This window comes from Sphingomonas cynarae (assembly GCF_039537815.1).
In the GTDB taxonomy this organism is placed as follows: Bacteria; Pseudomonadota; Alphaproteobacteria; order Sphingomonadales; family Sphingomonadaceae; genus Sphingomonas; species Sphingomonas cynarae.
Window position 1 is genome coordinate 342514 of sequence record NZ_BAABBF010000004.1, and the last position, 57044, is coordinate 399557.

General features: G+C 65.7%; 54 protein-coding genes, 1 other RNA gene and 1 pseudogene (2 of these 56 only partly in view). 39 read left to right on the top strand and 17 right to left on the bottom strand.

All coding sequences use genetic code 11. The annotated features are described in order from the left end of the window. The 3 genes from rpsK to rplQ form a co-directional block, all read left to right on the top strand. Positions 1-369, top strand: the 3' portion of a protein-coding gene (gene rpsK / locus ABD719_RS10815; RefSeq protein ID WP_192124504.1) for a 30S ribosomal protein S11. It extends 21 nt beyond the left edge of the window; 369 of the gene's 390 nt are visible here — the last part of the coding sequence; its start codon lies beyond the left edge, outside the window; its stop codon occupies positions 367-369. 82 nt (positions 370-451) lie between these two features. Continuing rightward, positions 452-1516, top strand: coding sequence for a DNA-directed RNA polymerase subunit alpha (locus tag ABD719_RS10820; protein ID WP_344693380.1), 1065 nt, complete (start codon positions 452-454; stop codon positions 1514-1516). Positions 1517-1793: 277 nt separating this feature from the next. Next, on the top strand, positions 1794-2219 hold the full coding sequence (gene rplQ, locus ABD719_RS10825; RefSeq protein ID WP_344693381.1) for a 50S ribosomal protein L17: 426 nt from the start codon (positions 1794-1796) through the stop codon (positions 2217-2219). A gap of 58 nt (positions 2220-2277) precedes the next feature. Here the strand turns inward: rplQ and ABD719_RS10830 are convergent, their stop codons facing one another. Continuing rightward, the gene (locus tag ABD719_RS10830) at positions 2278-2910 is read right to left on the bottom strand and encodes a DUF2238 domain-containing protein (RefSeq protein WP_344693382.1); all 633 of its coding nucleotides are present in this window, start codon (positions 2908-2910) and stop codon (positions 2278-2280) included. A gap of 91 nt (positions 2911-3001) precedes the next feature. Between ABD719_RS10830 and guaA the strand changes: the two genes are divergently transcribed. Then, positions 3002-4555, top strand: a complete 1554-nt coding sequence (gene guaA / locus ABD719_RS10835; protein WP_344693383.1) for a glutamine-hydrolyzing GMP synthase — start codon at positions 3002-3004, stop codon at positions 4553-4555. Positions 4556-4565: 10 nt separating this feature from the next. Here guaA and ABD719_RS10840 read toward each other — a convergent pair whose 3' ends face one another. Next, positions 4566-4919, bottom strand: coding sequence for a response regulator (locus ABD719_RS10840; RefSeq protein ID WP_344693384.1), 354 nt, complete (start codon positions 4917-4919; stop codon positions 4566-4568). A 120-nt stretch (positions 4920-5039) separates the two neighbouring features. Here ABD719_RS10840 and leuC point away from each other — a divergent pair, with 120 nt between their 5' ends. From leuC to ABD719_RS10880, 8 genes are all read left to right on the top strand, one after another. Next, entirely contained in the window at positions 5040-6479 is a 1440-nt protein-coding gene (gene leuC / locus ABD719_RS10845) for a 3-isopropylmalate dehydratase large subunit (protein ID WP_344693385.1), read from the top strand. A gap of 100 nt (positions 6480-6579) precedes the next feature. Next, on the top strand, positions 6580-7209 hold the full coding sequence (leuD, locus tag ABD719_RS10850; protein WP_344693386.1) for a 3-isopropylmalate dehydratase small subunit: 630 nt from the start codon (positions 6580-6582) through the stop codon (positions 7207-7209). After that, positions 7172-8167: an NADPH:quinone oxidoreductase family protein gene (locus ABD719_RS10855; RefSeq protein ID WP_344693387.1), complete on the top strand. Its 996-nt coding sequence runs from the start codon at positions 7172-7174 to the stop codon at positions 8165-8167. Before leuD ends, ABD719_RS10855 begins: the two co-directional genes overlap by 38 nt. Positions 8168-8246: 79 nt before the next feature. Continuing rightward, positions 8247-8570, top strand: a complete 324-nt coding sequence (locus ABD719_RS10860) for a DUF1476 domain-containing protein (protein ID WP_344693388.1) — start codon at positions 8247-8249, stop codon at positions 8568-8570. Position 8571: 1 nt separating this feature from the next. Continuing rightward, a complete protein-coding gene (locus ABD719_RS10865; RefSeq protein ID WP_192124485.1) occupies positions 8572-8802 on the top strand; it encodes a BolA family protein in 231 nt (76 codons plus the stop codon). Positions 8803-8813: 11 nt separating this feature from the next. After that, the gene (grxD, locus tag ABD719_RS10870; protein WP_192124483.1) at positions 8814-9140 is read left to right on the top strand and encodes a Grx4 family monothiol glutaredoxin; all 327 of its coding nucleotides are present in this window, start codon (positions 8814-8816) and stop codon (positions 9138-9140) included. 261 nt (positions 9141-9401) lie between these two features. After that, the gene (locus ABD719_RS10875) at positions 9402-9770 is read left to right on the top strand and encodes a BlaI/MecI/CopY family transcriptional regulator (RefSeq protein ID WP_192124481.1); all 369 of its coding nucleotides are present in this window, start codon (positions 9402-9404) and stop codon (positions 9768-9770) included. After that, positions 9767-11353, top strand: coding sequence for a M56 family metallopeptidase (locus tag ABD719_RS10880; protein ID WP_344693389.1), 1587 nt, complete (start codon positions 9767-9769; stop codon positions 11351-11353). The genes ABD719_RS10875 and ABD719_RS10880 overlap by 4 nt, the downstream gene beginning before the upstream one ends. Positions 11354-11432: 79 nt before the next feature. On the opposite strand, the gene acnA is transcribed toward ABD719_RS10880, so the two are convergent. Next, the gene (gene acnA, locus ABD719_RS10885; protein ID WP_344693390.1) at positions 11433-14120 is read right to left on the bottom strand and encodes an aconitate hydratase AcnA; all 2688 of its coding nucleotides are present in this window, start codon (positions 14118-14120) and stop codon (positions 11433-11435) included. Between the two features lie 261 nt (positions 14121-14381). On the opposite strand from acnA, the gene ABD719_RS10890 reads away from it, so the two are divergent. Together ABD719_RS10890 and ABD719_RS10895 are read left to right on the top strand one after the other, a co-directional pair. Next, a complete protein-coding gene (locus ABD719_RS10890) occupies positions 14382-14588 on the top strand; it encodes a hypothetical protein (protein WP_344693391.1) in 207 nt (68 codons plus the stop codon). A gap of 105 nt (positions 14589-14693) precedes the next feature. After that, positions 14694-15020 carry a phasin family protein gene (locus ABD719_RS10895; RefSeq protein WP_344693392.1) on the top strand — a complete coding sequence of 109 codons (327 nt, stop codon included), beginning with the start codon at positions 14694-14696 and terminating at the stop codon, positions 15018-15020. Between the two features lie 37 nt (positions 15021-15057). Here the strand turns inward: ABD719_RS10895 and ABD719_RS10900 are convergent, their stop codons facing one another. Genes ABD719_RS10900 through ABD719_RS10910 form a run of 3 tightly spaced genes read right to left on the bottom strand, consistent with a single transcriptional unit; the run spans position 15058 to position 21168 of the window. Then, positions 15058-16683, bottom strand: a complete 1626-nt coding sequence (locus tag ABD719_RS10900; RefSeq protein WP_344693393.1) for an efflux transporter outer membrane subunit — start codon at positions 16681-16683, stop codon at positions 15058-15060. Further along, positions 16680-19970, bottom strand: coding sequence for a multidrug efflux RND transporter permease subunit (locus ABD719_RS10905; RefSeq protein ID WP_344693394.1), 3291 nt, complete (start codon positions 19968-19970; stop codon positions 16680-16682). Before ABD719_RS10905 ends, ABD719_RS10900 begins: the two co-directional genes overlap by 4 nt. 7 nt (positions 19971-19977) lie before the next feature. Further along, entirely contained in the window at positions 19978-21168 is a 1191-nt protein-coding gene (locus ABD719_RS10910) for an efflux RND transporter periplasmic adaptor subunit (RefSeq protein WP_344693395.1), read from the bottom strand. A 179-nt stretch (positions 21169-21347) separates the two neighbouring features. Between ABD719_RS10910 and rpiA the strand changes: the two genes are divergently transcribed. The 8 genes from rpiA to ABD719_RS10950 all read left to right on the top strand — a co-directional run bounded on the left by rpiA (position 21348) and on the right by ABD719_RS10950 (position 33082). Beyond that, the gene (gene rpiA, locus ABD719_RS10915) at positions 21348-22025 is read left to right on the top strand and encodes a ribose-5-phosphate isomerase RpiA (RefSeq protein WP_344693459.1); all 678 of its coding nucleotides are present in this window, start codon (positions 21348-21350) and stop codon (positions 22023-22025) included. Positions 22026-22094: 69 nt separating this feature from the next. Then, on the top strand, positions 22095-24200 hold the full coding sequence (tkt, locus tag ABD719_RS10920; protein WP_344693396.1) for a transketolase: 2106 nt from the start codon (positions 22095-22097) through the stop codon (positions 24198-24200). A gap of 5 nt (positions 24201-24205) precedes the next feature. Beyond that, positions 24206-25330, top strand: coding sequence for a transaldolase (tal, locus tag ABD719_RS10925; protein WP_344693397.1), 1125 nt, complete (start codon positions 24206-24208; stop codon positions 25328-25330). A 36-nt stretch (positions 25331-25366) separates the two neighbouring features. Beyond that, the gene (gnd, locus tag ABD719_RS10930) at positions 25367-26350 is read left to right on the top strand and encodes a phosphogluconate dehydrogenase (NAD(+)-dependent, decarboxylating) (RefSeq protein ID WP_344693460.1); all 984 of its coding nucleotides are present in this window, start codon (positions 25367-25369) and stop codon (positions 26348-26350) included. Then, on the top strand, positions 26347-27171 hold the full coding sequence (locus tag ABD719_RS10935) for a Cof-type HAD-IIB family hydrolase (RefSeq protein ID WP_344693398.1): 825 nt from the start codon (positions 26347-26349) through the stop codon (positions 27169-27171). Before gnd ends, ABD719_RS10935 begins: the two co-directional genes overlap by 4 nt. Then, positions 27168-27920, top strand: a complete 753-nt coding sequence (locus ABD719_RS10940; RefSeq protein WP_344693399.1) for an HAD-IIB family hydrolase — start codon at positions 27168-27170, stop codon at positions 27918-27920. The genes ABD719_RS10935 and ABD719_RS10940 overlap by 4 nt, the downstream gene beginning before the upstream one ends. An 83-nt stretch (positions 27921-28003) precedes the next feature. Next, entirely contained in the window at positions 28004-30868 is a 2865-nt protein-coding gene (locus ABD719_RS10945) for a PAS domain-containing protein (RefSeq protein ID WP_344693400.1), read from the top strand. A gap of 72 nt (positions 30869-30940) precedes the next feature. After that, on the top strand, positions 30941-33082 hold the full coding sequence (locus ABD719_RS10950) for a histidine kinase dimerization/phosphoacceptor domain -containing protein (protein WP_344693401.1): 2142 nt from the start codon (positions 30941-30943) through the stop codon (positions 33080-33082). Between the two features lie 13 nt (positions 33083-33095). Here the strand turns inward: ABD719_RS10950 and ABD719_RS10955 are convergent, their stop codons facing one another. The 3 genes from ABD719_RS10955 to ABD719_RS10965 form a co-directional block, all read right to left on the bottom strand. Beyond that, positions 33096-33623 (bottom strand): biliverdin-producing heme oxygenase, encoded by a 528-nt coding sequence (locus ABD719_RS10955; protein ID WP_344693402.1) that lies wholly within the window; start codon positions 33621-33623, stop codon positions 33096-33098. Further along, complete coding sequence (locus ABD719_RS10960; RefSeq protein ID WP_344693403.1) at positions 33620-34903, bottom strand: dicarboxylate/amino acid:cation symporter; 1284 nt, start codon at positions 34901-34903, stop codon at positions 33620-33622. The genes ABD719_RS10955 and ABD719_RS10960 overlap by 4 nt, the downstream gene beginning before the upstream one ends. Positions 34904-34997: 94 nt before the next feature. Next, a complete protein-coding gene (locus ABD719_RS10965) occupies positions 34998-36746 on the bottom strand; it encodes a fatty acyl-AMP ligase (protein ID WP_344693404.1) in 1749 nt (582 codons plus the stop codon). Positions 36747-36874: 128 nt separating this feature from the next. On the opposite strand from ABD719_RS10965, the gene ABD719_RS10970 reads away from it, so the two are divergent. The 5 genes and pseudogenes from ABD719_RS10970 to ABD719_RS10990 all read left to right on the top strand — a co-directional run. Next, entirely contained in the window at positions 36875-37402 is a 528-nt protein-coding gene (locus tag ABD719_RS10970) for a RecX family transcriptional regulator (RefSeq protein ID WP_344693405.1), read from the top strand. 23 nt (positions 37403-37425) lie between these two features. Continuing rightward, positions 37426-37983 carry a cold-shock protein gene (locus tag ABD719_RS10975; protein ID WP_344693406.1) on the top strand — a complete coding sequence of 186 codons (558 nt, stop codon included), beginning with the start codon at positions 37426-37428 and terminating at the stop codon, positions 37981-37983. Further along, positions 37980-38450 carry a DUF192 domain-containing protein gene (locus ABD719_RS10980; RefSeq protein WP_344693407.1) on the top strand — a complete coding sequence of 157 codons (471 nt, stop codon included), beginning with the start codon at positions 37980-37982 and terminating at the stop codon, positions 38448-38450. The genes ABD719_RS10975 and ABD719_RS10980 overlap by 4 nt, the downstream gene beginning before the upstream one ends. A 55-nt stretch (positions 38451-38505) precedes the next feature. Next, positions 38506-38901 carry an NADH:ubiquinone oxidoreductase subunit NDUFA12 gene (locus tag ABD719_RS10985; RefSeq protein WP_344693408.1) on the top strand — a complete coding sequence of 132 codons (396 nt, stop codon included), beginning with the start codon at positions 38506-38508 and terminating at the stop codon, positions 38899-38901. Between the two features lie 194 nt (positions 38902-39095). Then, a pseudogene (locus ABD719_RS10990) lies at positions 39096-39329 on the top strand (DUF2155 domain-containing protein); the annotation flags it as partial. 35 nt (positions 39330-39364) lie between these two features. Here ABD719_RS10990 and aat read toward each other — a convergent pair. Together aat and ABD719_RS11000 are read right to left on the bottom strand one after the other, a co-directional pair. After that, positions 39365-40084, bottom strand: a complete 720-nt coding sequence (gene aat, locus ABD719_RS10995; protein WP_344693461.1) for a leucyl/phenylalanyl-tRNA--protein transferase — start codon at positions 40082-40084, stop codon at positions 39365-39367. A 118-nt stretch (positions 40085-40202) separates the two neighbouring features. Beyond that, positions 40203-40619 carry a hypothetical protein gene (locus tag ABD719_RS11000; RefSeq protein WP_344693409.1) on the bottom strand — a complete coding sequence of 139 codons (417 nt, stop codon included), beginning with the start codon at positions 40617-40619 and terminating at the stop codon, positions 40203-40205. A gap of 154 nt (positions 40620-40773) precedes the next feature. Between ABD719_RS11000 and ABD719_RS11005 the strand changes: the two genes are divergently transcribed. Together ABD719_RS11005 and ABD719_RS11010 are read left to right on the top strand one after the other, a co-directional pair. Continuing rightward, the gene (locus tag ABD719_RS11005; RefSeq protein WP_344693410.1) at positions 40774-41754 is read left to right on the top strand and encodes a cysteine synthase A; all 981 of its coding nucleotides are present in this window, start codon (positions 40774-40776) and stop codon (positions 41752-41754) included. 46 nt (positions 41755-41800) lie between these two features. Further along, complete coding sequence (locus ABD719_RS11010) at positions 41801-42073, top strand: hypothetical protein (protein WP_344693411.1); 273 nt, start codon at positions 41801-41803, stop codon at positions 42071-42073. Positions 42074-42092: 19 nt separating this feature from the next. Here ABD719_RS11010 and mtgA read toward each other — a convergent pair whose 3' ends face one another. Genes mtgA through ABD719_RS11030 form a run of 4 tightly spaced genes read right to left on the bottom strand, consistent with a single transcriptional unit; the run spans position 42093 to position 45936 of the window. After that, complete coding sequence (gene mtgA / locus ABD719_RS11015) at positions 42093-42767, bottom strand: monofunctional biosynthetic peptidoglycan transglycosylase (protein WP_344693412.1); 675 nt, start codon at positions 42765-42767, stop codon at positions 42093-42095. Positions 42768-42777: 10 nt separating this feature from the next. Then, positions 42778-44013: a flavin monoamine oxidase family protein gene (locus ABD719_RS11020; protein WP_344693413.1), complete on the bottom strand. Its 1236-nt coding sequence runs from the start codon at positions 44011-44013 to the stop codon at positions 42778-42780. Positions 44014-44029: 16 nt separating this feature from the next. Beyond that, positions 44030-44935 carry an RNA polymerase sigma factor RpoH gene (gene rpoH, locus ABD719_RS11025; RefSeq protein WP_192124437.1) on the bottom strand — a complete coding sequence of 302 codons (906 nt, stop codon included), beginning with the start codon at positions 44933-44935 and terminating at the stop codon, positions 44030-44032. 53 nt (positions 44936-44988) lie between these two features. Then, positions 44989-45936, bottom strand: coding sequence for an RluA family pseudouridine synthase (locus tag ABD719_RS11030; RefSeq protein ID WP_344693414.1), 948 nt, complete (start codon positions 45934-45936; stop codon positions 44989-44991). Between the two features lie 18 nt (positions 45937-45954). Here ABD719_RS11030 and ABD719_RS11035 point away from each other — a divergent pair, with 18 nt between their 5' ends. The 10 genes from ABD719_RS11035 to ABD719_RS11080 all read left to right on the top strand — a co-directional run bounded on the left by ABD719_RS11035 (position 45955) and on the right by ABD719_RS11080 (position 55541). After that, a complete protein-coding gene (locus ABD719_RS11035; RefSeq protein WP_344693462.1) occupies positions 45955-46365 on the top strand; it encodes a M67 family metallopeptidase in 411 nt (136 codons plus the stop codon). A gap of 64 nt (positions 46366-46429) precedes the next feature. Next, positions 46430-47080: a histidine phosphotransferase family protein gene (locus ABD719_RS11040; RefSeq protein ID WP_344693415.1), complete on the top strand. Its 651-nt coding sequence runs from the start codon at positions 46430-46432 to the stop codon at positions 47078-47080. A gap of 78 nt (positions 47081-47158) precedes the next feature. Next, positions 47159-49477 (top strand): chemotaxis protein CheA, encoded by a 2319-nt coding sequence (locus ABD719_RS11045; protein ID WP_344693416.1) that lies wholly within the window; start codon positions 47159-47161, stop codon positions 49475-49477. Further along, complete coding sequence (locus ABD719_RS11050) at positions 49474-49917, top strand: chemotaxis protein CheW (RefSeq protein ID WP_344693417.1); 444 nt, start codon at positions 49474-49476, stop codon at positions 49915-49917. Before ABD719_RS11045 ends, ABD719_RS11050 begins: the two co-directional genes overlap by 4 nt. A gap of 75 nt (positions 49918-49992) precedes the next feature. Next, positions 49993-50358: a response regulator gene (locus ABD719_RS11055; protein WP_192124426.1), complete on the top strand. Its 366-nt coding sequence runs from the start codon at positions 49993-49995 to the stop codon at positions 50356-50358. A gap of 25 nt (positions 50359-50383) precedes the next feature. Then, complete coding sequence (locus ABD719_RS11060; protein ID WP_344693418.1) at positions 50384-51484, top strand: chemotaxis protein CheB; 1101 nt, start codon at positions 50384-50386, stop codon at positions 51482-51484. Then, entirely contained in the window at positions 51481-52335 is an 855-nt protein-coding gene (locus ABD719_RS11065; RefSeq protein WP_344693419.1) for a CheR family methyltransferase, read from the top strand. Before ABD719_RS11060 ends, ABD719_RS11065 begins: the two co-directional genes overlap by 4 nt. Positions 52336-52398: 63 nt before the next feature. Further along, on the top strand, positions 52399-53088 hold the full coding sequence (locus ABD719_RS11070) for an N-acetylmuramoyl-L-alanine amidase (RefSeq protein ID WP_344693420.1): 690 nt from the start codon (positions 52399-52401) through the stop codon (positions 53086-53088). A 41-nt stretch (positions 53089-53129) separates the two neighbouring features. Next, positions 53130-53507: RNase P RNA component class A (gene rnpB / locus ABD719_RS11075), an RNA gene on the top strand. Positions 53508-53567: 60 nt separating this feature from the next. Next, positions 53568-55541, top strand: coding sequence for an energy transducer TonB (locus ABD719_RS11080; RefSeq protein ID WP_344693421.1), 1974 nt, complete (start codon positions 53568-53570; stop codon positions 55539-55541). A 38-nt stretch (positions 55542-55579) separates the two neighbouring features. Here the strand turns inward: ABD719_RS11080 and ABD719_RS11085 are convergent, their stop codons facing one another. Beyond that, on the bottom strand, positions 55580-56191 hold the full coding sequence (locus ABD719_RS11085; RefSeq protein WP_344693422.1) for a superoxide dismutase: 612 nt from the start codon (positions 56189-56191) through the stop codon (positions 55580-55582). A gap of 89 nt (positions 56192-56280) precedes the next feature. After that, positions 56281-57044: the 3' portion of a phage shock protein operon transcriptional activator gene (gene pspF / locus ABD719_RS11090; RefSeq protein WP_344693423.1), read on the bottom strand. The gene runs 271 nt beyond the window's last position; 764 of the gene's 1035 nt are visible here — the last part of the coding sequence; its start codon lies off the right edge, out of view; the stop codon is at positions 56281-56283.

A 57044-nucleotide genomic window follows, 5' to 3' on the forward strand; every position in this document is an offset into this window, starting at 1 on the left:
ATTCGTCGTCGCGAGCGCAAGAACATCACCGCCGGCGTCGCGCATGTGAACGCCAGCTTCAACAACACCATGATCACGATCACCGACGCGCAGGGCAATGCGATCTCGTGGTCGTCGGCCGGCATGATGGGCTTCAAGGGCTCGCGCAAGTCGACGCCGTACGCCGCGCAGGTCGCCGCCGAAGACGCCGGCAAGAAGGCCGCCGAACACGGCGTCCGCACGATCGAGGTCGAGGTCAAGGGTCCGGGTTCGGGTCGCGAATCGGCGCTGCGCGCGCTGCAGGCGGTCGGTTTCCAGATCACGTCGATCCGCGACGTCACGTCGATCCCGCATAACGGCGTTCGTCCGTCCAAGCGTCGCCGCGTCTGATTTCGGGCTCGCCGGCTGACGAGCCGGCGTCCTTTTACTATCCGAGGCCGGCGCCCCCCGGCCTCCAACCCAGGGGAACCCCGTGGCTGTCAACGCAAAGAACTGGCAGGAACTCAAAAAGCCGAACGGCCTGGAGAAGAAGGGCGGTGACGGCAAGCGGAAGGCGACCTTCGTGGCCGAACCGCTGGAGCGTGGCTTCGGCCTGACGCTCGGCAACGCGCTGCGCCGCGTGCTCCTCTCCTCGCTTCAGGGCGCTGCCGTCACCTCGATCAAGATCGAGAACGTGCTGCATGAGTTCTCGTCGCTCGCCGGCGTCCGTGAGGACGTGACGGACATCGTCCTCAACGTGAAGCAGATCGCGATCCGGATGCAGGGCGAAGGCCCGAAGCGTCTCCAACTGGCGGCTACCGGCCCCGGCGAGGTGAAGGCCGGCGATATCGCCGTGTCCGGCGATATCGAGGTGATGAACAAGGATCTGGTGATCTGTCATCTCGACGAAGGTGCGACGCTCAACATGGAGCTGACCGCCGATGTCGGGAAGGGTTATGTCCCCGCCTCCGCCAACCGTCCGGCCGACGCCCCGATCGGGCTGATCCCGATCGATGCGCTCTACTCGCCGGTACGTCAGGTGTCGTACAAGGTCGACCCGACCCGCGTCGGACAGGACCTCGATTACGACAAGCTGACGCTGACGATCGAAACCGACGGCACCGTCACCCCGGAAGACGCTGTGGGCTATGCCGGCCGCATCCTTCAGGACCAGCTGGCGCTGTTCGTCCACTTCGACGACTCGTCGATGACCCGTCCGGCCCCCACGGGTCAGGTCGCGGCACCGGCTGCCGGCACGGAGCCTGCTGGTGATACCCAGCAGATCAACCGTTACCTGCTCAAGAAGGTCGACGAGCTCGAACTGTCGGTCCGCTCGGCCAACTGCCTCAAGAACGACAACATCATCTATATCGGTGATCTGGTCGGCAAGACCGAGGCGGAAATGCTGCGCACCCCGAACTTCGGCCGCAAGTCCTTGAACGAGATCAAGGAAGTGCTGTCGTCGATGGGTCTGCGCCTCGGCATGGAAATCCCGGGCTGGCCGCCCGAGAACATCGAAGAGATGGCCAAGAAGCTCGAGCAGGAGATCATGGGCTGAGCCGCATCGGGATAGCGGTGCTATCCCGAAGACGGCGCCAGCCCGGCCGGCGGGTTAGCCTTGCTGACCCGTTCGACGTGAGACACGGGCTTTGCCCGTGTCCGGCCCAAACCGAAAAGTCACGGTTCGGGCGAAATATGCCCTGTAGGATGTGACTTTAGTGACTTTCCACCGGCTCCTCTGCCGGTACGGGTTATCGGCGGTGGCCCTTTTTCTCACCGCCTGCTCCGGGGTTTCCGTCAAACGGCCCCTGAACGAACGAAGAAGGACATCAATCATGCGTCATCGCGTCGGCGGCCGTAAGCTGCAACGTACCTCCGCCCACCGGATCGCCCTGTTCCGCAACATGGCGGCCGCGCTCATCAAGCACGAGCAGATCACCACCACCGTCGCCAAGGCGAAGGAGCTTCGCCCCTATGTCGAGAAGCTGGTCACGCTGGCGAAGAAGGGTGGCCTGTCCAACCGTCGTCTCGCCCATGCCCGCCTGCTCGACGATGCGCAGCTGGTGAAGCTGTTCGACGTGATCGCGTCGCGCTACGTCGATCGCAACGGTGGCTACACCCGCATCATCAAGACCGGCCCGCGCCAGTCGGATGCCTCGCCGATGGCGATCATCGAGTTCGTCGATCGCGACGTCTCGGCCAAGGGTCAGGATTCCGGCCCGGTGGTCCAGGACGACGAGGATTACAACGAAGCGGCGTAAGTCGTCATCGCTGTCAAATGAACGGGGCCGCGCCAGCGATGGTGCGGCCCTTTCGTCGTCATGACGCAGCGTGACGATTCATGTGGGATATCTGGCGATCATGCCACCGGGGCACTATCAGCCCGGCACTGATGGCCCCTGCCAGACACATCAGCATATCCCATTGCGTGTCCCATGGATCGCCCTGCGTGCCGAGAAACTCTTCGGCTCCCTGGCCGAGCGCCATCGCCGCGCCGAACTCGATCAGCTCGTAGCCGGCGCTGATCGCCAGGCAGCAGGCCAGCGTCAGGAAATGGGTCAGCCGACCTCGATCAAGTCCGCCGGCCCGTATCAGTAGCTCGCGCAGGACGACGAAGGGTACGAAACCCTGCAAGAAGTGGCCGAACCGATCATAGGGATTGCGAGCCAGTCCCAGCCATTGCTGGACGTCGAAGCCGATCGGTACCCGCGCATAGCTGTATGCACCCCCCACCATCAGGACGATGCCGTGAACCGCGATCAGCGATAGCGCGATCGGTGTCAGGGGCAGTCGATGCCGCGTCACCCACAGCACGGGCATGGCGATCAGCACCGGCGCGATTTCCATCAGCCATGTGGCCCGATCGAACGGGTGCCATCCCGAAACCATCAGGCCGATCGCCCAGGCCGTCATAAGCAACAGCAGTTGCTGGTCGCGCGATGCGTTCGTCAAGATCGATCCTTCCGGCCGCCATGGCTGCCGGTGATGGTAGCAGCATCGCCTGCCCCTTTCACCGCCGCCCGACAGTCGCTACAGGCCCGCCATGGAACACCCCGACAGCATCCTCATCGTCGATTTCGGCAGCCAGGTGACGCAGCTGATCGCGCGTCGCGTCCGCGAGGCGGGCGTCTATAGCGAGATCGCTCCCTTCCAGTCCGCCGCCGACGCCTATGCCCGCATCCGGCCGAAGGGCATCATCCTGTCGGGCGGTCCGGCCTCCGTCCTAGACGAGGGCAGTCCGCGCATTCCCGATGCGATCCTGCAGAGTGGCCTGCCGATCATGGGCATCTGCTACGGCCAGCAGGCGCTGACCCAGCAGCTCGGCGGTCGCGTGGAAAAGGGGATGGGCGGCGAATTCGGCGAGGCGTTCGTCGCGGTCGACGCCCCCTGCGCGCTGTTCGACGGCCTGTGGGCCGAAGGCGACCGGCATCAGGTGTGGATGAGCCATGGCGATCACGTCGCCGAACTCGCGCCCGGCTTCCGCCCCGTCGCCTCCAGCCGCGGCGCGCCGTTCGCGATCATCGCCGACGACGATCGCCGCATCTACGCGATGCAGTTCCATCCGGAGGTCGTCCACACGCCCGACGGCGCAAAGCTGATCGCGAACTTCGTCCGCCATGTCTGCGGCCTCGCCGGCGACTGGACGATGGCCGAATTCCGCGCCGCCAAGATCGCCGAGATCCGCGAACAGGTCGGCACGTCGAAGGTGATCTGCGGCCTGTCCGGCGGAGTCGACTCGTCGGTCGCCGCGCTGCTGATCCACGAGGCGATCGGCGACCAGCTCACCTGCGTATTCGTCGATGGCGGCATCCTGCGGGCGGGGGAGGCGGAGCAGGTCGTCGGCCTGTTCCGTGGCTACTACAACATCCCGCTCGTCCATGTGCAGGCGCAGGACCTGTTCATGGATGGTCTTGCCGGCGTCACCGATCCCGAGGCCAAGCGCAAGTTCATCGGCAAGACCTTCATCGACGTGTTCGAGGCGGAGGCGAAGAAGATCGGCGGCGCCGATTTCCTAGCGCAGGGCACGCTTTATCCCGATGTGATCGAAAGCGTCAGCTTCACCGGGGGGCCGTCGGTGACGATCAAGAGCCACCACAATGTCGGCGGCCTGCCCGAACGCATGAACATGAAGCTGGTCGAACCCTTGCGCGAACTGTTCAAGGACGAGGTCCGCGTTCTGGGTCGCGAACTGGGCCTGCCCGACGTGTTCGTCGGCCGTCACCCTTTCCCCGGACCCGGCCTCGCCATCCGCATCCCCGGCGAGGTGACGCGCGAACGCTGCGATATCCTGCGCAAGGCGGATGCGATCTATCTGGAGGAAATCCGCGCCGCCGGCCTCTATGATGCGATCTGGCAGGCATTCGCGGTATTGCTGCCGGTTCGCACGGTCGGGGTGATGGGTGATGCCCGCACCTATGATTACGTTCTGGCGCTCAGGGCGGTGACCTCGGTCGACGGGATGACGGCGCAGGCATTCTCCTTCCCCGGCGACTTCCTGCCGCGCGTCGCGACCCGGATCATCAATGAGGTGAAGGGCGTCAATCGCGTCACCTACGATTATACCTCCAAGCCCCCCGGCACGATCGAGTGGGAATGACGCGCGGGGCCTAGGGCACCGGCACCAGCCGGTGGAATGCGGCGGTCACTGCCTCGCTGCTCACCGGCTTGACCAGAACGGTGGTCGATGGATCGTCGGGATCGCAGTCATGGGGGCTGGCGGTGATGAAGATCACCGGCATCGGCCCCAGTTCCTCATGGATACGGCGCACGGCGGCCGGGCCGTGGCCATCCATCAACCGCACGTCGGAGGTGATCAGATGCGGCGGATGCTCGTGCGCGGCGATCACCGCCTCGTCCTCGGTCATGGCGAATGAGAAGGACGTGGCACCGATCTCGCTGAGCATCATCTCGATGTTCATGGCGACCAGCGGCTCGTCCTCGATGATCAGAACGTGGCACACCCGCGTCGTCTCCCTTGATCCAGGTTACTTTAACGGGTGATGACGCGGATCGGTCCCCCGTCATTCGCGGAAAGTGCGCGGCTTGGCGGCGAACGCCATTTCGGTTAACGGAGGCGCCTTATGGCCAGCCGTCCGCAAACGCTCTACGAGAAGATCTGGGATGCGCATGTCGTCGAACGTCGCGACGACGGCACCTGTCTTCTCTATATCGACCGTCACCTCGTTCACGAGGTCACCAGCCCGCAGGCGTTCGAGGGGCTGCGCGTCGCTGGCCGCCGCGTCCGCCGGCCCGAACTGACGCTGGCGGTACCCGATCATAATCTGCCCACGACCCCACGTCTGGGCGCCGATGGCCGGCTGCTGCCGATCGCCGATCGCGAAAGCGCGGCCCAGCTGGAGGCGTTGCGCCGCAACACCGCCGAATTCGGCATCGACTATATCGATGCCACTGCGGCGGAGCAGGGGATCGTCCATGTCGTCGGCCCCGAACTGGGGTTCACCCTGCCGGGTACCACGCTGGTCTGCGGCGACAGCCATACGTCCGCGCACGGCGCGCTCGGCGCGCTGGCGTTCGGGATCGGCACGTCGGAGGTCGAGCATGTCCTCGCCACCCAGACGCTGCAACTGACGCGATCGAAGACGATGGAAATCCGCGTCGACGGCACGCTCGGCTATGGCGTGTCGGCCAAGGACGTGATCCTCGCGATCATCGGCCGCATCGGCGCGGCGGGCGGCACCGGCTATGTCGTCGAATATACCGGCGCGGTGATCCGTACCCTGTCGATCGAGGGGCGGCTGACCATCGCCAACATGTCGATCGAGGGTGGCGCCCGGGCCGGCCTGATCGCCCCGGACGAGACGACCTTCGCCTATCTGAAGGGGCGGCCGATGGCGCCGGCGGGGGCGGAATGGGACCGCGCGGTCGACTGGTGGCGGACGCTGCCCACCGATGCCGGCGCGCGCTACGACCGGACGGTGATGCTGGACGCCACCGACATCGCCCCCTCGCTCACCTGGGGAACCAGCCCGGAGGACGTCGTTCCGATCACCGGCGTCGTCCCCGATCCCGACAGCTTCGCCGATCCCGCGAAGCGCGACGCCGCGCGCAAGTCGCTCGATTACATGGGGCTGGCGCCCGGCACGCGGATGCAGGACGTCGGCGTCGGCCATGTCTTCATCGGCAGCTGCACCAACAGCCGGATCGAGGATTTGCGCGCCGCCGCCTCGGTTGCCAATGGCCGCCATGTTGCCGACGGCGTGCGCGCGATGGTCGTGCCGGGGTCCGGGCTGGTGAAGCGGCAGGCCGAGGCGGAGGGGCTCGACCGCATCTTCGTCGACGCGGGCTTCGAATGGCGTGAGCCGGGCTGTTCGATGTGTCTGGCGATGAACCCGGACAAGGTGCCACCGGGCGAACGTTGCGCCTCCACGTCCAATCGCAATTTCGTCGGGCGACAGGGGCCCGGCGCCCGCACCCACCTGTTGTCGCCGGCGATGGCGGCGGCGGCGGCGGTGACCGGCCGACTGGCGGATGTCCGCGATCTGATGGGGAACGACGCATGAAGAAGATACTCGTGATGCTGGTCGCCGGCGCGGTCCTGAGCGGCGTCGCCGCCTACAGCGCCAGCGTGGCGAAACCCGTGGCGCAGGCGCGGGGGGAATAGTGGAGGCGGTCACCACCGTTGCCGGCACCGCCTATCCCTGGGGCGCCAAGAACGTCGATACCGACGTCATCATCCCCGCGCACTGGCTGAAGACGATCGCCCGCTCGGGTCTGGGCCGTGGCGCGTTCGAGACGGTACGGGCAGTGCCGGGCAATATCTTCGACGATCCCCGCTATGCCGGGGCGCCGGTGCTGATCGCGGGCGACAATTTCGGCTGCGGGTCGAGCCGGGAACATGCCGCCTGGGCGCTGGCCGACATGGGTATCCGCGCGGTGATCGCGCCCAGTTTTTCCGACATTTTTTCGGGCAATGCCTTCAAGAACGGCATCATCCCCGTGGTGCTGCCGCAGGAAGCGGTCGACCGGCTGGTCGAGGTGGCGAAGGACCAGCCCGTGACCGTCGATCTGGAAACGATGACGGTCACCACCCCTTATCAGGACCGCTTCGTCTTCGAACTCGACCCGTTCCGTCGCCAGTGCCTGATGGAAGGGCTGGACGAGATCGGCCTGACACTGGCAAGAGATACCGCGATTTCGAAATTTGAGGGAGCGATGGCCGAACATCGCCCCTGGGTCGAGGGGAGACGCGGATATGAAGGCATTGCTGTCGAGGGCGCCGGGCGGACCTGAAACTCTGGAACTGGCCGATGCGCCCGATCCGGTGCCGGCCCCGGGGCAGGTCGTGGTCGCCGTGCGCGCCTGCGCGATCAACTATCCCGATGTCCTCATCATCGAGGACAAATACCAGTTCAAGCCGCCACGCCCCTTCGCGCCGGGTGGAGAGGTGGCGGGCATCGTCGACAGCGTCGGCGACGGGGTAACCGGCTGGCAGCCCGGCGACCGGGTGATCGGCATGGTCGGCCATGGCGGGCTGGCGGAAAAGGTCGCGGTCGATGCGGCCCGCCTCTATCGCCTGCCCGACGGCCGCGATTTCGCCGAGGGCGCGTCGCTGATCCTGACCTATGCCACCACCATCCATGCGCTGCTCGACCGTGGCCGGCTGGCGGCGGGGCAGAGCCTGCTGGTGCTGGGCGCGGCCGGTGGCGTCGGGCTGGCGGCGATCGAACTGGGCAAGGCATTCGGCGCCCGCGTCGTCGCGGCCGTTTCCTCGGATGAAAAGGCCGCTGCCGCGATGGTGGCCGGGGCGGACGAGGCGATCGTCTATCCGCGCGCACCATTCGATCGCGACCAGTCCAAAGTGCTGGCCGACCGGTTCAAGGCGGCCGGCGGCAAAGCGGGGTTCGATGTGATCTACGATCCGGTCGGCGGCGATTATGCCGAACCGGCGCTGCGGTCGATCGGCTGGGAAGGGCGATATCTGGTCGTCGGCTTTCCGGCCGGTATCCCGAAACTGCCGCTCAACCTGACGTTGCTGAAAAGCTGCGATGTCTGCGGGGTATTCTGGGGCGCCTTCGCCGCGCGCGATCCGGCGGCCAACGCCGCGCATGTCGATCACCTGTTCCGCCTATGGGCCGATGGCCGTATCGGCCCGCGCGTCACCGGCCGGTTCCCGCTGGCCGACGGGGGCAGGGCGATCGCGCAGATCGCCTCGCGCGGCGCGATCGGCAAGCTGGTGGTGGAAGTCTAGGGCGCGCGTCGCCCGCTATGTTGCGCCGCCGTATCGCTGCGCCTATCTCCGCAGCAGCAATGATGCGGGGAGCAGCCAGATGACCATGTTCGAGGACCGCGAACGCGCTGCCGAGGCGAAGTTCGTGCGCGACGACGAAATGGCGTTCCGGATCACCGCGCGCCGCAACCGCTTGCTTGGCCAGTGGGCGGCGGAGCGGATGGGGCTGACCCCGGCGGAAACCGATGCCTATGCCAAGGCGGTGGTGCAGGCCGATTTCGAGGAATCGGGTGACGAGGACGTGATCCGCAAGGTGGTGGGGGACCTGACCGCCGCCGGCGTCGATACCGACGAACCGACCGTGCGCCGCGCGCTGGAGGAACGGCATGTCGAAGCCCGCCGCCAGTTGCTGGAGGTGCGCTGACATGCCGATGTCCGCCGACGATATCGCGACGTTGATCCGGCAGGCGATTCCCGATGCGCAGGTCGAGATCACCGATCTGGCCGGGGACGGCGATCACTATGCCGCCCGGGTGGTCGCGCCCAGCTTTGCCGGAATGAGCCGCGTGGCGCAGACCCGCGCCGTCTATGCCGCGCTAGGCGGGCGCATGGGGGGCGAACTCCATGCGCTCCAACTGACGACAGCCGTTTCCTGAGGATGACGATGATGACCGACGACACGAACGCCCGCATCGATGCGGTGGTAAAAGCCAACAAGGTGGTGCTGTTCATGAAGGGCAGCCCGCTGTTTCCGCAGTGCGGCTTTTCCAGCCGGGCGGTGGCGATCCTCAATCATCTCGGTGCCGAGTTCGAAAGCGTCGACGTGCTGCAGGATCAGGGCATCCGGCAGGGCATCAAGGCCTATTCGGATTGGCCGACGATCCCGCAGCTCTATGTCGATGGCGAATTCGTCGGCGGATCGGACATCATGATGGAGATGTACGAAAGCGGCGAACTGGCCGAACTGTTCGGCGGCGAACGCCCCGCTTCCTGAGCGGCTGGCCGGGTCGGGTGGACCGGCGCGAGACTCGATCGAGCGACCGGTCCACCCTGCTGAACGCGCTGACGCTTCGGCTATTCCCGATGTAGCAGATGGCGTGCCAGATCGGATAAAACGCGCGAAACCGCGCCGGACGATCGTTAACGCCCCCTCCTTCGATACCCCATCTGTAAGAGATATCGACAGGCATGGCGCCCTGATTGACTACACTCGTAATCAATGAGATTACAGTTGTAGTCAATCAGGGAGTGAGTCGTGGCCGAACGGATCAGCGATGCCGAACACGCCGTCATGGAGGTGTTGTGGCAGGATTCGCCGCTTACCGCGCAGGACGTGGCCGAACGGGTCGATCCCGATCGGGGATGGAGCGCCAACACCGTCAAGACCTTGCTCGGCCGGTTGCTGGGCAAGGCGGCGATCGCGCACGAGGCGGATGGTCGCCGCTATCTCTATCGGCCACTGGTCGCACGCGAGGATTATGTCGCGGGTGAATCGCGTCGGCTGATCGATCGGCTGTTCGGTGGTCGCCTGACGCCGCTGGTCGCGCATCTGGCCGATCGCGACCAGTTGACCGCCCGCGACATCGCCGAGATCGAGGCGATCCTGAAGGGGCTGAAGTCGTGATCGCCTGGGCGGTGGAGGCGCTGGCCGCATCGGCCGCGCTGATGCTGGTCGTGCTGCTGATCCGGCAGCCCGTGCGCCGCGTCTTCGGGCCACAGATCGCCTATGCCCTCTGGGTATTGCCGCTGCTGCGGCTCACGATGCCGCCGCTGCCCGCCGGGTGGGGTGAGTCCGATGCGATGCCGATCGCCCGCGCCAGCGAGGCGATGACGATACTGGTCGGGGCGGAGCCGCTGACGGCACCGCTCGCAGCGGCGGCCGCGGTGCCGTCACCGGCGATCCCCTGGGGCGTGATCGCGATCGGCGCGTGGCTGCTCGGCGCGGCGGTCTTCTTCGTCCTGCACCTCGTCCGTCATCGCCGCTTCTGCCACCGCTTGCTGGCGAGCGCGCGGCTGCTCGACCGGGTCGGCGGGGTGTGCGTGATCGAAACGCCGGCGGCGGCCGGGCCGCTCGCCTTCGGCACCGCGAGACGCTTCGTCGCCTTCCCGAACGACTTCGCCGACCGCTACGATGCCGACGAACGCGAACTCGCGCTGGCGCATGAACTGGGTCACCACGCCCGTGGCGATCTGATCGCCAACTGGGCGGCGCTCGCGGTCCTCGCGATCCACTGGTTCAATCCGCTGGCCTGGCATGCCTTCCGCGCCTTCCGCTGCGATCAGGAACTCGCCAACGACGCCCGCGTGCTCGCCGGCCGCAGCCGGACCGACCGGCACATCTATGCCTGCGCGATCGTGAAGGCGGCGCATGGCGGCGCGATCTCGGCCGCCTGCCACCTCCATACCATCACTGATCTGAAAGGGAGATTACGGATGCTGACCAATACCCGCCTGTCCCGCACGCGTCAGGCGACGGGCACCGTCGCGATTCTGGGCGCCGTCACCGCCGGACTGATCGTCACCGCCTCGGGCACCCGCGCCGCCGCCGCGCTGACCGCCGGTGTCGAAAACGCGACCGGCGTCCAGCTCGCCGCCCCGCCCACGCCGCCGGCCCCGCCTGCCATACCGATGACGGCACCTGCCCGCCCGCCCGAACCGCCGGTGCCCCCGGCACCCCGGTCCGGCACGCGTACCGCCCGGCATGTCGTGATCGTGAAGGATGGTAAGACGACCCGCTACGACGGTGCTGCCGCGGCCGCCTATATCGCCGCGCACCCGGTGCCGGTGCCGCCGATCCCCGCGACGCCCCCGCTGCCGGATGTGCCGATCGTCGTCGACCGCAACTGCGAACCGGGCACCGGCGCCCCGACGATGGCGAGTAGCGACGAGCGCGGACGTCGCACCATCATCGTCTGCCGCAACCGCATCCGGCAGACCACGGTGCTGGCGATGCAGCAGGCGGAATGGGGTCGCCATCAGGCCGAATGGGGCCGTCGCCAGGCGGAATTCGCGGTCCGTCAGGCCGCGCAGGCGGAACGCCGCGCCGACGAGGCGAAGCGCAACGGGTTGCGTCAGGCGGTGGCCAGCATCCGGCTCGCCCGCCAGTCGATCACGATCGAACGCAACCTGACCGAGGATCAGCGCCGCGAAGCGCTGGCCGGACTGGACGAGGCGGCGCGCGAACTGGGTGAGCAGATGAAACCCTGATTGCGACGCCATCGCGCACACGAAAAAGGGGCGTGACCGGCAACTCGGTCACGCCCCTTTTCATGTCCGGACGTCCGGTTCAGGCGGCGAGGTTGCGCAGCACATACTGGAGGATGCCGCCGTTCAGGAAATATTCCAGCTCGTTGACGGTATCGATCCGGCAGCGGGTGGTGAACGTCTCCTTGCGGCCATCGGCGCGGACCAGTTCGACCTCGACATCCTGACGCGGACGCAGGGTGGCGACGTTGCGGATCGTGAACGTCTCCGAACCGTCCAGACCCAGCGTCTCGCGCGTCACTCCTTCGGCGAACTGGAGCGGCAGCACGCCCATGCCGACCAGGTTCGAACGATGGATACGCTCGAAGCTTTCGGTGATGACCGCACGCACACCGAGCAGGTTGGTGCCCTTCGCCGCCCAGTCGCGCGACGAGCCGGTGCCATATTCCTTGCCGGCGACGACGACGAGCGGCGTGCCGTCAGCCTTGAAGCGCATGGCGGCGTCATAGATCGGCATGACCTCACCGTTGTACTTCGACATGCCGCCCTCGACGCCCGGCACCATCTCGTTGCGGATGCGGATGTTGGCGAAGGTGCCGCGCACCATCACCTGATCGTTGCCGCGCCGCGCGCCATAGCTGTTGAAGTCGCCGCGGCTGACCTGCCGCTCCGACAACCAGCGACCGGCCGGGCTGTCCGCCTTGATCGAACCGGCGGGCGAGATGTGGTCGGTGGTGATCGAATCGCCCAGGATCGCCAGCGGCCGTGCCTCGATGATGTCCATCACCGGTGCCGGGGTCATTTCCATACCCTCGAAATAGGGCGGGTTGGCGACATAGGTGGAGGCGGCGGGCCATGCGTAGGTCGCCGATCCGGTCACGTCGATGCCCGACCATTTCGCATCGCCCTGATAGACGTTGCCGTAGCGGCTGCGGAACATGTCGTCGTCGATGTTCGCCTCCATCACGGTGCGGACCTCGTCGTTGCTCGGCCACACGTCCTTCAGGAACACGTCCTGCCCGTCCGATCCCTGACCCAGCGGGGTTTCGATCATGTCGGTGGTGACGGTGCCCTTGATCGCATAGGCGACGACCAGCGGCGGCGAGGCGAGGAAGTTCGCCCGCACATCGGCCGACACGCGGCCCTCGAAGTTGCGGTTGCCCGACAGGACCGACGCAGCGACGAGATCGTTCTCGTTGATCGCCGCCGAGATCGGCGCGGCGAGCGGCCCCGAATTGCCGATGCAGGTGGTGCAACCATAGCCGACGAGGTTGAAGCCGAGCGCGTTCAGGTCCTCGGTCAGTCCAGCCTTGTCCAGATAGTCGGTCACGACCTGCGATCCCGGCGCCAGCGAGGTCTTCACCCATGGCTTGGCGGTCAGGCCCAGCGCGCGCGCCTTGCGGGCGACCAGGCCGGCGGCGACCAGCACCGACGGGTTGGACGTGTTGGTGCAACTGGTGATCGCGGCGATCACGACGTCGCCGTCGCCGATGTCGTGCGTGGCGTTCGCCACCGGCACGCGCACGGCCTGCTCCTTGTGATAGATCTTGAACAGGTCGCCGTTGAAGACCTCGTCCACCTTGTTCAGCGCCACCTTGTCCTGCGGACGCTTCGGGCCGGCAAGCGAGGGCACGACGGTGCCCATGTCCAGTTCCAGCGTATCGGTGAAGATCGGGTCCGCGGCACCCTCTTCGCGCCAGAAGCCGTTGGCCTTGGCATAGGCCTCGACCAGGGCGATGTTCTCGTCCGACCGGGCGGTCAGGCGCATGTAATCCATCGTGCGCTCGTCGATCGGGAAGAACCCGCAGGTCGCGCCATATTCGGGGGCCATGTTGGCGATCGTGGCACGATCGGCGAGCGTCATCGAAGCGAGGCCGGGGCCATAGAACTCGACGAAGCGGCCGACGACGCCCTTCTTGCGCAGCATCTGCGTGACGGTCAGCACCAGGTCGGTGGCGGTGATGCCCTCGGCCAGCGCGCCGGTCAGCTTGAAGCCGACGACTTCGGGGATCAGCATCGATACGGGCTGGCCGAGCATCGCCGCCTCCGCCTCGATCCCGCCGACGCCCCAGCCCAGCACGCCCAGGCCGTTGATCATCGTCGTGTGGCTGTCGGTGCCGACCAGCGTGTCCGGATAGGCGATCGTCGCGCCACCCTTGGCATGGTCGCCGCTCTCCGCCGACGACCAGACCGCCTGGCCGATATATTCCAGATTTACCTGGTGGCAGATGCCGGTGCCCGGCGGCACCACCTGGAAATTGTCGAGCGCCTTCGAACCCCATTTCAGGAACTCGTAGCGTTCCATGTTGCGCTGGTATTCGAGGTCGACATTCTCCTCGAACGCCTGCGGCGTGCCGAACTCGTCGACCATCACCGAATGGTCGATCACGAGGTGGACCGGCACCTGCGGATTGATCTTGGCCGGGTTGCCGCCAAGCTTGGTGATCGCGTCGCGCATCGCCGCCAGATCGACCACGCAGGGAACGCCGGTGAAGTCCTGCATCAGCACGCGCGCGGGGCGATACTGGATCTCGCGGTTCGACCGCGCGTCCTTCTGCCAGTCGACGATCGCCTGGATATCCTCACGCGTCACGGTGACGCCGTCCTCGAAACGCAGCAGGTTCTCCAGCAGCACCTTCATCGAGAAGGGCAGGCGGGATATGTCGCCCAGCTGCTCGGCCGCCTTGGCGAGGCTGAAATAATCGTAGCTCTTGCCGCCGGCGGTCAGCGTGGTGCGGGTATTGAGGGTGTCCTGGCCGATGGCGGTCATAAGCGTCCTTTGCCTGTTGTCGCCCACGCGCACCACGGACGGCGGCTGGGCCGCACGAGGCGCCGGAGCATCGGATAATCAACGGTTGTCGCGGGCGATAGCAGCGGTACGCGTGGGGGGGAAGGGCGGTTCTCCCCTCAATGCGCGTATCCGGCCGGCGCCGTCCACCTGACCCTCCGTTCGGTCGCCCACTCGCCCGGTCGTCCGGCAGGCTCGATACGTCCTGCATCGGAACAGATCGCGCGCCATCACGGCTGATCGATGGTTGACCGTAGCGGCAGGCGGATTACCGAAAGCGGCGCGGAGATCGATTTCATGACGAACGAACGGGCCGGCATCGATCGCGTTCAGGAGGCGGCGGCGCTCGCCGAACGACTGATTGCGGTGGCCGAGGAACTGGATTGCTGGGTGGCGGCCGCCCTGGTCGAACAGGCGAAGCACCTTCTGGTGAACCGCGACGCCACCTGACCGGGCGGTCGGCCGGGCCGTCGATCCCGGATCTTGGTTCCACGGATCGCCTGGTCACGCCGCGCGTTGGCGGCGGCAGTGACCATCCAATGGAGGAACACGGACATGGCCGATACGATCAACGACGCAGCGAAGGCCGGCAGCGATGCGGCAAGGGCTGGTGCCGAACGCATGGGCGAAGCGGGCCGGGCGATCGCCGACAACGGTTCGACGATCGGCATCAAGATGATCGAGCAGGCCGAAACCAACACGCGGGAGGCATTCGCCGCGATGCGCGCCGCCGCCGAGGCGAAGGACATCGCCGACGTCATGCGTATCCAGGGCGAATTCCTGCGCGAGCAGAGCAGCCGGTCGATGGCGCAGGCGCGCGAGGTCAGCGAACTCATCATGCAGTTCGGCCGCAACGCCGTGGCGCCGTTCCGCCAACGTTGAAGGGCTGAAGAGCTGACCGGGCCCCGCGCGCTACGCGCTATCGCGCGGGGCCCGGCTCCCGTCGGATCGCATCCGCGGGCGTCACCGGTTTCGGTCCGTCCGCAGTCGCCTCCAGCGACGAATCGCCGCCCAGCACACGGTAGAGCGTCACCCGGTTGGATGCCGCCTCCAGTTGCGTGGCCACCAGCGTCCGCTGCGCTGAATATAATGATCGCTGCGCATCGAGCGTATTGAGGAACGCCGTCACACCACCTCGGTACGACGCATCGGTCAATTGCAGCGTATCCGCCGTCGCCGCGACGAGGCGACGATTGGCCGCCACCTGATCGGCGATCGTGCCCTGCCGCGCCAGCGCGTCGGCGGTTTCCTGAAACGCGGTCTGAATCGCCTTTTCATACGTGGCCAGCGCGGCATCGCGCTGCGCCTCGGTGAAGCGCACATTGGCGCGTGCGGCTCCCGCCTGGAAGATCGGATAGCCGACCGACGGCGCGACCGAATAGGTGAAGGCACCATTGTCGAACAGCGACGACAGGGCAGTCGAGGCGAAGCCGACCAGTCCGGTCAGCGAGATGCGCGGAAACAACGCGGCGCGGGCCGCGCCGATTTCCGCATTGGTGGCACGCAATTCATATTCCGCCTGCACGACATCGGGTCGACGCAGCAGCACGCCCGAATCCAGCCCGGCCGGCAATGCCGCGATCGTCACGGCCGCCTGATCGATGGTGGCGGGCAACAGCGCGGCATCGACCGGCGCACCGACCAGCAACTGCACGGCGTTGATATCCTGCGCCACCAGCGTGCGTTGCTGCGCCAGATCCGCCTCCGCCGTGGCGAGGATCTGAATCGCCTGCGCCAGATCGGTGCGGGGTGAGATGCCGCCACGCAGCCGGGCACGCGTCAGCTCGACCGATCGCTGGGCCGACGATGCCGTGTCCTGCGCGATCCGCAACAGGCTCTGGTCGGCGGCATAGGCCAGCCAAGCGTCGGCGATGTCCCCGACCAGCGTCAACCGGACGGTGCGGGCCGCGGCCTCGGTGCTGAAATACCGGTCCAGCGCGGCGCGGCTGAGGCTGCGGATGCGACCGAACAGGTCCAGCTCGAACGAGGTCACCCCCAGTCCCACCGACCATGCGCTTCGCGAGGAAGAGGTGGTGACGACGGTGCCGCCCGTGCCGGTGCCGCCTGTACCGGTGCCGCCGGTTCCCGTGCCCCCCGTCCCGGGACCGCCGATGCCGCCCGTCCCGGTCCCCGTGCCCCCCGTTCCCGTGCCGCCGGTCCCGGCTCCGGTGCCGCCGCCCGCCACGGTCGACGCACCGTTGCCGCCGCCTTGATAGCTATAGCGGCCGGTGGCATCGATTTGCGGAAACAGGTCGGCGCGCTGGATACGGTATTGGGCGCGGGCCGCCTGGATATTGGCGGCGGCGACGCGCAGGTCGCGATTGTTGACCAGCGCCTGCTCGATCAATCGCTGGAGCCGACGATCGGTGAAGACCGCCGGATAGGTGATCGCCGGCAGGCTGGCTTCCGACTGGCGCAGATAGGCGTCGCCGACCGGCCACGATGCCGGCACCGGCAGATCGGGGCGGACATAGGTCGGCGCCATCGAACAGGCCGACAGGGCGGTCGCGGCCATGACGACGAGGAAGGCGGTGTTACGCATCATGCCTGCCCCCGCTGCGGCGGGCCGAGCGGGCGGTTGGGGCCGTAGGGCTGGCCGTCCCCGTCGCCATCGCCCCGGCCCCCGTCGTCATCCTGGCCCCGGAAGCCGGTCGGCCGTCCGCGCAGCTTCGCGATGCCGTCGCGCACGCCGCGGCGGACGAGGACGAAGAACAGCGGGATGTAGAAGATCGCGAGGAACGTCGCCGACAGCATCCCGCCGATCACCGCCGTACCGATTGCGATGCGGCTGTTCGCCCCCGCGCCCGTCGAGATGGCGAGCGGCAGCACGCCGAAGATGAACGCGAACGAGGTCATCAGGATCGGCCGCAGCCGGATCTTGGCGGCCTGCAACGCGGCGTCCAGCACGCGCGCACCGTTCTTTTCCGCCTGTTCGGCGAACTCGATCATCAGGATCGCGTTCTTCGCTGCCAGTCCCATCGTCGTCAGCAATCCGATCTGGAGATAGACGTCGTTGGTCAGCCCGCGCAACGTGACGAAGGCGATTGCCCCGATCAGCCCCAGCGGAATGACCAGCAGCACCGCGAACGGGATCGACCAGCTTTCGTACAGCGCGGCAAGGCACAGGAACACGACGAGGATCGACAGGCCGTAGAGCAGCGGCGCCTGCCCCGACGACACGGCCTCCTGATAGGACAGCCCGGCCAGTTCGACCGACGTACCCGGAATCTCGCCGGCCAGCCGCCGCATCGTCTCCAGCGCCTGTCCCGAACTGGTGCCGGGCGCGGCCTGCCCCTGGAATTCGTAGCTGGGGATGCCGTTGAACCGCGACAGCGACACCGGCGCCTTCTGCCAGCTGGTCGTCGCGAACGAGGTGAAGGGCGCCATCTGCCCGTTCGATCCGCGCACGAACCACTGGTTCAGGTCCGAGGGCGAGGTGCGGTAGTTCGCATCGCCCTGCACATAGACGCGCTTCACCCGCCCGCGATCGAGGAAGTCGTTGACGTACTGGCCGCCCCATGCGGTCGACAGCGTCGAATTGACCGTCGCCTGGTTCAGCCCCAGCGTCGACAGCTTTTGTGGATCGACATTCACCTTCACGGTCGGCACGTCGGGCAACTCGGTCAGGCGCACGCCCGCCAAGGTCGGCTCGGCCGCGGCGGCGGCGAGCAGCTTGTCGCGCGCGGCGGCGAACTGGTCGGGCGACATGCCGCCGGTGTTCTGGAACTCGATCGTGAAGCCGTTCGACTGCCCCAGGCCGCGTACCGCCGGCGGCAACAGCGCATAGACCCGCGCATCGCGAAGCCCCTCGAACGCGGCGGAGGCGCGCTCGGTGATCGCATCGGCGGAGTTCTCCTTGCCCTCCCGCTCCGCCCAGTCACGCAGCGCGACGAAGCCCTGACCGGTATTCTGCCCGCTGGCACCACCACCGCCCGCGCCGCTGACCGTGAACACGGTCTGGACGTTGGCCTTCTCGCTGGCGACGAAATATTTCTCGACCTCCTGCTGCACCTCGAACGTGCGGTTCTGCGTCGCGCCGGGGGGCAGCTGGAACTGGACGATCGCGATGCCCTGATCCTCGGTCGGCAGGAACCCGGTCGGCATCCGCAGGAACAGCACCGCCAGCAACGCGACGACGCCGGCATAGATCAGCAGGAATAGCCATTTGCGCGACACAATCGCTTTGATCGAGTCGACGTAGCGGTCCGAGGTGCGATCGAACCAGTTGTTGAAATTGTCGCGCGCGCGGGCGAAGAAATGCGCGACCCTGGGGAATTTGCGGCCCAGCCAGCCATCCTCCACCGGGTCGCCATTGTCGTCGTGCTGCTTCTGCTTGAGCAACGTCGTGGTCAGCGCCGGCGACAGCACCAGCGCGACCACCACCGACAGGATCATCGCGGCGACGATGGTGACGGAGAACTGGCGGTAGATCACGCCGGTCGATCCGCCGAAAAACGCCATTGGCAGAAACACCGCCGACAGCACCAGCGCGATCGCGACCAGCGCGACGGTGATCTCGTCCATCGAACGGATCGTCGCCTCGCGCGGCGTCAGGCTGGGGTCCTCCTCCATCAGCCGTTCGACATTCTCGACCACCACGATCGCGTCGTCGACCAGCAGGCCGATCGCCAGCACCAGCCCGAACAGCGTCAGCGTGTTGATCGAGAAGCCCGCCAGATAGAATACGCCGAACGTGCCCAGCAGCACCACCGGCACCGCGATCGTCGGGATCAGCGTCGCGCGCCAGCTCTGCAGGAACACGAACATCACGATCACGACCAGGATCACCGCCTCGATCAGGGTCTTCACGACCTCCTCGATCGACAGCTTGATGAAGTTGGTGGAATCGTTGACGAACCGGTATTCGTAGCCGGGCGGGAAGCTCTTGGCGGTTTCCGTGATCTGCGCCTTCACCAGTTCGGCGGTCTTCAGCGCATCGGCGCCCGGCGCCAGCAGCACCGCGATGCCGGCGCCGGGATGCTGGTTGACGCGGCTGATCGCGGCATAGCTTTCCGCGCCCAGCTCGACCCAGCCGACATCGGCGATCTTGACCGCCGCGCCGTTGCCTTGCGTCTTGACGATGATGTTGCGGAACTGCTCGGGCGTCTGCAACCGCGACTGCGCGGTGACGACGGCGTTCAGATACTGGTTCGGCGCCGCCGGCTGGCCGCCGATCTCGCCCGCCGCGACCTCGGTGTTCTGGTTCTGGATCGCGGTGATGACGTCCGCCGGCATCAGCTGGAAACTGTTGAGCTTGTTCGGATCGAGCCAGATCCGCATCGCATATTGCGATCCGAACACGTTGGTGTCGCCGACCCCCTCGGTCCGGCCCAGCGGGTCCTGCAACGTCGAGGTCAGGTAATCCGATACGTCGCGATTGGTCGACCGGTCGGTGGAATCGTAGACGGAGGCGATCAGCAGGAAATCGGGGTTCGACTTGCGAACGATCAGTCCCTGCTGCTGCACCTGCTGCGGCAGGCGGGCGAGCGACTGCTGGACCTGGTTCTGGACCTGCACCTGCGCGATATCGGGATCGACACCCTTGTCGAAGGTGCAGGTGATCGTCACCGATCCACGGCTGGACGAGGAGGACTGGAAATACAGCAGCCCGTCGATCCCGGTCAGCGTCTGTTCGACGACCTGCGTCACCGCGTTCTGCAACGTCTGGGCGTTGGCGCCCGGATAGGTGGCGCGGATCGTGACCTGCGGCGGGGCCACGTCGGGATATTGCGCGATCGGCAGGCTCAGCATCGCGCCGACGCCGCCCAGCATGATGATGATCGCGATGACCCATGCGAAGATGGGGCGATCGATGAAAATCCGGCTCAGCATGATGTGGTCAGCCGGCCTTTTGCGGGTTCTGGGTCTGGTCGCCGTCCTGCTTCGGGGCCTCGACGCGTTGCGGCGTCGCGGCGGGTACGGGCTTGATCGACTGGCCGGGGCGCAGCTTGCCCAGACCCTGCACGATCACCCGGTCGCCGGGGTTCAGCCCCTCGGTCACGACCCAATAGGCGCCCTGCGTCCGTTCGGCCGTCACCTTCTTCTGCACCGCCTTGTTGCCGGGGCCGACGAGGATGACGGTCGCGCTGCCCTGCGGATCGCGGCTGACGCCCTGCTGGGGGACGAGGAAGGCGCGGCGGTTGATCGCCTGCGCGAAACGGGCACGGACGAACATGCCCGGCAGCAGCACGTTCTGCGGGTTGGCGAAGCGGGCGCGCAGCGTCGTGGTGCCGGTGGTCGGGTCGACCAGCGCTTCGGAAAACTCGATCGTGCCGGTCTGTCCGTAATCGCTGCCGTCGGGCAGCTTCAGGCGGACCTGTGCCGTGGTCGGCACCACGCCCTGCCCGGACAGGCTGCGACGCAGGGACAAAAGCGCATCCGCGCTCTGCTGGATGTCGATGAAGATCGGGTCGAGCCGCTGGATTTGGGCGAGGGGGTCGGCCTGCGTCGCCGATACCAGCGCGCCGACCGTGAACAGCGAGCGGCCGATCCGCCCGGAAATCGGCGCGGGCACGGTGGTGAAGCGCAGATTGATCTGCGCGGTGTCGAGCGCGGCGCGGCTCTGTGCCACGGCGGCGGCAGCCTGGCGGGCCTGCGCGACCGCATTGGTGTAGTCCTGTTTGGAGATCGCCTCGATCTCGGCGAGCGGCCGGTAGCGATCGGCAAGGACACGGGTCGCCTCGCGATTGGCCTCGGCGCTCGCCACGTTTGCACGCGCTTCATTGGCGGCAGCACGGTACAGGCGGGGATCGATCTCGTAGAGCGGTTGCCCCTGACGGACGAACGTTCCTTCGGTGAAGAAACGGCGGCGGATCAGGCCGGTGACCTGCGGTCGCACGTCCGAGCTTTCGAAGGCGGTGACACGCCCCGCCAGTTCGGTGACGAGTGCCGCCTCGGTCGGCTGGACTGCGACGAAGCCGACCTGCGGTGTGCCCTGGCCCGGCTGGCCACCGCCCTTGCCCTTGCCCTTTTCGGCGGACTCGCCGCCCCCGCATGCCGTGACCGACAATGCCAGCCCGATCGCGATCATCGCGGCGCCTGGCCGCACGTCCTTCAAAATCAAGATGGTATTGTCCGTTCGCTCGACGGACCTTCGCCCGTAACCTTCGCAAAATGCGCGGGTTCGCGTAAGGTTGCAACCCCCGACCGGATGACAGGGCACAGGGCAGGGTGCTGGCACGGATCGCGTTCTGGCTCGTTCCCCCTCCGATGACCGATCCGGATGACGACAAGCGAATGGCGGCCGGGGCCGCGGTGCGGGAAGTACGCGACGGGATGCTGGTGGGGCTGGGCACTGGTTCCACCGCCGCCCATGCTATCCATGCCATCGCCGCGGCGGGCCTGCGGATCGAAACGGTCGCCACGTCGGCAGCCAGCGCAGCGCTGGCGCGCTCGCTTGGAATCGTAGTGCGGGATTTCGCCGATGTCGTGCGCGTCGACCTGACGATCGACGGCGCCGATGAAGTCGACGACACCTGCCGGGCGATCAAGGGGGCTGGCGGTGCAATGGTGCGCGAGAAGATAGTCGCGGCGGCCAGCGATCGCATGATCGTGATCGCCGACGGGTCCAAACGGGTGGCGGTGATCGGCGCGGCGGCAATCCCGGTGGAGGTGCTGCCCTTTGGCGCAGCCTTCGTTTCGCAGGAGCTGACGGCCTTGTTCGCATCGGTCGTACCGCGGGACGGGGGCCATTATCGGACCGACAATGGCGGCATGGTGTTCGATTGCCGACAGGCGGTCACGCGGGAGTGGCCGGCGCTGGCCGCGACGATCGCAAGCATCCCCGGCGTGCTCGGTCATGGCCTGTTCCTGACCGAGATCGACGCGGCCTATATCGCCGCCGGGGGAACCGTTACGCGACTGGAACGTCGCCTGACGAAGCGCTAGGGGCGTCGTCACCGCGCAACCGACCGCCGGTACAGGCGTTCGACCATCGACCAATAGAGGCTCATGTTCATGTCCGATACCGAGACTGCCACGTCCGTCGCCACTGCCCTGCACGAGGACGGCAGTCCCGAACGGCTGGCGATCGACACCATCCGCACCCTGTCGATGGATGCGGTTCAGAAGGCCAATTCGGGCCATCCCGGCACCCCGATGGCGCTGGCGCCGGTCGGATACACCTTGTGGTCGAAATTCCTGCGCTACGATCCGGCCCATGCCGACTGGCCCAATCGCGACCGCTTCGTCCTGTCGGTCGGCCATGCGTCGATGCTGCTCTACAGCCTCATCCACCTTGCCGGAATCGAGGAAATCGACGCCGATGGCAACAAGACCGGCAAGGAGGCGCTGAGCCTCGCCGATCTGGAGCAGTTCCGGCAATTGTCCTCCAAAACCCCCGGCCACCCCGAATACCGCCACACCACCGGTGTGGAGACCACGACGGGCCCACTGGGCGCCGGGTGCAGCAATTCGGTCGGCATGGCGATCGCCGAGCGGTCGCTGGCGGCACGCTATAATCGCGATGGTTTCCCCGTGTTCGATCACGACGTCTACGCACTGTGCGGCGATGGCGACATGATGGAGGGCGTCGCGTCCGAAGCGGCGAGCATCGCCGGTCACCTGAAACTGTCCAACCTCTGCTGGATCTACGACAGCAACCATATCTCGATCGAGGGCGGTACCGATCTGGCGTTCGACGAGGATGTCGGCCTGCGCTTCAAGGCCTATGGCTGGAACGTCATCCATGTCGACGACGCGAACGACACCGCCGCGATCGCCGCCGCGATCGAGACGTTCCGCAAGACGACCGACCGGCCGACCTTCATCGTCGTCCACTCGGTGATCGGCTGGGGCAGCCCGAAGGCGGGCAGCGAAAAGGCACATGGCGAGCCTTTGGGCGAAGAGAATGTCCGCCTGACCAAGCGCGCCTATGGCTGGCCAGAAGACAAGAGCTTCTACGTGCCGGATGGCGTTGCCGAGGCGTTCCGCAAGGAGATCGGCGACCGCAGCAAGCCGCTGCGTGACGAATGGGTCGCGATGGTCGACCGCTATCTCCAGGCCAATCCCGAACTGGGTGCCGAGCTCGATGCGATGCTGAAGGACGAGCTGCCGGCCGGCTGGGATGCTGACGTGCCGGTATTCCCCGCTGACGCCAAGGGTCTGGCCAGTCGCGATTCGGGCGGCAAGGTGCTGAATGCGCTGGCAAAGCGCGTGCCGTGGCTGATCGGTGGCTCCGCCGATCTCGCGCCGTCCACCAAGACCGACATCAAGGACGAGGCGTCGTTCGAACCGGATAACTATGCCGGCCGCAACTTTCATTTCGGCGTCCGGGAACATGGCATGGGCGGGGTGGTGAACGGCATGGCGCTGTCGCACCTGCGTGCCTACGGCTCCACCTTCCTCGTCTTCGCCGACTATATGCGCGCACCCATCCGCCTGTCGGCGATCATGGAAGTCGGCGCGATCTGGGTGTTCACCCACGATTCGATCGGCGTCGGTGAGGACGGCCCGACCCACCAGCCGATCGAGCATCTGGCGTCGCTGCGCGCGATCCCCGGTCTCGACGTGATCCGGCCGGGCGACGCGAACGAGGTCGCCTGGGCCTATCGCGCCGTGCTGGAGGATGCGAGCCGTCCGGCGGCGCTGATCTTCTCCCGTCAGGCGTTGCCGACGCTCGATCGCGACAAATATGCCAGTGCCGAAGGCGTGCGGAAGGGCGGCTATGTGCTGGCCGACTGCGATGGCGAGCCGGAGGTCGTGTTGATCGCCACGGGCAGCGAATTGTCGCTGGTGGTCGATGCCTATGAAAAGCTGACGGCGGAGGGCACCAGGGCGCGCGTCGTCTCGCTGCCCAGCTGGTATCGCTTCGAATTGCAGGACAAGGCGTACAGGGATTCGGTCCTGCCGCCCGCCGCCAAGGCGCGGCTGGCGGTCGAGATGGCCGGATCGATGGGCTGGGACCGCTATGTCGGCAGCCATGGCGACACGATCACCATGTCTACCTTCGGCGCGTCTGCGCCACTCGCGAAGCTGCAGGACAAGTTCGGCTTCACCGTCGACAACATCGTCGACAAGGCGCGCTCGCTGATCGCCGAAGCCGCCTCCACCGACAAGGAATGACCGCGATGAGCAAGCTTTCCGATCTCTCCGCCGCCGGCACCGCCGTCTGGCTCGATTTCGTCGACCGCAAGTTTCTCGAAGCCGGCGGGCTGAAGAAGCTGGTCGAGGAGGACGGGCTGACCGGCGTCACGTCCAACCCCTCGATCTTCGAAAAGGCGATGGGGCATGGCGACGCCTATGACGACACGCTCGCGGCGTTCGACAAGGAAAACCCCGGCGCCGCGACGATCGACCGCTACGAACATCTGGCGATCGAAGACATCAAGGCCGCGGCCGAAACGCTGGCACCGGTCTATGAGCGGCTGGACGCGAAGGATGGCTATGTCAGCCTGGAGGTGTCGCCCTATATCGCCGACGACACCGACGCGACCATCGCGGAGGCGCAGAAACTGTGGGCGGCGGTCGACCGTCCGAACCTGATGATCAAAATTCCCGGCACGCTCGCCGGCGCTCCGGCGATCTCGGCGACGATTGCGACCGGGATCAACGTCAACGTGACGCTGCTGTTCTCGCTCGACGCCTATATCCGGGTCGCCGAGGCCCATGCGGCGGGACTGGAGGAGCGCGTTCGTCAGGGGCAGCCGATCGATCGTATCGCATCGGTCGCCAGCTTCTTCGTTAGCCGGATCGACACGACGATCGACAAGCAGATCGACGCCCGGCTGAAGGACGGCGATGCCGAGGCGGAGGCACTGAAGGCGGTGCGCGGCAAGGTGGCGATCGCCAACGCCAAGCAGGCTTATGCCTGGTATCAGGATTTCATCGCATCCGATCGCTGGCAGGCGCTGGCTGCGAAGGGCGCGCAGCCGCAGCGGCTGCTCTGGGCGTCGACCGGGGTCAAGGACCCGGCCTATCCCGACACGCTCTACATCGACACGCTGATCGGTCCCGATACCGTCAACACCATGCCGCCCAAGACGATGGACGCCTTCCGCGACCACGGCACGGTCGCGACGACGCTGACCGCCGATGTCGATGCCGCCCGGCACGTGCTGGCGGAAGCGGACCGGCTTGGCCTGGACCTGCCCGGTGTGACGGATTCCCTTGTGCTTGAAGGGGTTGCATCCTTTACAAGTGCCTTCGACGACCTGCTGGGCGCAATCGCGAAGAAGCAGCCGGCGGCCGCCTGAGCCCCGGTTGCCCGATCCTCGATATAGGTGAACATGATGAAGATTGGCATGATCGGCCTCGGCCGAATGGGCGGTAACATGGCCCGCCGGCTGATGGCCGGTGGCCATGAGATCGTCGCCTACGACCGCAACGAGGAAGCGGTCGCGGCGCTGGCCAATGATGGCGCGATCCCCGCCAGCTCGCTTGACGACATGCGGGACAAGCTCGACACCCCGGCGATCTGGTGGGTGATGCTGCCCGCCGGCGATATCACCGAAAGCACGATTGCGACGATCGGTACCGATGCGAAGCCCGGCGACATCGTGATCGATGGCGGCAACAGTTTCTACAAGGACGATATCCGCCGTGCGAAGATGCTGGCGGAGAAAGACCTTCACTATGTCGATGTCGGCACCTCCGGTGGGGTGTGGGGCAAGGAACGCGGCTATTGCATGATGATCGGTGGTGACAAGGAAACGGTCGACCTGCTCGATCCGATTTTCGACACGCTGGCGCCCGGCACCGGCGAAATCGTCCGTACCCCCGGCCGCAACCCTGAGAACGCCGATCCCCGCGCCGAAAAGGGCTATATCCATGCCGGCCCCGCAGGATCAGGCCACTTCGTCAAGATGATCCACAACGGCATCGAATACGGCCTGATGCAGGCCTATGCCGAAGGATTCGACATCCTGAAGTCCAAGAACACCGACAAGCTGCCCGAGGAGGAACGGTTCGACCTGAACCTGACCGACATCGCCGAGGTATGGCGGCGTGGTAGCGTGATCTCGTCCTGGCTGCTCGACCTGACCGCTATCGCGCTGGCGAAGGACGGGATGCTGGAACAGTTCTCCGGCAGCGTCGCGGACTCGGGCGAGGGGCAGTGGACGATCGACGCCGCAATGGAGCAGAAGGTGCCGGCCAATGTCCTCACCGCGTCGCTGTTCGCGCGGTATCGCAGCCGGATCGATCATACGTTCGGCGACAAGGTGCTGTCGGCGATGCGCTATGGCTTTGGCGGCCATGTGGAAATCCCGCAATGAGCCCATCGGGCAAGCGCCCGCGCCTGCTGGTGTCCGATGTCGACGGAACGCTGGTCGATCGCGAGAAGCAGTTGACCAAGGGAACGATCGAAGCAGTTGCACGCCTGCATGAGGCCGGGATCGGCTTCACGATCATCTCCGCCCGCCCGAGATCGGGGCTGTTGCCGCTGATCGAGCAACTGGGCCTCGACGAGCCGGTCGGTGCGTTCAACGGTGGCATCGTTTTCCGGCGATCGGGCGAGATATTGGCGCATCATCGAATCGATCCCGCAGTCGCACGCGGTATCTGGGCGGCAGTCGGCGATGCGCCGGTGGACCGGTGGGTGTTCGCCGACGACCGCTGGTACGCCTCGACCAGTCAGGGCACCCATGTCGGCTCGGAGCGAAGGGCCTCCGCGCAGGAGCCGATCGTCACCGGCGACTTCGGTGCCCTGCTCGACCGGGCAGACAAGATCACCTTCGTCAGTGACGATCAGCCGCTATTGGCCGAATTGTCCGCGCAGGTGGCGGGTGTCTGGGGTGACAGCGCCACGATCGCGCAAAGCCAGACCTATTATCTCGACGTCACCGCGCCGGAAGCGAACAAGGGGGCGGGCATTGCGGCTCTGGCCGGGTCGTTCGGGGTGCCGCTCGACGAAACCGCCGCGATCGGGGATCAGGCCAATGATCTCCCCATGCTGGACCGTGCCGGACTGGCGATCGCGATGGGCAATGCGCCGGATGGCGTCAAAGCCCGGGCACATCACGTTTCCCGGCCGAACCACGACGATGGCGTCGCGTGGGCTATCGACCACCTCATCATCAAAAGGGACCACGCATGAAGCAGCTCGTCGCATTCGACCTCGACGGAACACTGGCCGAAAGCAAGCAGCCGCTGGGTGATCCGATGGCGGAGGCGCTGGCCGACTTGCTGGGCGTAGCCAATGTGGCGGTGATTTCCGGTGGGGACTGGCCGCAGTTCGACAAGCAGGTGGCCAGCCGTCTGCCGGCGCGCGCCGACCGGTCGAAGCTATGGCTGATGCCGACCACCGGTACCAAGCTTTATACGTGGCAGAACGATAATTGGACGACGGTGTATGCCGAACTGTTCGATGACGAGACCAAGGCCAAAATTCTGCGCGAATTCGACGCCGCGCTGGAGACGACCGGTTTTGTGCCCGAACAGACCTGGGGCGAACGGATCGAGGATCGCGGGAGCCAGATCACCTTCTCCGCCCTCGGCCAGCAGGCGCCGATCGACGCCAAGGAACATTGGGACCCCAAGTTCGAGAAGCGCAAGATCATCCAGGCCGAACTGAAACAGCGGTTGCCCGGTCTGTCGATCAACATGGGTGGCGCCACCTCGATCGACATCACCCGCGAGGGTGTCGACAAGGCCTATGGTCTCAAGAAACTGCGCGACGCCAGCGGCATTCCGCTGGAGGCGATGATGTTCATCGGCGATGCGATCTTTCCCGGCGGCAACGATTATCCTGCCAAGCAACTAGGGTTGGATACCGTACGCGTGCGTGACCCGCAGGACACGCTGGGCGTGATTGCGGCGATCGTCGCCTGTCAGAAAGGGAACTGAACCACCCCCGCTCGCGTCTCGCTAACCACCGTGACCCGGCGGCAGCGGCTGGCCAGACGACGTAACTGACCATTGGCGGATCAATGACCCATTCCCTTTCGTCCGGCGGCCCCGTGTCGCCGGATACCTATCGCCAGATATTCGACATGGTCGATGCTGGATTCTGTATCGTCGAGATGATCTTCGACGGCGATCTGGCGGTGGATTACCGGTTTGTCGCGGTGAACCGGATGTTCGAACGGCAGACGGGACTGGTCGATCCCGTCGGCAGGACCGCACGGGAACTGGTGCCGGGGCTGGAGCAGCATTGGTATGATACTTATGGCCGCGTCGCGCTAACCGGAGAACCGGCCCGCTTCGAAAACGGATCGGAGGCGATGGGCCGCTGGTTCGAGGTACAGGCATTACGTGTCGGCGACCCCGATGAACGCAGGATCGGTATTCTGTTCGCCGATGTATCCGACCAGCGTCGCTCCGAGCATGCCGCCCGTGAAAGCGAAGAGCGGTTGCAGCAGGCTCTGTCCGCCGGGCACGGCATCGGCACCTGGGATTGGAACGTAGCCACTGATCTGGTTCGCGCGGATGAACGGTTCGCCCGTCTCTATGGCGTCGATCCGGATCAGGCTGCACACGGCGCACCGATTGCCGCATTCTTTGGCAGGATACATCCGGACGATCGGCTTCCAGCCGAAGCACGGATCGAGCAGGCAGTCAGTTCGGGGGGAGAGTTCGTCGCCGAATATCGGCTGATTCAAGATGACGGCTCCATCCGCTGGGTTGCGGCACAGGGGCGTTGCCGGCTCGATAGCCGTGGGCGCCCCCTGCGCTTTCCCGGCGTCAGTTTCGACATCACCGACCAGAAGCGGGCGGCGATGCGACAGTCGACGCTGCTCGAACTCGGGGATCGGCTACGCGACCTGACCGATATCGGCGAGATCAGCTACGTGGCGTCTGAAGTGCTCGGCCGGGCGTTGGGCGTCAGCCGTGCCGGATATGGCGTCATCGATACCGAGGCGGAAACGATCACGATCGATCGCGACTGGAATGCGCCGGGCGCGACCAGCATTGCCGGTGTGCTGCACTTCCGGGAATATGGCAGTTACATCGAAGACCTGAAGGCAGGCCGGACGGTGCAGATCGCCGATGTCGCGCGCGATCCACGTACCCGCGACACCGCCGATGCATTGCGGGGCATCGCTGCCGCCTCGTTCGTTAATATGCCGCTGCTCGAACAGGGGCGCATCGTTGCGCTCGTCTTCGTCAATAATGCCGAACCGCGGCCGTATGACGACGACGAACTGGCGCTGATCCGTGAGTTCGCATCCCGCGTTCGCGCAGCGACCGAGCGTGTCCGGGCCGATGAGGCACGCCGGCAGAGCGAGGAACAGTTCCACGTCTTCGCCCAGGCCGTACCCAACCAGATCTGGGCGGCCCATGCCGATGGCCACCTCTACTGGTTCAACGATCAGGTCTATGCCTATAGCGGTCTCGATCATGCCGGGCTGGTCGGGCTGACGACATGGACCGACATCGTCCATCCGGATGATGTTGCCGAAGCCGGACGGCGGTGGGCGCATGCCGTCGCGACTGGTGAGGTCTACGGAGTCGAATTCCGCATCCGTCGCGCGGACGGTGCCTATCGTTGGTTTCTGGTACGGGCGGAACCGGTGCGGACCGGCGAAATGATCGTACGGTGGGTCGGCACCAATACCGATATCGACGATCAGCGCCGCTTCGCCGACACGCTGGAAGAGCAGGTAGCGGCACGCACCCGCGAACTGATGGTGGCGGAAGAGGCGTTGCGTCAGAGTCAGAAGATGGAGGCGGTCGGCCAGCTGACCGGCGGCATTGCGCACGACTTCAACAATCTGCTGACCGGGATCATCGGCAGTCTGGAGCTACTGGGCATCCGCATCGCGCAAGGCCGGCTTGCCGATGTCGAACGTTACTCGCTTGCCGCGCAGGGAGCAGCGAAACGTGCGGCGTCGCTGACGCATCGGCTGCTCGCCTTTTCGCGGCGGCAGACGCTGGATCCCAAACCGACCGACATGAACCGGCTGATCGTCGGCATGGAGGATTTGATCCGTCGCACGATCGGGCCGGGGATCGAACTGGAAACCGTAGCAGCGGGGGGACTGTGGTCGACCCTCGTCGATCCCAACCAGCTTGAGAATGCGCTGCTCAACCTGTGCATCAACGCCCGTGACGCGATGCCCGACGGCGGTCGTCTGACGGTCGAAAGCGCCAATCGGTGGCTCGATGCGCGCGCGGCACGCGATCGTGATCTCGAGCCGGGTCAATATGTGTCGCTATGCGTATCCGATACGGGAACGGGTATGACGCCGGAGGTGATTGCCAAGGCGTTCGATCCGTTCTTCACCACCAAGCCGCTGGGGGTCGGCACCGGGCTTGGCCTGTCGATGATCTATGGTTTCTCGCGCCAGTCGGGCGGGCAGGTGCGAATCTATTCGGAGCCGGGGGAGGGGACGATGGCCTGTCTCTATCTGCCCCGACACCATGGCAAGGCCGACGGCGTGGAAGCGATCCCCGATCTGGCCGATGCGCCCCGAACTATTGAAGGCGAAACCGTGCTGGTCGTCGATGACGAGCCGACTGTCCGGATGCTGGTGGTCGAGGTGCTGGAGGAACTGGGCTATCTGCCCATTGAGGCGGCGGACGGCGCTGCCGGGCTGAAGATTCTCCAGTCGGCGATCCCGATCGATCTGCTGGTGACCGATGTCGGCTTACCCGGGGGAATGAACGGCCGGCAGATGGCGGATGCCGCCCGGCTGGTCCGGCCGGGTTTGAAGACGCTGTTCATCACCGGCTATGCAGAGAATGCGGTGGTCGGAAACGGGCATCTGGATGCCGGGATGCATGTGATGACCAAGCCGTTCGCGATGGAGGCCTTGGCCACGAGGATTCGCGAATTGATCCAGGCGAAGTGATCGAAGGTGTCGGATTTGCAATGCCCGAACGAAACGTTCATGCCGCTTCCCATAAAGAGGTAAGCGTAAGACATGGCGTCGCATAGTATATCGACCGATCCCGGCGTCGATCTGGCCGACTGTGATCGGGAACCCATCCATATACCCGGATCGATTCAGCCGCATGGGCTGTTGCTGATCGTGGATGCCGGTTCGCTGACTGTGGTGGCGGGAGCGGGTGACTTAGAGACGCGATTGTCGCCGGAGTGGCTGGGCGCGCCGCTATCGACACTGGTACATCAGGATATCGCGGCACTGATCGCGGCTACCCCCTCCGGTTCAGGGGGGGGCGTGATTGGCACGCTGGTCACCGTGCATGACGAACGATTTGATGTCGCCGTACACCGGGCGGGGGACCAACTGCTCGTGGAGCTGGAGCCCGGTGCCGCGGCGCCGATGAGCGCTGGCGCGACGCTGAGCCGGCTCGATGCCTTTGCCACGAGCTTCGAGCGCGCTAGCGATCTGCGTACCTTGTGCGATCGCGCGGCAGTCGCCTTCAGAACGCTGACCGGGTTCGACCGGGTCATGGTCTATCGTTTTCTGGACGACGATGCCGGGCGCGTCGTGGCGGAGGATAGCGATCCCGCGCTGCCCACGTTCATGCATCATCATTTTCCTGCATCGGATATCCCGCGTCAGGCGCGGGCCCTCTATATCCGCAACCGCACCCGGTCGATCCCCAATGTCACTTATGACCCGCAGCCGATCAGGCCGGCGGCGTTCGCGCAGGTTGATCTGTCCGATGTAGCAATACGCAGCGTCTCGCCCATCCACGTCCGTTACCTGAAGAACATGGGGGTAGCGGCCTCCGCGTCGATCTCGATCGTCAAGGACGGGCTGTTATGGGGGCTGATCGCCTGCCATCATCGCACCCCGCACGCGTTGTCGGCAGATGTTCGGGCGGCGGCGGCGATGCTGGCATCGGGCCTCGCCCGGCAGGTCCGCGCCAAGGAAGAAGCGGAAACCTATCGCGAGCGGCTAAGGCTGCGCGCGGCGGAGGACGATGTTGTCCCCAAGCTGGCGGGCGCGACTGGCCTGCCCCATTCGGTGGCGCGGGTGAAACGCGAGTTGCGCACGATGCTGGGGGCCGATGGCTTTGCGCTGGTCCATGGCCGGACGGTGGTGGTCGACGGTACCTGTCCGCCTGAGGAGACGATCCGCGAGATCGGCTCATGGGTTAGTGCGCGTGGCGGCGGCGATCCGTTCGCGACACACGAACTGGCCACGGCGATGCCAGAGGCGGGGGCGCATGCCGCCAATGCCAGCGGTCTGCTTGCGATGATGCTGGGGGAAGAGGGCGGCACCCTGTTATGGTTCCGCATGGAGCAGATCGAGGAGATCGAGTGGGCGGGCAACCCTCACAAGTCGGTCAGTCTGACGCCGGGCGAGCAATTGACGCCACGCGCGTCGTTCGAAACTTGGACGGAGGCGGTGCGCGGCCTGTCGCGCCGCTGGACGTTGGAAGAGGTGGAGGCCGCGCATCGCCTGCGCCGTGCGTTTCACGATGCCTATCAGGTCCGCCAGCTGCGTGACCTGAACGCCCAGCTGACCCGTACCGCGAACGAACGCGAGGCATTGCTGCAGCAGAAAGACCTGCTGATGAAGGAGGTCGATCACCGCATCCAGAACAGTCTGCAGCTAGTATCCGCTTTCCTAGCGATGCAGGCGCGCGCGGCCGGGCCGGGTGAGGTGTCCGATCACCTGCGCGAGGCACAGGCACGGTTGTCCGCCGTCGCGCAGGTCCATCGTCGCCTGTACCGTGATGATCGGGTCGAAACCATCGATCTGGCCCGATATTTGGAGGAACTGGCCGGTGACATGAAGCTGTCACTGGGCGAGGAATGGGCGTCGCGCATGAGGCTCGATCTGGCGCCGGTACTGATCCCGTCCGACCGGGCGGTGAATGTCGGATTGGTGATGACCGAGCTGGTGATCAACGCAACGAAATATGCCTATGATGGCTTGCCCGGCCCGATCGCCATCGTGCTGGAACAACATCGCAACCGCCTGCGCCTGATCGTCGCGGACGAAGGGCGGGGCAAGGTTGGCGACAAGGCAGGCTTCGGCAGCCGGATGATGGCGGCGATGGTCGCCCGGCTGAACGGCGAGATCGAGCAGGACGATAACCAGCCCGGTCTGCGCGCTATCCTGACCGCACCGATTCAGGAGGGCTGAGGCAGGGGCTGTTTCAGCTGGCGGCGATCCGGGTGGCGGCATGTCGGTACAGGGTGAAGCATGCCTCCGCGCCGGTGATGGCGCTGTCAGTCCACGCTTCGCCCTGCCGCTCGCCCTCGGCATCGATCGCCGCGAGCAAGCTCCGCCACTCACCACTCTCGTGCTTCGCGCCGAGATAGCGGGTGGGCAGACCGACATCGACCGATCGTGCCAGCATGATCCCGCCAAGACGTGATCCTTCTGTTACATACAATGCCCCCCATGCCGCACCCGCCCTATCGGGCAGGGCGAACGCGAGGGGGATGGGCAGGGCGTGACCCAGGTCTTGCAGGTCTGCCGACAATAGCGGCGTACGGATCCGCCATGGCGGCAAGCCATCTATCGTGGCGAACTGACGTTCGGCGGCGGGCAGCGCCAGCGCATGGGCGATCAGGAAGCGGGAATAGTCCTCCGCCTTTGCGAGATCGTGATGGCCGAACGCCGCGTCAACCATATCGTGCAATGGCGCTGTGGCGGCACGCAGCCGGGCGACCGGGGTCATGCCGCCGCGGGAACCGCCGCCGGATCAGTTGCCGCGATGTCCACGATCAGCCCCTGCCGGCGGGCGACGATCGTCGGCACCAGCGCCTGCCCGGCAACGTTGACCGCGGTGCGCCCCATGTCGATGATCGGGTCGATGGCTAGCAGCAGGCCCGCTCCTTCCAAAGGCAAGCCCAGTGTCGACAGCGTCAGCGTCAGCATGACCAGCGCTCCGGTCAACCCTGCGGTCGCCGCCGACCCGACCACCGATACGAGGACGATCAGCAGATAATCGGAGGCGTGGAGCGCGATGCCATAATATTGCGCGACGAACAGCGCCGCCACAGCGGGGTAGACGGCGGCACATCCGTCCATCTTGGTCGTCGCGGCGAACGGCACGGCGAAGGCGGCATAGCTTTTCGGAACGCCGATCCGCTCTACCGCCGCTTCGGTGACAGGTAAGGTGGCGATCGACGAACGCGACACGAAACCGAGCTGAATCGCAGGCCATGCGGCGGCGAAGAAACGCCGGACGGACAGGCCGTTCATCCGCAGCAGGGCCGGATAGACGACCAGCAGCACCAGTCCTAGTCCAATATACACGGCACCGGCAAAGGCACCCAGTGCCGACAGCGACTGCCAGCCATATTGCACGACGGCATGGCCCAACAATCCGGCCGTGCCGATGGGGGTCAGCCGTACCACCCAGCGCAGCACCCGGCGGAAGATGGCGAGGGCGGAGGCATTGAACGACAGGAAGGCCGATCCCGGCTCGCCCACTCGTACGGCGGCGATTCCCAATGCGATGGCGACGACGATGATCTGAAGAATGTTGAACGAGATCGAAGTGGACGCCCCGGCATCGGTCAGCCTGGTCGATGCGCTCAAGCCAAGCATGTTGGACGGCACCAGTCCGCGCAGAAAATCGAGCCATGACCCGGTCGAAGTAGGACGGATCGCCGTCGCAGCATCCACCCCGGCACGTACGCCCGGCTCTATCAGCAGGCCCAGCGCCAGTCCGATGCTAACCGCGATCAATGCGGTGATCGCGAACCAGATCAGCGTGCCTGCCACCAGGCGGGCGGCATTACCCAGATCGCGCAGGGCAGCAATCGAGGCAACGATCGCGGTGAAGACCAGCGGCACCACCAGCGCCCGCAACAGCTGGACGAAGATTTCGCCAACGATGCGCAATGCCTCGGCCAACGCACTGGTTTCACCCAGGGTGCGGGCCCAGAAACCGAGCAGCAGGCCGGCGGCCATGCCCAGGAACACCTGGGCGCTAAAGGAAACACGTGTCATGCCACCGCAACTTGGAGCATGACGGCGCAATTTCCCAGCAAGCTTTGCTGCACCGGCGAATAGGCAGCCTGTGATGCCCGTACCGATGTCGGCGTCAGGCGGCGATATCGTAGGGCTTTATCTCGCCAGCCAGATACAGATTGCGCGCCTTGGCTCGTGACAGTTTGCCCGACGAGGTACGCGGCAACGTACGCGGCGGAATCAGTTCGATCACGCAGTTCATGCCCGTGACCGAGCGTACCCTTTCCCGGATCGTGTCGCGCAGTCGGCTGCGTTCGGCGGTATCGGAACTGCGGCACTGAACCAGCACCGCCGGCGTCTCCTCACCGCCCGGCGTGGTGATCGCGAAGGCGGCAATGTCGCCGGACTTGAAGCCGGGCAGTTGCTCCACTGCCCATTCGATGTCCTGCGGCCAGTGGTTGCGGCCGTTGACGATGATCATGTCCTTGGCGCGGCCGACGATGTACAGATAGCCGTCCGACATATAGCCCATGTCGCCGGTATCCAGCCAGTCGTCGGTCATGCACGCCTCGGTTGCAGCCGGATCACGGAAATAGCCAACCATCACCGATGGCCCCCGGCACCAGACCTTGCCGATCGCCCGTTCCGGCAGCGGTGCGCCATTTTCCTGACGGATCGCGACTTGCATGTCGCGCACCGGCTTGCCGCAGTTGACGATGGCGCGGAACCGCTGTGGCCTGTCGTCATTGGCATGGGCGCCCGACAGTTCGGTCTCCTCGACCAGCTCGACGCGGATGCCCTCACCCGGCGGCATGATCGATACCGCCAGCGTCGCTTCCGCCAGACCGTAGGACGGGAGGAAAGCGCCGGCCTGGAAACCAGCATCGGCGAAGGCGTCAACGAATGCCTGCATCACGTCGGGGCGGATCATGTCCGCGCCGTTACCCGCGACCCGCCAGCGTGACAGGTCGAACCGGTCAGACGCCTTGGTCTGCGAGGAGATGCGACGCGCGCAGATGTCGTAACCGAAGGTCGGCGAATAGGAGAGGGTCGTGCCCTCGTTCCGGCTGATGAGGTCGAGCCATGCAAGCGGACGGCGGGCGAAATCCTCCGTCTTGAGGTAATCTGTCGATACCTGATTGGCCACCGGTGACAGGAAGCAGCCGACCAGTCCCATGTCGTGATACCAGGGCAACCATGATACGCAGCGATCGGTGTCGCATACCGCCATGCCGTGGCTGTGCGCGGCCAAGTTGTTGAGCAGTGCCCGATGCGTAATCGCGACACCGTGAGGGAAGCGGGTCGAGCCGCTCGAATATTGCAGGTATGCGATCTGGTCAGGCTCGGCCTGCGGCAGCGTCACCTCGGGCGCGGGGCGAGCAGCGAAGCTTGTCCAGTCGACCCCGGTCACGCCAGCCACGGCGGCGGCCTCACCGGCCAGCGTGATCAGCTCGGGTGGATAGATCAGCATCGATGGGTCGCAGCTGGCGAGCTGAACGCGAAGCTGGTCAATATACGAGTCGCGCCCGCCGAACGACGTCGGCAGCGGCAACGGCACCGGCCATGCACCCGCATAGACCACCCCGAAGAACAAGGCCGCGAACTCGGCCGAGGTTTCGGCGACCAAGGCGATCCGGTCCTGCGGCTTCACGCCTGCGGCGATCAGCCGGCGCGCGGCGAGCAATGCATCTTCGCGCAGTTCCGCAAAGGCATAGGGCCGTGCCAATGCGCCACGCGGATCATGGAAATTCAGGCCACGGACGCCGGCGGCGGCATAATCCAATGCCTCGCCCAGCGTTCCGAAATCGGCGAAACGGCGGGGAAGCGTATCCGCGGTCGGCGTCGCGATCGGCGCGGCCTGGCATTGCATCTCGGTCGTCATCGTGCCTTGGTCCTTCGAGCGGCGCACCTGCGCCGGTTATTCCTTCCTTATCCAGTGTGGCACAATCAAGGCGAATGACGGCGGATCGATCAACCAGGCGTCCTGTACCCCCGCTCGATCCGTCCGCGATGGAGCGTCTGGCGCTACGCTATGTCGAGCGGTTCGCCACCACGCGGGGCAAGCTGGCCGACTATCTGGTGCGCAAGGCACGCGAGCGGGGTTGGGCGGGAGAGGGCGACGTACGGACCGTAGCGGAGGATCTCGCAGAAAAGATGGCGGGGCTCGGCTATGTCGACGACCGCGCCTATGCGACCGCCAGGGCGGCGGCGCTGACCCGGCGTGGGCTGGGCGCGGGGCGGGTGACGATGGCGTTGCGACAGGCACGTGTCGGAGTCGAAGATGTTGCGGCGGTGCAGCCTGCGGTGGCTCGCGATCGCATCGACAGCGCGCTGGGCTTCGCCCGTCGTCGGCGGATAGGCCCGTTCGCACCCGCGCCGGTCGAGAAGGCGCAACGGGAAAAACATATCGGTGCCATGGTCAGGGCAGGCCATTCCTTTGCATTGGCACGCTTAATCGCCTTTGCCGATCCTGGTCAGACAATCGATTTAGATACCGCTTCGGCCATAGGTCCTTGCGGGGACGACGAACCATGCTAGCAGGGCGCCGTCAGGGGTGGCCGATGGAGCAAGGGTTGCAGCCGGCACGCGATACAGACGATGCGGTCGGGTCGGGCGTGCCGGTCGTCGGCGTGGTGAAATGGTTCGACGTGACACGGGGTTTCGGCTTTGTCGTAGCGGACGATCCCGCAATGGGCGATGTGCTGGTGCATTTCAGCGTGCTGGAAGAGCATGGCCGCCGCAGCCTGCCCGAAGGCGCCCGGGTCGAAGCGCTGGTAGTCGAGCGCGGTCGGGGTCTGCAAGCCCGGCAGATCATGACGATCGATCTGTCACAGGCGGTGGCGGACGTGCCGCCGCCCCGCCCCCGCGAGGATCGGATCGATCCGCTCACCATGATCGACAGTGCGGGCGCATTCGAATCCGCCAGCGTGAAATGGTTCAATCGGCTAAAGGGATACGGCTTCCTGATCCGCGATCGCGATGGAGCCGATGTGTTCGTCCATATGGAAACCCTGCGCCGCGGCGGTCTGATTACGGTCGAACCCCAACAGCCGGTGCGCGCCCGTATCGTTGATAGCGACAAGGGCGCGCTTGCCGTCATGGTGGAGCCCTTATCATGAAGAAGGCGGCCGCTGCGATCGCCTGGCTGGCGCTGGCCGGCTGCGATAGCCGTCAGTCGGAGGAAGATGGCATACGGATCGTGCCGGTCCGGATCGACGGGGCGGGGGGTAGTCACGGCTTTCGGGCGGAACTGGCGCAGACAGAGGCGGAGCAGGCACGTGGACTGATGTTCCGCACCAATCTCGTTGCAGATTCGGCGATGCTGTTCGCGCCCTATCCGCCCGATGGTGGCGAACCGCGCGAAACGAGCTTCTGGATGAAGAACACGCCGACATCGCTCGATATCCTGTTCATCCGAGCCGACGGCACGATCGCCCGTATCGCCGAAAACACCGTGCCCTTCTCGGAAGCACCGCTCCCATCAGGCGAGCCGGTATCGGCTGTTCTGGAACTTCGCGGCGGCAGGGCGAGCGAACTGGGGATCGGTGAGGGCGACCGGGTCAGCTGGTCGACGACCGGATCATGACTTTTGCTCCCGATCGGCTGTTGATGACGGCGATCGGTCGGGGTAAGCGCACGGCATGGGTATCCTGACCTCGATCTTCACCTGGTGGAACGGCGCCACCATCGGCACCCGCGTCTATGGCCTCCGCGGCATGGCCCGGAAAGGCGAGGACGCGCTGGGCAACGTCTATTATGAAGGACGCAAGGATACCGCCGGCAATCCCCGCCGCTGGGTGATCTATCAGGGCGCGAACGATGCCAGCCGGGTGCCGCCGGAATGGGTCGCATGGCTCCATCGTCAGGTCGACGACGTTCCCGAACGATCCATGCCGCCGCAGCGCGCGTGGCAGAAGCCGGCAATTGCCAACCTGACCGGCACGCCGCTGGCCTATCGTCCCGCCGGGGCGATGGAAAAGGGCGGGCAGCGCGCTGCCGCCACCGGCGATTACGAAGCCTGGACGCCGGAGGGATGATCCGCTGGGTTGCTGCGGCCGTGCTGGTCGTGGCGCTCGCGATCGGTGGCTGGTTCGGTTATCGCGCGTTGACCGCGCCCGATCCTGCGATCGCGCCGATCCGGGTCGAACAGGATGTGCCGGAGGGGCCGCCGGCCGGCATAGAGACGGTCGACACCAGCGGTGCCGGCCCGGCGATCGCCGGCACGACGCCGATGGCGGAACGCGTCGCCGTGATCGGTGTACTCAACAAGCGTAACGGTGCCAGCCGCGAAGTGCGTCTTCGCCCCGGTGGCGTGGCACGGATCGGTGACGTGGTCGTCCGCTTGCGCGCCTGTGACCGGACCGCGCCGTGGGAGGCCGAGCAGTTGACGGGCGCGTTCGTGCAGATGGACGTGCGCGGCCCCGACCGGGCATGGCGGCGTGGTTTCTCGGGGTGGCTGTTCAAGGAGCGGCCGGCACTGAACGTCGTCCAGCATCCAATCTACGATGTTTGGGCCAAGAGCTGCACGATGTCTTTCCCTGCGACGGGCGCGGATACCGAATCGATCGCCGGCACGCGGTCGAGGGCGCCGAAATCGGCCGCCCCGCGCCCGGATGCCACATCCGCCGAACCGGTCGTTGCTCCTCCCTCAAGCGCCGCCTCCAGCAACGCCATATAGGCGGTGCGCGGTATCTCCACCGCGCCAAGCGAGGCAAGGTGCGGCGTCTGGAACTGGCAGTCGAGTAAGGTGAAGCCACCGACCCGCAACCGTGCGACCAGCCAGGCCAGCGCGACTTTAGACGCATCGGTAGCGCGGCTGACCATACTTTCCCCGAAAAACGCCCGACCGATCGCCAGCCCGTACAACCCGCCCACCAGTCGATCGCCGTCCCGGCATTCGACCGAGTGCGCAAAGCCGAGTTGGTGGAGCCGGACGAACACGTCCTCGATACCGCCGTTGATCCAGGTCTCGGGCCGGCCGCTGGCACTCTCGGCACACAGGCTTAGCATCGCGGTAAAATCGGTGTCGATGGTCACCCGGAATCGGTCTGCCGCGATCGTTCGCCGCAACGTACGCGACAGATGGAACCCGTCCAGCGGCAACACTGCCCGGCGGCGTGGCTCGACCCAATAGACGCCATCGGCATCGCGGGCATCCGCCATTGGAAACACGCCGACCGAATAGGCACCAAGCACGAGTTGGGGATCGAGGATATCCATCGTCATGACTCGACGTGGGCTTGCGGACGGCAACGGACAAGGCGTGGGTACACGCGGCCCAAAAGAAAAGGCCGACGGAACAAGCCGCCGGCCTCTGAATGATCGAAAGGAATCGCAATCAGACGTGGCAGCTGAGCGCCTTGTTTTCCGGCTGGGTCAGCATGATCTTGGTATCGTCGCCGGTCAGGGTCCAGCCGCCTTCGGCCATGAATGGCTCGCCCTTCGCTGGCGCCTTCAGCACCGTGGGGGTGGTGGCCGTGCTGGGCACGCGGACGTTCACCTGCTTGTCGCCATTGAAGAACACCACGCCGACCAGCGAGCCGTCTGCACAACGGAACGTCTTCTCCACCCGGATCGACGGCGGCAGCTCGACCGGTGCGGCGTTGGCGATCTGGTTGGCGAGTGGGTCGGGATTGGAATCAACCACTTCAGGTTGCTGCGGCTGCGAGTTGCAGGCGGCCAGCACGAGGAGCGGGGCGGCGATGAACAGAGGGTAGATTTTCATGACGCCATCGATTTTGCCGATATGCTGCATTGCGTCAAGCAATGTGCGGTGGTGCGACCCTCCTGAGTGCCGACCGGTATTGGTGGTCAATGAGGGCATCAAACCCGGCGCCATTAGCGATACTTGGGGGCGGTAAACGGGCGGTCGCTTGGCCATGCGATGGCGGGGGCCTATGGCCTATGGCATGCATACTGCCCCGGATACACTCGCCCTGATCGGTCATACCCCGCTCGTCCGCCTCGACGGGCCGAGCAAGGCGACGGGTTGCGACATTTTTGGTAAATGTGAATTTGCCAACCCCGGTGCGTCGGTAAAGGACCGCGCGGCGCTGTTCATTGTCGAGGACGCAGAGGCACGCGGTACGCTGCGCCCCGGCGGAACGATCGTGGAGGGGACGGCAGGCAACACCGGTATCGGGCTGGCGCTGGTCGCCAATGCCAAGGGATATCGCACGATCATCGTGATGCCCGAGACGCAGAGCCGCGAGAAGATGGATACGCTGCGCGCGCTGGGCGCGGAACTGGTGCTGGTATCGGCGGCCCCCTATTCCAGCCCCTGTCATTTCGTCCACACCTCGCGCCGGATCGCGGAGGAGACACCGGGGGCGATCTGGGCCAACCAGTTCGACAACATCGCCAATCGTCGTGCCCATATCGTTGGCACCGCAGAGGAAATCTGGAGGCAGATGGATGGTCGGATCGACGGCTTCACCTGCGCGGCGGGCACCGGCGGCACAATCGCCGGCGTCGGATTGGGCCTGAAAGCAAAGGACGATAATGTGACGATCGCCTTGACCGATCCTCATGGTGCTGCGCTCTACGAATATTACGAATGCGGTGAATTGCGGTCCGAAGGATCGTCGGTCGCGGAAGGAATCGGGCAGGGGCGGATTACCGCCAATCTGGAGGGTGCGCCGATCGACACACAGTTCCGCGTCGGCGATCAGGAGGGCTATGAATGGGTACGGCGCCTGCTTAATGAAGAGGGGCTGTGTCTTGGCCTATCGTCGGGGATTAATGTCGCGGGCGCGGTACGGTTGGCACGTGCTTTGGGGCCGGGGCGGCGGATTGCGACGATCCTGTGCGATACCGGTTTCCGCTACCTGTCGACTCTGCACAACCCTGTCTGGCGAGGCGAAAAGGGACTCGTTGAGCCGGTCGTTTGAGACGACGGGTTGAGAAATATTGGCGGCAGTGTTACCTTGCGGCCACATGATGAAAGGCCGTCCCGAACCGTCGCAGTCGTTCCAGCGCATCAAGGTCGGCCTGATCGGCCTGATTGCGGTGGTCGTGCTGATCGCCACGGCCAGCACGATCATTGCCAGCGCGACGCATGAGCGCGCGATCGGTGGATCGGCCCAAGCCAATCTCGTCGCGGAGATCGCCGCTTCCAACGATATGTTGCCGGAAACCGGAGAACCGCTGGCCGAGATGGGCGTGGCGCCGAGCAGTGCCAATGTGCAGGACGCCGCTCCGCCGCGGTGAGCGGGTTCACCTTACCCGATCACGACACGCATTTGTCCAGTCCTGCACGTCGGACCACACCGATATGACGGTTGATGGTATTGCCATGACGCCTGATCGACCCGCGGGGATCGATTGCTGCCCTTTTTTTTGGCAGGGGCAAGACTGCAGCGATCCGTGCCGCCTCGGTCGGCGACAGGTGCGTGGCGTCATGATGGAAGTAGCGGATCGCGGCGGCTTCGACGCCATATGTGCCGATCCCGGTCTCGGCGATATTGAGATACACCTCCATGATACGGCGCTTGCCCCAGAGCGCTTCGATCAGGACGGTGAAATAGGCCTCTGCGCCCTTGCGGAGATAGCCGCCGCCCTGGAAAAGGAATGCGTTCTTGGCAGTCTGCTGGCTGATCGTGGAGCCGCCGCGGATGCGGCGTCCCTGTGCGTTGCGCAGCGCCGCCGCCGAGATGGCACGGAAGTCGAAGCCGTTGTGGGAACAGAAGCGAGCATCCTCACCGGCGATCGCCGCACGCGCCATATCCGGATTGATCCGGGACAATGGCGTCCAATCCTTGGTTACGCCGCGCCCGGCGATCACGTCGCCCATCATCGTGAAGGTGAAGGGTGGCGGCATGAAACGATAGAGGCCGACCCAAAGGATGGTTACCCCAACGAAGATCAAGGCGGCCTTTGCCAGCCAACGCAACATGAAGATCATGTTGGCGGTCCTATCGGTCGTCGCGGGAAAGGGCCAGAACCCGGTCGGCCGCCGCGATGCCGGTGGCATGGGCGCCATGGGCGGTCGAGAAGTCGTGCGGCGAGCAGGCTTCACCCGCAAAGAACAACCGGTCGTCAACCGGTTGGGCCAATGCCATCCGTTGATCGGCTGAACCGATACGGGCATGGCTGTAGCTGCCGCCGATCCATGTTTCCCGGCGCCAGCGCGTGACGGCCACCGGCGTGAAGCGCGACCGCCAGTCACTGCCCAATAGCGCGACCAGTTCATCAATCGCGAAGGCGGCGGCGTCGCCCTCCTCCATCTGCTCCGCGCAAGGGCCACCAAAAAAGCTTTCGATGATCGGTCGACCGAACGGTGACAGCCGATGACTGGCCGTGCAGGCGGAGCGGGGATTGCCGATCAGGTGCGTGTCGGCAGGCCATATCGGGGTATCGACATGCAGGAACACCTTGTCCGCCAGACCCAGCGGCAGCGCGGCGGCGGCATCCCGCTTGGCGGGCAGTGGCGGATCGAAGACGATCCCCCCATTGGCGATGACGGTCGTGGGCAGGCAGACGATCGCCCTATGAGCCTCGATCGTCCCGACTGGCGTGTCGAGCCGCAGTACGACCCCGTGGTGATCGATGCGGGTGACCGGAGTGCCGAGGCGCACCGACAAGGGGTGGGCATGGTCACGGATCAGCGTGCCATAACCGTCCGGTAGAGCCCAATTGTCATCACCGGCTGCATCTTCATAGGCCACCCAGTCATGTAGCGAGACTTCCGTCAACGCTGCGCCGTTGGCAAAACCGGAGATGGCCTCGATCATAGGGCGGGCGGGATCAGCAGTGTCGATGAAGTCTGACAACGGCCGATCGGGACCGCCCAGCGCGGTATGGGCGGCCGCCTCCCACTGTTGGCGCGCCGTCGCGAACGCCTGTTGGTCGGACGGGGGAAAGCCGAGGTTGCGCCATTGCACATCCCAGTTCGGCGATCCCCGCTCTATCGGGAAGCCACGCACCTCCGCAACCGTCGTCCAGGGATTGCGACGAGCGGAATGAAGCCAGCCACAGCCAAAGTCGACGGTCACGTTGCCACCGCCGGGTAGAGCCAAGCTCCGGCTGTAAGCGCGCCCACCGAGCCGGTCAGACGCCTCAACCAGCAGCACATCGGCGTCGGCATCGTGAAGGTGGCGGGCGGCGGCAATGCCTGCCGCGCCGCCGCCGATCACGACGATATCCGGCATGGTCGTCTTGGCCGGATCAGGCCGCGGTCAGGAGCCGCTTTTCCCCGGCCAGCCGCATCATGCCCTTTTGCAGCTTCTCGAACGCCCGTACCTCGATCTGGCGCACACGCTCGCGGCTGACGCCATAGACCTGACTGAGTTCTTCCAGCGTCTTGGGGTCGTCGGTCAGCCGGCGTTCGGTCAGGATGTGCTTTTCGCGATCGTTCAGATCATCCATCGCAGAAACAAGCATGTCGTGACGAACGTCCGCTTCCTGTTGATCGGCAACAATCTTGTCCTGAAGCGGCGCATCGTCCTGAAGCCAGTCCTGCCACTGACCTTCACCATCTTCACGCATCGGTACGTTCAGAGACGTATCGCCACCCATCGCCATGCGGCGGTTCATGGAGACAACGTCATGTTCCGCAACGCCAAGATCGGTCGCGATCTTGGTGACGTCCTCGGGACGCAGATCGCCGTCCTCGAACGCGTCGAGCTTGGACTTCATGCGACGCAGATTGAAGAACAGCTTTTTCTGCGCGGCGGTGGTGCCCATTTTCACGAGGCTCCACGACCGCAGGATATATTCCTGGATCGACGCGCGAATCCACCACATCGCATAGGTGGCGAGGCGGAAACCGCGATCGGGCTCGAACTTCTTCACGCCCTGCATCAGGCCGATATTGCCTTCCGAAATCAGTTCGGAGGTAGGCAGACCATAGCCGCGATAACCCATCGCGATCTTTGCGACGAGCCGAAGGTGACTGGTCACGAGCTGGGCTGCCGCATCGGTATCGCCATGCTCCTGGAACCGCTTGGCGAGCATATATTCCTGCTCGGGCTGGAGCAGGGGAAACTTGCGGATTTCGGACAGATAGCGGTTGAGGCTCTGTTCGCCGCCGAGTGCAGGTATCGTCGCCGGGACGTTGCTGCCTTTTGCCATGATGATCCCTTTCCTCGGACGCGCGTGCCGCGATGCGGCGAAGTCGCTAAAAGTTATACGTGAAGGCGGCTGAACAGTTCCTGCATATCCGGCGGCATGTCGCTGTCGAAGGCCATTACGTCACCTTTTATGGGATGGATGAACCCCAGTCGGGCGGCATGCAACGCCTGTCGCCGGAAACCGATCGTTTCCAGCACCTGACGCGGAAATCCTTTTGCCCGGCCATAGACGGGATCACCGAGCAATGAATGGCCGAGTGACGCCATGTGAACGCGGACCTGATGGGTGCGTCCTGTTTCCAGCCGGCATTCCACCAGGGCCGCATCACGCAGAGTCTGAAGAGTGCGATAATGGGTGACCGCGCGCTTCCCGCCGGGCACGATCGCGATCTTTTTGCGGTTCTGGGCGCTGCGGGCAAGCGGGGCGTCGACCGATCCTTCGGCCGGGCGGGGGATGCCGCCGGTGATCGCGCGGTAGCGGCGCTCGATGCTATGGTCGGCGAACTGTTTGGCTAAACCTTCGTGCGCGCGATCGGTCTTGGCGGCGATCATCAGCCCGGATGTGTCCTTGTCGATCCGGTGGACGATTCCCGGCCGTGCGACCCCGCCGATCCCCGACAGCGAGCCCCGGCAATGGTGGAGCAACGCGTTGACGAGCGTCCCGTCAAGATTGCCGGCAGCGGGATGGACGACGAGCCCGGCGGGCTTGTCGATCACGATCAGATGTTCATCCTCATAAGCGACGACCAGCGGGATATCCTGCGCTTCGTTATGCGGCAGGGTGGGGATCGGCACCGCGACGGAGAATATGCTGCCCGCGGTCGCGCGCCGCGCCGGATCACGGGCCAGCGCACCGGCATGCGATACCGCCCCGGCGGCGATCAACACCTTCAACCGTTCGCGCGACAGCGTCGGTACCGCTTCGGCGAGCGCACGGTCCAGCCGCCACCCGTCCGCAGCCGGCGCGATCGTCGCTTCGATAGTGGCAACCCCCCGGTCCATGGACTACGCCAGATGGCGATGAGGGTGAAAATTTCAAGCGCGGTGATCGACCGGATCGTCGCGATCGCCGCCGCGTCACCGGAGGCGGAGGTGTGCGGGCTGCTGTTCGGCAGTGCCGACCGGATCGACGCAGTCGAACCCTGCACCAACGTGGCCTCCGATCCGGCGCGGCGATTCGAGATCGATCCGGCGGCATTGCTGGCGGCGCACCGGCGGGCACGGGACGGGGCGATGATGCCGGTCGGCTGCTATCACTCTCACCCCGGCGGCGTCGCCGCGCCATCGCCACGCGATGCAGCCGATGCCGCGCCGGACGGTGGCATCTGGCTGATCGTGGCAGGCGGCAAAGTGACGGCATGGCGGGCGATGATGGACGGACCGGTGCATGGCCGGTTCGCCGCCCTATCGATCGATCCGTTATCCGGCTGACCGACATGGACTTGCGGGGAAAAGCGAAAGCCCGCACAGGACATACGTTTTTCAGGGGATCAGCATGACCATCAGTCCGGTCGATTTCGCCAGCCTGCTTTGTTCGCGACTCTGCCACGACCTGTTGTCCCCGGTGGGCGCGCTCAACAACGGGCTGGAGTTGCTGGCGGACGAAACCGATCCCGCGATGCGGCAACGGTGCATGGAATTATTGTCCGACAGTGCCCGCACCTCGGCCAACAAGCTGAAGTTCTTCCGCCTCGCCTTCGGGGCGGCCGGCGGGTTCGGCGAGACGGTCGATCCGCGGGAAGCGCGTGCCGCGATCGAGGGGCTTCTGTCCGACGCCAAGCGCACCAAGCTGGGCTGGCTGGTCGAAGCCGATGCACTGCCCAAGGCAGCGGTGAAGGCGATGCTGAACCTGACCCTGATCGCCAACGAGGCGCTGGTCCGTGGCGGCACACTCGACATCGGTGCCGAGGAGGAAGACGGGCGGCTGGAGATCGTGGTCCGCATCGCGGGTCCGCGCATCATCCTTGATCCTGAGCTACGCCGGATGCTGACCGAGGGAACGGCAGCGGACGGCGTCACGTCGCGATTGGCGGCGGCGTTCATGGTTCATACGCTGGTCGCCGAGGGTGACGGGCAGGTGATGGTGTCCGACCAAGGCGAAGGCGTGATGATCTTCGGTGCGACAATGGCGGTGCTTGCCGGGTAATCTCTGGCGGAATTACCGGCGGGTAAAGGGGGTCTTAACCCCTGTCGTCCATGACCGTCGGCGAACGCCCGGAGGCTCATGGACGACCTGCTACAGGAATTCATCGCGGAAACCCGAGAAACGCTGGACGCGTTGTCGGGGGAGATCGTGCTGTGGGAGGCCAACCCTACCGATCGCGCCCGGCTGGATGCGATCTTCCGCTTCGTTCACACGGTGAAGGGTAGCTGCGGTTTCCTTGATCTGCCGAGGCTCGGTCGCCTGGCCCATGCCGCCGAGGACGTGCTGGCGGCGGTGCGCGAGGGTACGCGCGCGCCAGATACCGCGCTGGTCAATGCGGTACTCGCGATCGTCGACCGGATCGGCGAACTGACCGAGGCGATCGCTGCCGGATTGCCGCTCGACGATACTACCGAGGATCTGCTGATCGCCGCCCTGGCGGAGGATGCCTTGCCCGCCGCACCGGCATCGGCCGGGCCGCAGACGCGTATCGCCAGCCGCAGCGTACGACTGGCGGTCGATCTGCTCGACCGGATGATGGCCGGCATGTCCGATATGGTGCTGGCGCGCAACGAACTGGCCCGTCGCCTGCGCGACCAGCCGATCGATCCCCGTGTCGAAGGTGCGTTGGAACGCCTGTCGCTGACCGTGGGCGAAATGCGCGATACGATCAGTCGTACCCGGATGCAGCGGATCGAGGCGCTTTTTTCGGCGATGCCCCGGATGGTGCGCGATACCGCGACACCACTCGGCAAGCTGGTGACGCTGGAGGTGGAGGGCGCCGACGTCGAACTCGATCGCGAAATGATCGAACTGCTGCGCGATCCACTGGTCCACATCATCCGCAACGCCGTGGATCACGGGATCGAGCCGCCGGCGCTGCGCCATGCGCTGGGCAAGCGCGAGGCGGGACGGCTGCTGGTATCGGCTCGGCAGACCGGCAACCAGATCGTGCTGGAGGTGAGTGACGACGGGCGCGGCATCGATGTCGATCGGCTGGTCGTCAAGGCGGCAGCGGTAGGGCTGCACAGCGAGGTCAAGCTCGCGGCGATGACCGAGCGGCAGCGACTGGAGCTGATCTTTGCGCCCGGTCTGTCGAGTCGGGATACGGCGACCGCCATATCGGGGCGTGGCGTCGGCATGGACGTGGTGCGGGCCAATATCGAGCAGATCGGTGGCCGTATCGCGCTGCGCAACCGGCCGGGTGCCGGGCTGACGATCGAACTGCAGGTGCCGCTGACGCTGTCGATCATCCCGGCAATCGTGGTGGGCGTAGGCGGACAGCGCTTTGCGCTGCCGCGCCAGTCGATCGAGGAGATCGTGGCGATCCGCGGCGATGCGGTGAGGGTCGACGATCTGGGCGATGCGCGGGTGGCGACGGTGCGGGGGCGGCGGCTTCCGCTGGTCGATCTGGCCGCACTGCTGGGGATCGATGGCGGGCGTACGCAGGCCTTGGCGATCGTCGGCACGCGTGACGGCAATTTCGCCCTCGGGATCGGCGCGGTGCTGGATTCGGAGGAGCTGGTGGTGAAGCCGGTCTGCCCGGCGGTGATGGGCACTGGCATCTATGCAGGACAGACGCTGCCCGACAGCGGATTGCCGATGCTGCTGCTCGACGGCGCGGGCGTCGCGGCGGCGGCGGGGCTACGCTTCACGCCGAAGGCGATCGTCGACGAGAACGAGGCGGGGGCGCAGGAGCGCGGAATCGATGCCTTGTTGTTCGATGATCTCGACGGGCAACGGCGTGCGCTGCCGCTGGCAGCGGTGGACCGGGTCGAAACGGTATCCGCCTCCGCGATCCAGCGGACGGGCGGGCGCCTGCATTTGTCGATCGAGGGCGGCGTCGTGCCGCTGGTGACAATGGCGGACCCCCCGACGACCGGGCAGGTGACGCTGCTGCGGCTGACCGACGGTGTGACCGAAATCGGTTATCCGATCCGGGATGCGCACGAGATCGTGACGTTGCCGGTGGCAATGGCGCCGGTACGCGATCGACCCGGCATCGCCGGGGTCGCAGTGGTGAACGGCGAGCAGGTGGAAGTGGTGGATGGCCATGCCCTGTTCGCGGGCGAACTCGCGCCGCCGGTCATCCGCCCGCTCTGCCTTTTGCATCATGACGGCACCGGCTGGATGGAAACGTTCCTGCGACCCGTGCTGGAGGCGTCGGGATATCGCTGCGCCTCCACGCTGGCACCGGGCGAGTCCGCAGCGGTGACGCTGGCGATGGATGACGATCCGCCTGCCGCATCGGCAAAGGGCGATCCGGTCGTGCTGCTGCGCAGCCGTCCGGCGATGCCGGGCGAGGCAGGCATCTATCGCTACGACCGGGCGGCGCTGATCGCGGCGGTTGCGGCGGAAATGCAGTCCCATGACGACATGCGGCGGGAGATGGCACGATGAGCGAGTTGTTCCTGATCGCCCATCTGGCCGGCCGCTGGGTCGCGGTAGCGGCATCGCAGGTCGATTCGGCGGTTGATATCGGCGAGGTGGTGGCGGTGCCCTGCGCGCCGCCCGCGGTCCGCGGGCTGGCGGCGCTGCGCAGCCGGGTGGTGACCGTCATCGATACCCAGGTCGCGCTGGGGCGGGAGCCGGCACGGGCAGCGCGGCGCGCGATCATCGCCGCGATCGACGGCCATCATTACGCATTCCTGGTCGACGCGTTCGAGGACGTGTTTCCGTTCGAGCGGACATCGCTATCGTCCGGTCTGGCCCTGGATGGGCGCTGGGCAACCGCGGCGAACGGCGTGGTCGAACGAGACGGCGAGCCGTTGCTCGTCCTCGACCTGACCGCCCTTGTCCCCGCCGGTACCGTAATCGACGATCAGGCGATCGCCGCCTGAAAACGACCCGGCGGTTAAGACGCTAATCATTTTTACCTGCCACTATCATGCTGTCAGGTGACGGAAGGCTGTTTCATGAAGACTTGTCTGGTGGTCGACGATTCAAAGGTGATCCGCAAGGTCGCGCGACACATTCTGGAGACGCTCGATTTTCAGGTGACCGAGGCATGCGACGGGCGCGAGGCGATGGATGCGTGTCTTGTCTCCGCGCCGGATGTGATCCTGCTCGACTGGAACATGCCGGTGATGAGCGGGATGGATTTTCTGCGTGCTCTACGCGAATCCGACGTACCGACCCGGCCCAAGGTGGTGTTCTGCACGACCGAGAACGGCATGGCCTATATCCGCGCCGCGATCGAGGCGGGGGCCGACGAATATGTGATGAAGCCGTTCGACCGCGACACGCTGGAGAGCAAGCTCCAGATTGTCGGCATGGCGTGAATCCCGACCGGCGGGGCTGAAATAGATGGCCATCGCCATCCGACCGCCGGGCCTGTCGCCGGCCGACCCGATCCGGGTCCTGATCGTCGACGACTCGGTCGTGTCGCGCGCGGTTATCACGCGGCTGGTCGAGGCCGGAGACCGGATGGGGGTGGCCGGGGCGGTGGCGACGGTCGCCGCCGCGCTCGCGTTCCTGGCTGGCGAGACGGTGGACGTCATCCTGCTGGATGTCGCGCTGCCGGGGGTCGATGGACTGACTGCGCTTCCCGACCTGCTCAATGCGGGTCAGGGTGCCCGGATCGTCGTCGTGTCGTCATCCGCGGGCGATGGTGCGGCAACGACGGTTCAGGCGCTGGCGCTGGGGGCCGCGGACACACTGGAAAAACCGGGGACGAGCGGCCTGTCCGCCGAGTTCGGTCGGCAACTCGTCGAACGGATCGGCCGTTTGTTCGATCGCCCGCCACTGCCACGGCGCCCGGCGGTTTCCCCGAAAGTTGCGCCACCCTGCGGCTCGAACCCGGTAACGATGACATTCGCACGCACCGCGACCGATTTCGATATCGTCGCTATCGGGGCGTCGACCGGCGGCATTCACGCATTGAGCAAGTTGCTGCGCGCGGTACCGCCCGGATTCAGTTCGCCGATCATGGTGACACAGCATCTGCCGGTATCGTTCATGACCTATTTTGCGGCTCAATTGGCGCTGATGGCCGGGCGGCCATGCGACGTGGCGGTGGACCGGCTGCGGGTGCGCCCGGGACGGGTGATCGTGGCGCCCGGCGACAGTCACTTGCGCTGCGTGTCGTTGCCCGAGGGCGGGGCGGCGGTACGGTTGACCGCTGAGCCGGTGGCGAGCGGTTGCCTGCCCTCGGTAGATCCGATGTTCGCTTCGCTGGCAGAGGTCTACGGCGCAAGGCTGCTCGCGGTCGTGCTGAGCGGCATGGGCCGGGACGGGGCTGAAGGCATACAGCGCGTCAAGGCCAGGGGGGGGTGTGTGATCGTGCAGGACCAGGCAAGTTCGGTGGTATGGGGCATGCCCGGTGTAGTCGCCGCGCAGGGCCATGCCGATGCGATCCTGCCGCCCGAGGCGATCGGCCGGCTGATCGCGACGGGACGTCGCCCATGACCGCTTCCTTTTCCCAGGCGATGCCGGGATCGACCGTGGCGATGACGGTGCTGTCCGCATTGCTGGAGGCGCGGACCGGCCAGCAACTGGCCAGCTATCGGTCATGGCGACTGGACACCGCGCTGAAACCGCTGTTGCGCGAACGCGGGCTGGAGACGCTCGATCAACTGGTGCTGCAGTTGTTGGACGGGCAGGACCGAACGGTGGCCGATCGCATCGTCGACGCTTTGGTAAACTGCGAAACCTCGTTCTACCGCGATCAGCCCGTCTTCGAGATGCTGACCGAGGCGGTCGCGGTGCACGAAGAAAAGGGGCGGCGGGTACGGATATGGAGCGCGGGCTGCGCGACGGGGCAGGAGCCGCTGTCGCTGGCGATGCACTACGCCGAACGGCAGGCCGAAAAGCGCATGGCGATCCCTGAGATCGTTGCAACCGATGTGTCGGACAGCGCGCTCGGCCGGGCGCGGTCGGGACGTTATACCCAGTTCGAGATCCAGCGCGGATTACCGATCCGGCGGATGATGCGCTGGTTCGATGGCGATGGGGGCGACTGGGTCGCCAAGGCCGAACTGACACGGCTGATCCAGTTCCGACGGATGAACCTGGTCACCGATCGCCCGCCACCGGGAAAATTCGACGTGGTGCTGTGCCGGAACGTCCTGATCTATCTGTCGGGGCCTACCAAGCTGGCGGTGTTCGCGATGCTGGCGGAGGCGCTGGGGCCGGGTGGTACCTTGGTGCTGGGCGCGGGGGAGACGGTGATCGGGCAGACCGGCCTGTTCGAACCCAGCCGTCGATTCCGTGGTTTCTACGACCGGGTGGGGCCGGCATCCGTTCGCGACGCTGCCTGAACGCTTGCGGGGCACGCCGTCTTCGGCCAACCAGAACCCGCCTCAGCGGGAGAACGGCCGGTTATGACGATCATCGACACCCCGTCGCCCAACTGGGACGAACGGTCGCTGCCCGTGTCGATGCTGGTACTGCATTATACCGGGATGCAGGACGCCGAGAGCGCTATTGCCCGGCTGCGTGATCCTGCCGCCAAGGTATCGTGCCATTATCTCGTCGCGGAAGACGGGACGATCCTGCGGATGGTGGATGAGGACAAGCGCGCCTGGCACGCCGGCCGCTCACACTGGCGTGCGATCGAAGACGTCAATTCGGCCAGTATCGGTATCGAGATTGTCAATCCCGGTCACGACTGGGGTTATCGCCCGTTTCCGGCCGAACAGATCGAGGCGCTGATCCCGCTGGTCGCCGATATCAAGGAACGCCACGGCATCACCCGCGGCGACGTCGTCGGCCATTCGGACATCGCGCCCGCCCGCAAGCGCGATCCGGGCGAACTGTTTCCGTGGCACAGCCTGGCCCGCCTGCGGCTTGCGCTGCCACGTCCGACCCGCAACCTCATGGACCCGCAATGGACGCAGGCAGGATTCTGCCTGGCGCTGGAACGGTTCGGATATGATGTCGCGGATCGGATGGCGGCGATCATGGCATTCCAGCGGCGGTTCCGTCCCGAATTGATCGATGGTGAGATCGATGCCGAATGCCGCATGATCCTGCTCGCGCTGCTGTTGCCGCGTCCACAAGGCGACGATTGATGGTTGGCGGGGGCTGCCATCGCGGCTAGGGACGCGCGACGCCAGAGGATCGGGCGACCGCGGGCAGCCTTGGCTGCGCGAGGAAAGTCCGGGCTCCACGAAACGACGGTGCCGGGTAACGCCCGGCGGGGGTGACCCCAGGGACAGTGCCACAGAGAGCAGACGGCGACCGCTTCGGCGACGCCACGGTGAAAGGGTGCGGCAAGAGCGCACCGCGCGACCGGTAACGGAAGCGGCATGGTAAACCCCACCGGGAGCAAGACCGAATAGGGGCGGCATGGAACCTTCGCGGTTCCGGGGTGCGTTTCCACCCGCTGCCCGGGTTGGTTGCTGGAGGCGGCGCGCAAGCGTCGTCGTAGAGGAATGGTCGCCCATCCCCTTGGGGAGGACAGAACCCGGCTTACAGATCCTCTGGCGTTTCCGTTTTCCATGGGATGCGCCGCCGTGCATACAGCCTGCCGACGCGGGGGAGACGCACGATGCGGATGACGGCAGGGGCAGTGGCAGCGATCATGCTGGCCGGTACGGCGGGGGCGCAGCAGGCGCCGGTCACGACCATGGGCGCCACCCCGACGGCGCAGCAACTGTTCGACGCCGCCGTCGCGCTGGACGCCACGCCCGATGCGGCCGCCGCCGCCCGGGCATGGGGGGCGCTGGAACAGCGGAGCAAGCCGGGATCGCGCAGCCGGGCGATCGCGCAGGTTCGCCGCGGTGCGTCGCTGCTGAAGGCGGGGGACAGGTCGGGCGCGGGCGAGGCGATTCGGGCCGGGCTTGCCGGCTTGCCCAAGACCGATGCGACACTGGCCGACGACCGGCTGCTGGCCAATCTTCGGCTAGGCGCGTTGGCGATCGATGCGCTGGATTATGCCGGTGCAGCGGATTTCTATATCGCGGCGGAACAGGATGCGGGCGACCCCGGTGCAAAGCTGGGCGCGCTGCTGGGCCAGGTGCAGGCACTGACCTTCGTCGACCCTGCTCGGGCGAAAGCGGCTCTTGTCCGGATCGACGCGATTGCTGCCGGCACCAAGCTGGACGGCAAGGTGACGGCGACGATTGCCCAGCGCCAGGCCGAACTGCTGCTCAACACCGGTGATTTCGCCAGTGCCAAGGCGGCGGCATTACGCGCGGTGGCGGCATCGGGCGGGCTGACCAGTCGCACCAGCCTGGCGGATGTCGCGGTTCGCTCCGATGCCGCGATCGCGATGCTGCTCGCGGGGCAACCCGATCAAGCGCGTGAATACATGGCGATGACGGGGGCCGGCCGTCTGCCCAAAGGCGAATTCGATCCCGCCGCCGAGATGCGCGCGCCGGACTGTGGCGGCGAGGCTGGACTGAAGCCGGCCGATGTCGCGGTGGTCGAGTTCAGCATCGCCGACGACGGTACCGTGCGCAATGTCGCGCCGATCTACGCGGCCGGCGGCGGACAGGTTGCGCTCGAATTCGCGCGGACGGTGCGGGAATGGTGGTGGCCGGCGGATCGGGTGGCGGCGATCCCCGCCTTCTTCCGCTATGGCGCGCGGGTGGAGATGCGGTGCTCCACCGCTTTTCAGCGTCCATCGATCGAGGGCAGTGTCGATGCAGCGGTGGAAAAATGGCTAGCCGGCAAGGATATCGACCTGCCGGACGAGGTGAATGGCCCCGTCGCCCTCGCGCCACAGCGAGCGGCGTTGGCGACAGCCAGCGCGACCTCCCCCGCATCTCTGGCGACGTTGGCCGCACTGTTCCGTCTTGCGGGTAACTGGACGTTGCCGGCAGAAGAACGGCTTGCGTTGTACGATCGCGGCATGGCGATCGCGGTGGCCCATGCCGCGCCACCCGTGGTGCGGCTGGCGTTCGATCGCGCCGTGCGGGACGATGACGACGATGGCCGCAACAAGCGTCATGAGAAGCTGACTGCGCTGATAGTGTCACCGGCCTATTTCGGCGATCCGCAGGCGCGGGCGATCCTGCGGCTGATGCTGGCCGATCAGATGACGGCGCGACGATCGGGGGATCGGAACGCGATGCCGGTGTTGCGTCAGATCGTCGACGATGCCGCGCTGTCGAAGGACGATCCGCTGAAAGTAGGGGCGCTGGTCCGGATCGCGTCGCTGGAACAGCGGGCGGGACAGGTGGATGCCGCACGTACCGCATTCACGGCAACCGGGCTCGATGCCCAGCAATGCGCCCTACTTGATGCACCGCCGAAAATGGTGGCTTCACCCGGCAGTGAGGCATTTCCGCGCGAGGCGATGGCCTGGGGTTTCGAGGGATGGGCGCAGGTACAGTTCGATGTCGCCGCCGATGGGAGGACCGCCGCGCCGCGAGCCCTGCTCAGCTATCCGCCGTTCATCTTCTCACGCGCCTCGACCGACTTCATCAAGACATCACGTTTCGCCAAGACCTATCGTCCTGACGGCGAATTGGGATGTGGCGGCACGTCGCGACGGATCGTGTTCAAGATGCCGGGGTAGCTCCCCGGCATCGAGCCGGGGAACCGAAAGATGTCGGGTTACGCCGCGACCGCGTCGTACCGCTCGCCGACCTTGTCCCAGTCGACCACATTCCACCATGCTTTCAGGTAGCCCGGCCGGTCGTTCATGTACGTCAGGTAATAGGCATGTTCCCATACGTCGTTACCCAGCAGTGGCGTGCCCGGCTCCTTCGCGTCGTCCATCAGGGGATTGTCCTGATTGGGGGTCGAGGTGACCTTCAGCTTGCCGCCGGCATCGGCGATCAGCCATGCCCAGCCCGAGCCGAACTGGCCCGCACCCTTGGTGTTGAATTCTTCCTTCAGCTTGTCCAGTCCGCCGAAATCGCGCTCGATTGCCTCGGCCAGCTTGCCCGACGGCTGACCGCCACCCTGCTTCATCGTGTTCCAGAAAAAATCGTGATTCCAGTAACCGCCGCCGTTGTTGCGCACGCCGGCCGGCAGTTGCGAGATCATGCCGAGGATGTCCTCGATCGTCTTGCCGTCCAGCTTGGCGTCGGCCGCGACGAATTCGTTCAGCTTGTTGGTGTAGGCGGCGTGATGCTTGTCATGGTGGAACGTCATCGTCTCCTTCGAGATCGTTGGTTCCAGCGCATCATAGGCATAGGGCAGGGGGGGAAGTTCGAACGCCATCGGGGCAGCTCCTGATTGGACCCGTGACCGGGTCGGGATGGATCGTGCGGGGAAACGCACGCCGCCCGCAATTGGTCCGCCTACCGGTGTTACGCAACCGTTCCGATCAGATCGTGGCGGCGCAGGGCATGGCGCAGCTGATCGTAGGACAGGCCCAGCGCCTCGGCGGTCTGGCGCTGATTGAAGCGGTTTTCCGCAAGGCTGCGGGTCAGCAGATCGCGTTCGAACAGCGCGACGCGTGACTTGAAGTCGGACGGGCCGACTTCGCATGCGGTCACCTCGTCGTCCTGCGGGCCGGTGTCCGGCGACGGCGTGGCAGGATCGGGGCGTGGGATCGCGGAACTTTGCGGGCGATAGGGGGAAGCGAAGGGATCGATCTCGATCAGGTCGACCGGTCCGCCCTGTTCCCAGCGGTACACCGCGCGTTCCACCACATTGCGCAATTCACGCACGTTGCCCGGCCAGCGATGCCGCATCAACTGCTCGACCGCTGCCGGGCCGAAGCCGTGCCAGCGGTCCCAGCCCAGTTCCGCCGCCATCCGCCGCCCGAAATGATCCGCGAGGACATGGATATCCCCCGATCGCGAGCGCAGCGGCGGTAGCGTGACCACCTCGAACGACAGTCGGTCGAGCAGATCGGCACGAAATTCGTGACGGTCGACCTTGTCGGGCAGATGTTCGTTGGTCGCCGCAACGATCCGCACGTCGACCCGCATCGGCCGTGACGACCCGATCCGCGTGATCTCGCCATATTCGACCGCGCGCAGCAGCCGTTCCTGCGCCGCCATCGACAGCGTGCCGAGTTCGTCGAGGAACAAGGTGCCTCCGTCCGCCTCCTCGAACCGGCCGACGC

Coding starts and splice junctions, on each gene's coding strand:
- rplQ (WP_344693381.1), top strand. CDS start 1,794: ATGCGTCATCGCGTCGGCGGCCGTAAGCTGCAACGTACCTCCGCCCAC.
- guaA (WP_344693383.1), top strand. CDS start 3,002: ATGGAACACCCCGACAGCATCCTCATCGTCGATTTCGGCAGCCAGGTG.
- leuC (WP_344693385.1), top strand. CDS start 5,040: ATGGCCAGCCGTCCGCAAACGCTCTACGAGAAGATCTGGGATGCGCAT.
- ABD719_RS10855 (WP_344693387.1), top strand. CDS start 7,172: ATGAAGGCATTGCTGTCGAGGGCGCCGGGCGGACCTGAAACTCTGGAA.
- ABD719_RS10860 (WP_344693388.1), top strand. CDS start 8,247: ATGACCATGTTCGAGGACCGCGAACGCGCTGCCGAGGCGAAGTTCGTG.
- ABD719_RS10865 (WP_192124485.1), top strand. CDS start 8,572: ATGCCGATGTCCGCCGACGATATCGCGACGTTGATCCGGCAGGCGATT.
- grxD (WP_192124483.1), top strand. CDS start 8,814: ATGACCGACGACACGAACGCCCGCATCGATGCGGTGGTAAAAGCCAAC.
- acnA (WP_344693390.1), bottom strand. CDS start 14,120: ATGACCGCCATCGGCCAGGACACCCTCAATACCCGCACCACGCTGACC.
- ABD719_RS10890 (WP_344693391.1), top strand. CDS start 14,382: ATGGTTGACCGTAGCGGCAGGCGGATTACCGAAAGCGGCGCGGAGATC.
- ABD719_RS10895 (WP_344693392.1), top strand. CDS start 14,694: ATGGCCGATACGATCAACGACGCAGCGAAGGCCGGCAGCGATGCGGCA.
- ABD719_RS10900 (WP_344693393.1), bottom strand. CDS start 16,683: ATGATGCGTAACACCGCCTTCCTCGTCGTCATGGCCGCGACCGCCCTG.
- ABD719_RS10905 (WP_344693394.1), bottom strand. CDS start 19,970: ATGCTGAGCCGGATTTTCATCGATCGCCCCATCTTCGCATGGGTCATC.
- ABD719_RS10910 (WP_344693395.1), bottom strand. CDS start 21,168: ATGATCGCGATCGGGCTGGCATTGTCGGTCACGGCATGCGGGGGCGGC.
- rpiA (WP_344693459.1), top strand. CDS start 21,348: ATGACCGATCCGGATGACGACAAGCGAATGGCGGCCGGGGCCGCGGTG.
- tkt (WP_344693396.1), top strand. CDS start 22,095: ATGTCCGATACCGAGACTGCCACGTCCGTCGCCACTGCCCTGCACGAG.
- tal (WP_344693397.1), top strand. CDS start 24,206: ATGAGCAAGCTTTCCGATCTCTCCGCCGCCGGCACCGCCGTCTGGCTC.
- gnd (WP_344693460.1), top strand. CDS start 25,367: ATGAAGATTGGCATGATCGGCCTCGGCCGAATGGGCGGTAACATGGCC.
- ABD719_RS10935 (WP_344693398.1), top strand. CDS start 26,347: ATGAGCCCATCGGGCAAGCGCCCGCGCCTGCTGGTGTCCGATGTCGAC.
- ABD719_RS10940 (WP_344693399.1), top strand. CDS start 27,168: ATGAAGCAGCTCGTCGCATTCGACCTCGACGGAACACTGGCCGAAAGC.
- ABD719_RS10945 (WP_344693400.1), top strand. CDS start 28,004: ATGACCCATTCCCTTTCGTCCGGCGGCCCCGTGTCGCCGGATACCTAT.
- ABD719_RS10950 (WP_344693401.1), top strand. CDS start 30,941: ATGGCGTCGCATAGTATATCGACCGATCCCGGCGTCGATCTGGCCGAC.
- ABD719_RS10955 (WP_344693402.1), bottom strand. CDS start 33,623: ATGACCCCGGTCGCCCGGCTGCGTGCCGCCACAGCGCCATTGCACGAT.
- ABD719_RS10960 (WP_344693403.1), bottom strand. CDS start 34,903: ATGACACGTGTTTCCTTTAGCGCCCAGGTGTTCCTGGGCATGGCCGCC.
- ABD719_RS10965 (WP_344693404.1), bottom strand. CDS start 36,746: ATGACGACCGAGATGCAATGCCAGGCCGCGCCGATCGCGACGCCGACC.
- ABD719_RS10970 (WP_344693405.1), top strand. CDS start 36,875: ATGGAGCGTCTGGCGCTACGCTATGTCGAGCGGTTCGCCACCACGCGG.
- ABD719_RS10975 (WP_344693406.1), top strand. CDS start 37,426: ATGGAGCAAGGGTTGCAGCCGGCACGCGATACAGACGATGCGGTCGGG.
- ABD719_RS10980 (WP_344693407.1), top strand. CDS start 37,980: ATGAAGAAGGCGGCCGCTGCGATCGCCTGGCTGGCGCTGGCCGGCTGC.
- ABD719_RS10985 (WP_344693408.1), top strand. CDS start 38,506: ATGGGTATCCTGACCTCGATCTTCACCTGGTGGAACGGCGCCACCATC.
- aat (WP_344693461.1), bottom strand. CDS start 40,084: ATGGATATCCTCGATCCCCAACTCGTGCTTGGTGCCTATTCGGTCGGC.
- ABD719_RS11000 (WP_344693409.1), bottom strand. CDS start 40,619: ATGCAGCATATCGGCAAAATCGATGGCGTCATGAAAATCTACCCTCTG.
- ABD719_RS11005 (WP_344693410.1), top strand. CDS start 40,774: ATGCATACTGCCCCGGATACACTCGCCCTGATCGGTCATACCCCGCTC.
- ABD719_RS11010 (WP_344693411.1), top strand. CDS start 41,801: ATGATGAAAGGCCGTCCCGAACCGTCGCAGTCGTTCCAGCGCATCAAG.
- mtgA (WP_344693412.1), bottom strand. CDS start 42,767: ATGATCTTCATGTTGCGTTGGCTGGCAAAGGCCGCCTTGATCTTCGTT.
- ABD719_RS11020 (WP_344693413.1), bottom strand. CDS start 44,013: ATGCCGGATATCGTCGTGATCGGCGGCGGCGCGGCAGGCATTGCCGCC.
- rpoH (WP_192124437.1), bottom strand. CDS start 44,935: ATGGCAAAAGGCAGCAACGTCCCGGCGACGATACCTGCACTCGGCGGC.
- ABD719_RS11030 (WP_344693414.1), bottom strand. CDS start 45,936: ATGGACCGGGGGGTTGCCACTATCGAAGCGACGATCGCGCCGGCTGCG.
- ABD719_RS11035 (WP_344693462.1), top strand. CDS start 45,955: ATGAGGGTGAAAATTTCAAGCGCGGTGATCGACCGGATCGTCGCGATC.
- ABD719_RS11040 (WP_344693415.1), top strand. CDS start 46,430: ATGACCATCAGTCCGGTCGATTTCGCCAGCCTGCTTTGTTCGCGACTC.
- ABD719_RS11045 (WP_344693416.1), top strand. CDS start 47,159: ATGGACGACCTGCTACAGGAATTCATCGCGGAAACCCGAGAAACGCTG.
- ABD719_RS11050 (WP_344693417.1), top strand. CDS start 49,474: ATGAGCGAGTTGTTCCTGATCGCCCATCTGGCCGGCCGCTGGGTCGCG.
- ABD719_RS11055 (WP_192124426.1), top strand. CDS start 49,993: ATGAAGACTTGTCTGGTGGTCGACGATTCAAAGGTGATCCGCAAGGTC.
- ABD719_RS11060 (WP_344693418.1), top strand. CDS start 50,384: ATGGCCATCGCCATCCGACCGCCGGGCCTGTCGCCGGCCGACCCGATC.
- ABD719_RS11065 (WP_344693419.1), top strand. CDS start 51,481: ATGACCGCTTCCTTTTCCCAGGCGATGCCGGGATCGACCGTGGCGATG.
- ABD719_RS11070 (WP_344693420.1), top strand. CDS start 52,399: ATGACGATCATCGACACCCCGTCGCCCAACTGGGACGAACGGTCGCTG.
- ABD719_RS11080 (WP_344693421.1), top strand. CDS start 53,568: ATGCGGATGACGGCAGGGGCAGTGGCAGCGATCATGCTGGCCGGTACG.
- ABD719_RS11085 (WP_344693422.1), bottom strand. CDS start 56,191: ATGGCGTTCGAACTTCCCCCCCTGCCCTATGCCTATGATGCGCTGGAA.